Origin of the sequence: Botrimarina colliarenosi, from assembly GCF_007859955.1 — a bacterium.
Taxonomy (GTDB): domain Bacteria; phylum Planctomycetota; class Planctomycetia; order Pirellulales; family Lacipirellulaceae; genus Botrimarina; species Botrimarina colliarenosi.
Genome location: NZ_SJPR01000001.1, coordinates 434,492 through 492,162 on the forward strand (window position 1 = coordinate 434,492; position 57,671 = coordinate 492,162).

Here is a 57,671-nt window from a genome sequence, read left to right on the forward strand (position 1 = left end):
TCACCAGCGTCACGAGCCGGCCAGCGCGGCAGGCGCGGGCGAGGCCGCCCCCTTTGACGCGGCTGAGGTGTTGGCGGACGACGTTGAGCTCGTCGATCGACGCCCCCGCCGCCGCCAGGAGCCGGGCGACCGCGACCTTGTCATCGAGCGACAGCCTCGCGGCCGGCGCCGGGAGCAGGGCCGAACCGCCCCCCGATAGCAGGCAGATCACCACGTCGTCGGGCGACGCGTCGCCGACGAGCCGCAGCATCTGGGCCGTCGCGGCGGCGCCCTCCGGACGCGGCTCGTTGACGCCCGGCGGTCGTCCCCCGACGAGTTTGATCGCCCCGGTCGGTCCGACGCAGTCGGCCGGCACGCTGAGGAGCCCGGCGACCTGGCCCGCCTCAACCAGCGGAGCGAGCGCGGCCTCGAAGCCACGGGCCATCCCGGCGCCCGCCTTGCCGCCGCCGACAACGATCAGCCGCGAACTTGGCGCCAGGTCGACATCAACGGCGTCGCCACGGGTCGTTTCGATCGAGAGTCGCCAACGGCCTTGGTGGATCGCTTCGAGGTGGATCGCCTCGGCTAGAAGCCGCTCGGGGGCGACCGCCGCGACACCGGCCCGCCAGATCCGGACGGCGTCGTCAAGGAGACTGCGTTGGTCGGTCGCTTGGCCGCCCGTCACCGATCCCCCCGTCATTCGGCCGTTTGCGGTCGGCAGCAGGTCGCCTCGATGGACTTCACCTTGTCGAGCCGGCGGGCGTGGCGGCCCCCCTCGAACTCGGTGCCGATCCAGACCTCGACCATCCGCTCGGCGACCCGGGCGCTGAGCAGGTCGGCCGACATGCAGAGGATGTTGAGGTCGTTGTGGCGGCGGCTGATCTCGGCGGTGACCTCGTCGCTGCACGGCGCGGCGCGGACGCCGGGGTACTTGTTGGCGGCGATCGCCATGCCGATGCCCGTCCCGCAGATCAATACGCCCCGGTCGATCAGGCCATCGCTCAGCTTCTTGGCGACAATCGCCGCGAAGTCGGGGTAATCGACGCTATCGGTACCGTCGGCGCCGTCGTCGGTGACGTCGTGACCCAGCCCTTGAAGCTTGGAGATAACGCCCCTCTTGAGGTCCACGCCACGGTGGTCGCTGGCGACGGCGATACGCATCGTAATTTGTCCGGGTAGGAAGTCAGAAAAGGGGGCGTGGGGCGGCGTTGGGGGGAGGACCCGGTGGGGACCGGGTCAGCCCGCTCGTAACTCGGCGAGGATCGCCGCGGCGTGGTGTTCGACGCCCCGTTCGATCTGCTCGGCGCATCGCTGGTAAACTTCCAGAGGCCCGCCGATCGGGTCGCTGATCGCGCCGCCTGACGCGTCTACTAGCTTGACACGCCCCGCCGCCTCAGGCCAGAGGCTGAGGATCGATTCTACGTGCGAGGGGGTCATCGCGATCAGCAGATCGGCTTGCCGAACCAGGTGCTCGGTCAGTTGCTGGGCCGCGTGGCCGTCGGCCGACATCCCTTGCTGGCGAAGGACTTCCGCCGTTTCGGGGCTGGCAGGGCTGCCCACCGCCGCAGCGATTCCGGCCGACGCGATCATGACGCCGCTCGACTCGAGCTCGTCCTCGGCCACGCCCAACCCCTCCGCCAGACGCCGCCGCATGACCACCTCGGCCAGCGGGCTGCGGCAGGTGTTTCCCGTGCAAACGAAGACGACGAGCATGCGAGAGAGCCGTTCGAGGGTGGGGCGACCGACCACGCCTTCGCGGAGCACGTCGAAACCCGTTGGGGTGATCCTGACGACCGACGAGGGCTGGCCGTACCGCGCCGGACCGTCGTCGAGCACCAGCGAGAGCTTGTCGCCGAGGGCGTCGACGCACTGCTGGGCGGTTGTGGCGTCGGGTTCGCCGGTCTGGTTGGCGCTGGTCAGGGCGATCGGCCCGGCCAGCATCCGCAGGATGTCTTGCACCAGCTGGTTCGCGGGAGAACGGAGACCGACCGTCCCGTTCGGGCAGATATAGGGGAGAACCGCCGCCGGGAGCCGGCTGATGAGGCCCTCGTCGCGATTGGCGTCGACGACCAGCGTCACCGGCCCGGGCCAGCAGCGGCGGGCGAGCCGGCGGGCGGTGGGGTTCCACCCGGGGGCGTAGTCCTCGGCGTCCTCGGCGCTCTTGATCGCCAGGGCGAAGGGCGAGGCGGCGTCGCGTCCCTTGGCCGCGGCGAGGCGGGCGACCGCGTCGGGATGGGTCGCGCTGGCCGCGATGCCGTAAACCGTCTCGGTCGGCAGGGCGACGAGTTCCCCCTCGGCGAGGGCCTGGACGGCCCGGTGCACCACATCGCGGGCGTCGTCCGCTCGGGAGACGTTGATGACAAGGGGCGGCATGGCGGAGGCGTGAACAGAGCCGGCTATCGCTCCGGCCGGTGGCGTAAGTCGAGACCTGGATTCTATTTGTTGCGAAAACAAGCGGTCAACTAGGCGGCGCGGTCCGGCGGAGGTTGCCTAGACAACTCGCTCGCTTGCCCGACTCCCCTCTTACAGTGACAATCGACTGACGTCAGGCCCGATTGGGCCTGGGCGATCGCCCCTCCAGGCCCGACGGCATGACTGACCCCGCGTCTGACGCCGTCCACGGCCGCCACCTACGTGGACCCGTCAGCGGCCCCATCGGCCGCCGTGCTTGGCTCGTCGGCGTCGGAGCCGCTTTCGCGGCGGGCTGCTTGAGAGACGCACCCCCGGTCAGCGAGGGCGCCTCCCTCGCCCGGCTCGACAAGGTCTGGGGCGTCCATGGCATCGCCGGCGAGCGGATGCACAAACCCCGCGCCATGGCGATCGGGCCCGACGACCGGCTCTACCTGGTCGATTTCACCGCCCGCATCCTCGTCTACGACACCGACGGCGAGTTCCTCCAAAGCTGGCAAACCCCCGACAGCAAGAGCGGCCGGCCGACCGGCCTGACGTTCGACCCCGTCGCCAACGAACTGCTGGTCGCCGACACGCACTACTACCGCGTCCTGGCCTACACGCCCGATGGCGTGCTCAAAGAAGACCGTACCGTGGGGGGCGTCAACGGCAAGGCGCCGGGCGAATTCGGCTTTGTCACCGACGCCGTACGGGATTCGGCCGGCTGTCTCTACGTCAGCGAGTATGGCGACAACGACCGGGTGCAGAAGTTTTCACCCCAGGGGGAGTTTCTCACCCAGTGGGGATCGCACGGCACCGACGAGCTGCAGTTCAAGCGGCCGCAGAACCTGCTCGTCGACCCGCAGGACCGCGTCTGGGTCTGCGACGCCTGCAACCACCGCCTCAAGGCGTTTAGCCCTGACGGCGAACTCCTTTTCAGCTGGGGCGTCGAAGGCTCGGGCCCCGGCGAGCTCTACTACCCGTACGACATGGTGATGGACCCGGCCGGGGACCTCTACGTCGTCGAGTACGGCAACCACCGCGTGCAGAAGTTCACCCAGGCGGGCGAATCGCTCGGCGTCTGGGGCGAGCAAGGCTCGGGGCCGGGGCAGCTCTGGTCGCCTTGGGCGCTGGTGCTCGATAGCTTGGGGCGGTTGCATGTGCTCGATACACAGAATCATCGTGTGCAGAGGGTGATTGTGTAGGTTGTCCGACGACTTGCGGTACACCACCGACGACTAACGTCGCCGGCTCGCCAGCGGTTACTTCCCACTTCCCACTTCCCACTTCCCACTTCCCACTTCCCACTTCCCACCTTGTTCTCCCGCTCGCTTGCCTTCGACAGCCCTTGGTGGCTCGCCCTGCTGGCGCTGTTGCCGGTGTTGTGGGCGCTTAGCTACCGCGGCCTGTCCGGTCTGGGCACGTGGCGGCGCTTCGGGGCGTTGGCGTTTCGGTCGATCGTGTTCACGCTGGTCGTCTTCGCGCTGGCCGACGCCCAGTTCCGCAAGACGACCGACCGGGTGACGGTCCTCTACCTGCTCGACCAGTCGCTGAGCATCCCCGAGGCGCAGCGGGAGGCGATGCGGTCGCTCGTCAACGGCTTGGTGCGCGAGCACCGCCGCGACGACAAACAGGACCGGGCCGGCGTGGTCGTCTTCGGCGCCGACTCGGAGGTCGAGATCCCGCCGATCGACTTCAACTACGAGATGTCGCGGATCGAGTCGCTCGTCGACCGTCGGGCCACGAACTTGGCGGGGGCGATGGAGCGGGCCATGTCGCTCTTCCCGTACGACTCGGCCAAGCGCGTCGTCCTGGTGACCGACGGCAACGAGAACGCCGGCGACGCCCTCCGGCAGGCGCGGGCGATGGCCGACGCGGGCGTGAGCGTCGACGTGCTGCCGACACCGCTGATCGCTCGCAGCGAGACGGCGGTCGACAAGATCGCGTTGCCGTCGGACGTGCGGCTCGACCAACCGTTCGAGGCGCGGATTGTCATCGACCATCAGGCCGACGCCGGCTCGAGCGCCAAGGGACAGCTCCGCATCGTCCGCAAGACGGGCGACGTCGAGCAGGTCATCTCCGAGGGGCCCGTCACGCTGAAGCCCGGCAAGAACGTCTTTAGCGTCCGCGAGACGATCGACCGGGCCGACTTCTATACCTACGAGGCGCGGTTTGTCCCCGACAACGCCGCGGGGGACGCGTCGGCGCAGAACAACGTCGCCACGGCCTTCACCCACGTCCGCGGCAAGGGGCAGGTCCTCTTCATCGAAGACTGGGAGCACCCGGGCGAGTTCGACCGCGTCGTTGATGGCCTGCAGCGCGAGGGCCTCGAGGTGACGCTCCGCCAGTCGAACCAGTTGTTCGCCAACCTGGCCGAGTTGCAGCGGTACGACTCGGTGGTGCTCGCCAACACGCCCCGCACCAGCGGCTTCGGCGACGACCTGCCGGGCGAAGGGGGCGTGACGGTCGTCACGGACGCCCTCTCAGGGTTCAGCGACGAGCAGGTCGAGATGCTGGTCCGCAACACCGAGGAGCTGGGCTGTGGCTTGGTGATGCTCGGCGGCGATCGCAGCTTCGGCGCCGGCGGCTGGGACGATTCGCCGCTCGAGAAGGCGATGCCGGTCGACTTCGAGATCAAAGCCGCCAAGGTGACGCCGGTCGGCGCGCTGGCGATGATCATGCACGCCAGTGAGATCGCCCAGGGGAACTACTGGCAGAAGCGGATCGCGATCGAGGCGGTCGACACGCTCGGCCCCCGCGACTACGCCGGCCTGCTCACTTGGCAGCCCGCCGGCGACCAGTGGCTGTGGGGGCAGTCGCAGGGGGGGATGATCCCGGTCGGCCCGTCGCGACAGAACATGAAGGCCCGCGTCGATCGGCTGAGTGTCGGCGACATGCCTGAGTTCGACCCCGGCATGAAGGTCGCCGCCGCGGCGTTCGCGAAGCTCAGCACCGCCAACCCGGCGCCGGCGATCAAGCACATGATCATCATCTCGGACGGCGACCCGTCGCCGCCGACCGGGGCGACCATCGCTTCACTCAAGAAGCAGAAGGTCCGCGTCACCACCGTGGCGGTCGGCGCCCACGGCCCCGCGGGGCACTCCACCATGGAGCAGATCGCCAAGCAGACCGGCGGCAAGTACTACGTCGTCCGCAACGCGGCCGCCCTCCCGAAGATCTACCAGCGCGAGGCGCGGCGGGTCTCGCGGCCGCTGGTGCGTGAGCTCGCGCCCGCCGAGTCGCCCGTCAAGACGCTTGAGCACGAGATCGTCCGCGGCGTCAGCGAGAACTTCCCGCCGACCTCGGGCTTCGTCATGACGACGCTCAAAGACAGCTCGCTGGTGGAAGTGATCCTCCGCTCGCCCGTGCCGACCGACGCCGAGAGCTCGACGATCCTGGCGGCGTGGACCTATGGCCTGGGCAAGTCGGTCGCCTTCACCACCGACGCCGGCGCCCGTTGGTCCGACGCCTGGACCGAGTGGGAGGACTACGACCGCTTCTTCTCGCAGATGGTCCGCTGGTCGATGCGGCCCACCGGCGACACCGGCAACTTCACGATCTCGACCGACGTCGTCGATGGCAAAGCGCGGGTCGTCGTCGACGCCCTCGACAAGAACGACGAGTTCCTCGACCTGCCGGCGATTGGCGGCGCGGCGGTTCGGCCCGACCTCGGCTCGTCGCCGCTCGACTTCCGCCAGGTGGCGCCGGGCCGTTATGTCGCCGAAGTCGAAGCGGACGACCCGGGCAGTTACATGATCGTCGTCAGCCCCGGCGCCGGTCAGGGCGTGCTCCGCACCGGCGTCAACGTCGGCTACAGCGACGAGTTCCGTGACCGCACAACCAACGTCGCGCTGCTCGACTCGATCGCCGGGCTCGAAGCGAAGGGGGGCGCCGAGGGAGAGGACATCGCCACCGCAACCGGGTTCGAACTCACCGGCCTCGACGCGGCCAACGAGATCGCCCTGTCGGACGCCTACGACCCCTACCGCCGCGACCTGCCGCCCGCCGTCGCGAGCCAACCGATCTGGCCGCTGATGGTGCTGCTGGCGAGCTGCGTCTTTGTCGCGGACGTCTTCATCCGCCGCGTGCAGGTGAACCTCGCCTGGGTCGGCCCGCTGCTGTCCGCGACCAAGCGGCGCCTGTTCGGCGGCGAAGAGCGCGAGCCGCAGGCCGAGACGATGGCCCGCCTCCGCAGCCGCAAGGCGGAGGTTCGCGAAACGTCCACCGCCGCCGGCTCGACGCGTTTCGAAGCCTCCGACGAAACGCCGCCGAGCGCCGACGCCTCGCCGCTCGACGAACTCCGCACCCCGACCGGCGCCACGCCCAAGAAGCCGACCACGCCGCCGAAGCAATCGCTCGCTTCCGACGCGAAACCGACCGAAGAGGGTTACACTTCGCGACTGCTCAAAGCGAAGCGCGACGCGATGAAAGACCGTGACACAAAGGACAAGTGACAACTGATTCCCCCTCCCCCTTGTGGGGAGGGGGTAGGGGAGGGGGGAGACGCCGGGTACCCGATTCACCCCCTCCCCCTGCCCCTCCCCACAAGGGGGAGGGGAGACCTGAAAAACAACGCCAACTAATACCCGACGAAATCGCAATGTCCCTCGCTGACAATATCGAAGAACGCGCCGCCAAGTTTGCCGAGCGTTACAAGGCCGTTTATGCCGAGCTTGGCAAGGTCATCGTCGGCCACGGCGACATCTTGCATGGCGTGCTGACCTGTCTGTTTGCCGGCGGGCACACGCTGCTCGAAGGCGTGCCGGGGCTCGGCAAGACGCTGCTCGTGAAGACGCTCAGCGAGGTGCTCGACCTCGACTTCAACCGCATCCAGTTCACGCCCGACCTGATGCCGGCCGACATCCTCGGCACGAACATGATTGTCGAAGACGCCAACGGGCGGCGTGGCTTCGAGTTCCAACGCGGGCCGATCTTCACGCAGATCTGCCTCGCCGACGAGATCAACCGCGCCACGCCCAAGACCCAGTCGGCCCTGCTCGAGGCGATGCAGGAGAAACGCGTCTCGGCCGGTGGCACGACCTACGACCTCAAGCGGCCGTTCTTCGTCATGGCGACGCAGAACCCGATCGAGCAGGAGGGAACCTACCCGCTCCCCGAGGCGCAGCTCGACCGGTTCTTCTTCAAGCTGGTGGTCGGCTACTCGAACCGCAAGGACCTCAACGAGATCCTCCACCGCACGACGACCGGCGCGGTGTTCACGCCCGCCAAGGTGATGCACGGCGACGAGATCCGCGAGCACCAGCAACTGGTGCGCGAGGTGATCCTGGCGCCGCACGTGCAGGACTACATCGCCCGGCTGGTGCTGGCGACGCACCCCGAAGGCGAATACGCCGCCCCCGCCACCAACCAGTCGCTGCGCTGGGGCAGCAGCCCCCGCGGAGCGCAGACGATCGCCCTGGCGGCGAAGGTGCGGGCCCTCCTCGGCGGCCGCTACAACGTCAGCTTCGACGACATCCGCAGGGTCTACCTGCCGGCCATGCGCCACCGCGTAATCCTCAACTTCGAGGCCGAAGCGGAGAACATCGACCCGGACACGATCCTCGTCGAGATCCTCAAACACGTGCCGGAGAAGGTGGAGGAAGAGAAGGCGGCGTAAGAAATGGCTGGCGAGCCGGCCACGTTAGTGGTCGGTGTACTTGAGGCGGCGTTTAGGAAAGGAGATGGGGGGATGTTGGTGATAGGGGGGATGGAGCTGCCGCTCCGGCGGTAGGCTGTAGGCCGTGACAGGCGCCAGCGCGGTTACGGCAGAGCGGTGATGAAGAAGCAATTGCCGTAACTTCGCTGGAGCTTGTTACGGCCTACACCTTGCACAGGGTAACCAATGCACGACGATGCCACTCAGGAGCGGTGGAGCCGGCTTTGTAAGAAGTGGTCAGATGAAGGCTATTCTGCGCTCTCACCTGCAGAAAAAGTCTGGCTGAATGTACGGGCAATCATTGATTCAACGAGCGATGGCGGCCTCATCAGCTATTTCTACAACAGTGGCGCGGACGATTACGACGACATGATGGCTGCTTTGGGGACGCTAGGAGCCTCAAATATCCAATCAGAAGTAAAGAGAGTTGCAGCCCTTTTCCCTTCCCCTATGCCGGAAGACATCGACGTTCGCAATGACGTGATTGGCTCGTGGTCAGACGAAGACTTTGCAAGAGACCAATTTCTGGACGAAGTTGATGAGCGTCTCTTCGCACTGTTTGATGATCTGGAGGATAAGCTTGACGCATTCATCAAGGAACAGGGACTCATGAACTAGACCAAGCATTTAGCGGCAAGCCCATACGTTTACATGGGCATGCTTCCCGGTTAACCGTGTATCCACTTCATATGGCCATTAAAGAGTGGCCATGGCACCCAAAGATAACTTCGACCACCACACCGGAGCGGTAGCTCCATCCCCTCATCCCCAATTCATCCCCCCCATCTCCCTTCCTAACGCCCCCACCAAAAACACCGACCACTAACGTGGCCGGCTCGCCGACGTGCCCATCACTCAGCCCCTCCTGCCGCCCGACCTCGCCCGTCAGCTCGAACGCCTCGAGCTGGTGACGCGCAAGGTGTTTCGTGGCCGCATGAAGGGGGAACGCCGGTCGGCCAAGAAGGGGCAGAGCGTTGAGTTCGCGGACTACCGGAACTATGTCGCCGGGGACGACCTGCGGTCGCTCGACTGGAACCTCTACGCGCGGCTCGACAAGCTGATCGTCAAACTCTTCCTGGAAGAGGAAGACCTGCACTTTTACACGCTGATCGACGCGTCGCCGTCGATGGCGTTTGGCGATCCGACCAAGCTGGAGTACGCCAAGCAGCTCGCCGCGGCGCTCGGGTTCATCGGGCTGATCCGCACCGACCGCGTCAAAGTCGAATCGCTCGGCGGGCTGCAGAGCCCCGTGCTGCGCGGCCGGCGGGGCGTGTCGCGGCTGCTCGGTTTTCTCGACACGGTCGAGCCGAACGAGACGGTCAGCCTCGAGGCGGGCGTGCGGCAGTTCTGCTTGCGGAACCATGGCAAGGGGATCGTCGTCTTGCTCACCGACCTGATGGACAAGGCGGGCTACGAATCGGCGATGCGTTATCTGGTCGCCCAGCGGATGGACGTCTACGTGATCCAGATCCTCAGCGGCGCCGAGATCGACCCCGACGTGGCGGGCGACCTGCGGCTGGTGGACTGCGAAGACGGCGACGCAGCCGAGGTGACCATCAGCGCGCCGCTGATCGCGCGGTACAAAGAGACGCTCGCCTCGTTCACCGCCGGCGCCCAGGAATTCTGCGGCCGCCGGGGGATGAACTACCTGCTGACCAGCACCGAACGGCCGGTCGAGGAGCTGATGGCGACGTGGCTGCGGAAACGGGGTTTGGTGCGGTAAGATTCACCACAGCGAGCACGGCAATACATTTTTTTGGGCGGAGTTGTGGGAGGGGTCTCCTGACCCCGATGACGCGCACCATGCCATAACGGAATGGAGACCGTTATCGGGGTCAGGAGACCCCTCCCACAGGAACTAGGTTAGGCGTCCAGGGACCCTCTCTCCGTGGCCTCTGTGCTCTCCGTGGTGAAACGACTTGAACGAGCTATTCCGTAATACGCTCTCCCCCACCCAGTGGGCCGTGCTTGCCGCGGTTCCGCCGGCGATTCTTGCGCTCTACTTCTTAAAGCTGAAGCGCGTGCCGCTCGAGGTGCCGAGCACGTACCTGTGGCGGAAGAGCATTGAGGACCTGCGGGTCAACAGCCTATGGCAACGGCTGCGGCAGAGTCTGCTGCTGCTGTTGCAGTTGCTGGCGGTGGCGCTGGCGATCCTCGCGCTACTGCGGCCCGGCTGGCAGGGGACCGAGCTGACCGGCGGGCGGCTGATCTTCCTCGTCGATAACTCGGCGAGCATGTCGACGACCGACGCCTCGGCCGACGACGGCGTCAGCGAAGGCGACCGCGCGCGGCTGGCCGTCGCCAAGGAGAAGGTGCTAGGGCTCATCGACCAGATGGACCGCGGCATGACGGCGATGATTGTCTCGTACGCGGGCGAGCCGAACGTCGTCCAGCAGTTCACCGACAACACCCGGCTGCTGCGCGAACGGCTGGCGACGATCGAGCCGACCATCGGGACCACCGACCTAAAGGGGGCGCTCGACTTGGCGGGCGGCCTAGCAAACCCGGCCCAGGTGACGGTGCAGGAAGGGGCGCCGGAGGTCGATGTCGTCCCGGCCGAGCCGGCGACGCTGTTCATCTTCAGCGACGGCCGCTTCGGCGACGTGCAGGACTTTGCACTCGGGAACCTCGACCCGATCTACGTGCCGCTCGGCTCGGGCAAGACCAACAACCTGGCGATCACCGCCCTAGAGACCCGCCGCAGCGAGTCGGAACTGGGCCAGCTGCAGGCGTTCGTCCAGGCGGCTAATTATGGCGCCGAGCCGGTCGACGCGATCGTCGAGGTGCGTCGTGGCGAACGCCTCGTCGACGCCCGACGGCTGTCGATCCCGGCGGGCGAGACGGCCGGCGCGACGCTGGCGATCGGCGAGGCCAACTCGGCGGCCGGCGAAGGGGCGCTCGAGGCGCGGCTGTCGCGGGAGACGCTCGAGGGCGCCAACGACCGCCTCGAGGTGGACGACGTCGCCTTCGCCGCGATCAACGACAACAAGGCGAGCCGGGTGCTGCTGGTCACCAGCGGCAACATCGCGGTCGAGCAGGCGCTGACGACAGGCCGCGTCGATCGGCTCGGCGAGGTGACGATCGAGCCACCGGCCTTCCTCGATTCCCAAGACTACGAGACCCGCGCCGCGGCCGCGACCTACGACCTCGTGATCTTCGATCGCTGCGTTCCTAAGGAGGCCCCGCGAGCGAATACGGCCTACATCGGCGTGCTGCCTCCGGGCGAGGCGTGGCGACAGCGCGACGCGGAGGACGCCCCCGTCGCGGCCGAGTCGGTCACCGTGCCGCAGATCATCGACTGGAACCGCTCGCATCCGCTGCTGGCGAACGTCGAGCTGGGGAACTTCGACATCGTCGAGACGATGCTGCTCACGCCCCCGCCCGGCGCGGCGACGCTGATCGACGCGGCCGAAGGGCCCGTCGCGGCGATCGCCGCCCGCGACGGCTACGAGGACCTGGTGCTCGGATTCCCCATTTTGATCGAAGTCGACGGCGCGCTGCAGCGCAACACCGACTGGATCAACCGCCACAGCTTCCCCACGTTCTGGCTGAACGTGTTGGAGTACTTCGTCGCCCGACAAGCGGTCGGCGAGCGCTCGCTACGGCCGGGCGAGGCGATCGAGTTGCGGCCGCTCTCGCCGGCGAGCGAGACGATCTCGGTCACCTCGCCGTCGGGACGGGAAGAGACGCTCCGCCGGCGGGGCGAGCAGCCGTTCGTCTATCGGATGACCGACGAGGTCGGCGTCTACCACCTCGCTGAAGGGGGCCGCGAGACGCGGCGTTTCGCCGTCAACCTGTTCGACCCGGCCGAGAGCGACGTGCGGCTCCGCACCGACGAGACGCCCGACGACGCCCAGGCGGCGGCGGTCGCCTCGATCAAGATCGGCAACATCAACGTCGCCGCGACGGCCGGAGCGGCCCCGGCGCGGCACGAGCTATGGCGGGTGCTGCTGGTGGGGATGTTGGGACTGCTCGTGCTTGAGTGGTACGTCTATCACCGGCGTGTGTATATCTAGTGCGGTGTCCCCCTGCTTTTCAGGGAGGGGCCTTTCAGAGAGGGATTAGCGTGGGTTTTCGTTGTTTCGCACAGGGAAACTCGCCTTCACGGACGCGTTTCACCCTCCCCTAGCCCCTCCCTGGGAGGGAGCGGGACACGGGACGTTCCGTAGCGTTGATCGGCCGGTCTGGGCCAGATACGCTATTGAAGACTCGTTCTACGCCGCTGCAGCGGCACGCCCTATTCCTTATCCAACTAGAACGTCATGCCGCAGCAGCCCGCGTCGCAGCCCTCGCCCCTCGATCCTCGCAGCGCGTCGCGGCGGCGATTCCTTGGCGCCACCGCGGTGACCGCCGCGTCGGGGCTGGTGACGCCCAAGGCGTTCGGCGCCGTGCATAGCGGCGGCTCGGAAAAGCTGCGGATCGGTCTGATCGGCAGCGGCGGCCGCGGCAAAGGGGCGGTCTCTGACGCGATGAACGCCGGCAAAGACGCCGTGCTGGTCGCGATGGCGGACGCGTTTAGCGACAACGTCGAGGCGGCTCACAAGGAGCTCTCGGCGACGTTTGGCGAGCGGGTGCAGGTCCCCGAGGAACGCCGCTTCGCCGGCTTCGACGCCTACAAGCAGGTGATCGAGTCGGACTGCGACATCGTCTTCTTAACGACCCCTCCCGGGTTCCGCCCGATCCATTTCAAGGCGGCCGTCGACGCGGGCAAGCACGTCTTCATGGAGAAGCCGGTCGCCGTTGACGCGGTCGGCATCCGCCAGGTGATGGAGTCGGCCCGCGACGCCAAGGACAAGGGCCTCGCCGTCGGCGTCGGCCTGCAGCGCCGGCACGACGACCTCTACAACAAGATGGTCGAGAGGATCTGGGACGGCGCCCTCGGTGACGAGGTCCTTTACACCCGCGTCTATTGGAACGGCGGCGGCGTGTGGACCCGGCCCCGCACGTCGGAGCAGACCGAGATGGAATACCAGATGCGCAACTGGTACTACTTCAACTGGATCTGCGGCGACCACATCGTTGAGCAACACATTCACAACCTCGACGTCAGCAACTGGATCAAGCGGGGCCATCCCGTCAAAGCCAACGGCATCGGCGGCCGAGAGGTCCGCACCGGCAAAGAGCATGGTCAGATCTTCGACCACCACGCCGTGGAGTTCACCTACGCCGACGGCTCGACGATGATGAGCCAGTGCCGGCACATCGAGGGTTGCTGGTCGCAGGTGTCGGAGTTCGCGCACGGCGTGAACGGCCACTGCAACCTCGGCGGCGGCATGTTCTACGACCGCAGCGGCAAGGCGACCGAGCGGGTCCGCAAGCAGGGCGAGAACCCGTACGTCCAAGAGCACATCGACCTGCAGAAGAGCATCAAGGACAGCGCGCCGCTTGCGGAGGGCGAGACCGGCGCCGTCGCCACGATGACGGCGATCCTCGGCCGGCTCGCGACCTACAGCGGCAAGATCGTCGAATGGGACCAAGCGATCGAGTCGGACATAAGCCTGGCGCCGTCGACGTACGCCTTCGACGCCGACCCGCCGGTCCTGCCGGACGACCAGGGCCGTTACCCGGTCCCCGTGCCGGGCGTTTCTAACGGCTGGACGGCCTGAACCCCGGCGGACCCCCGCCGGTCATTTTTGAAGCGTAGCAATCGCCTGGCGCACGGCGTAGCGACATGCTAGGATCGTGCGTCCGGCGGCGGGTCGTTTTCGGCCCACGCAGCGGGATACCGGGGACGTGGCGGAACTGGCAGACGCGCTGGATTTAGGTTCCAGTTCCTTCGGGAGTGCAGGTTCGATTCCTGTCGTCCCCACTGCTGTGAGCGGCCGGGCGGCGGGTGGAAACGCCCGCCGCCCGGCGCCGCCACAGCCAGCCACCGATTTTTTCACCATGAATCAAGTCGTCGTCCGCTTTCTCTACGCCGTCCTGGTCGCCTCAGCGGCTGCGCCCGTGATGGCGCACCCGGAGTACCAGAAAGGCTTCCTGGACCAGTACACCAAGGGGCCCGGCGTCGACAAAGACTTCCGCAAGCTGGCCCGCTCCGCCAAGTGCTATGTTTGCCATCAGGGGAAGGAAGACCGGACCAATTACAACCGGTACGGCGAGGCCCTGACGGCCCACCTGTCGGAAAAAGACAAGAAGGACAAGGCCAAGCTCGCCCAGGCGCTCGAAACCGTCGCCGCCCAGCCTTCCGATGGGGAGGGTTCCGCCACCTTTGGCGAGTTGATCGTTCGCGGAGAACTTCCGGGCGGGCCGCTAGAAGAGTGCAAGAAAGAGCCGACCGGCGGTTGATCCGGCGAACCCGCCGAGTCAATCTGGCGTATCGGCTGACGTGACCCCACCCACCCCCCCCTCGGACCCTCTTATGCTCCGCAGCTTGCTCGCCCTGGTCGTGGCCCTTGGGATTGTCGCGCCCGCGGCCGCGTTCCCCGACTTCCAAAAGCAGTTCATCGCCAAGTACGCCGACGGCACGAACGAGGCGTTCACCGCCGACGTGAAGGACGCCAAGTGCTGGGTCTGCCATCAAGGCAAGAAGAAAGACAACCGCAACGCCTACGGCGAAGCGCTGCACGAGTACCTCGGCAAGAAGGACCGCAAGGACATCGAGAAGATCGTTGAGTCGCTCGACAAGGTAGCCGCCCAGTCGAGCAACCCGGACGACCCCGAGGCCCCGACGTTTGGCGAACTGATCGCCGAAGGCAAGCTCCCCGGCGGCTCGCTCGAAGAAGCCAAGCAAGAGCCGACCGAGAGCGAAGAGTAATCGCTGGCGGTTGGTAAGACATAAACGCAAGAGCCGCCCCGACCGTGTTGGTCGGGGCGGCTCTTTTTTATCCGGGATGACCGTGGGCAGCTCGTTGCAGCCCGATTCAATTACCGGCGGCTAGCGCCGTTCCGCTCACTACGAGGGCCCCTCTGGGATGATCGTGGATCGACCCTCTTTAGCGTTAGTTGATCACCGCTTCGAGCACGATCTGGGTCGTGTACGAAGCACCGGGCTCGATAACCATCAGCCCCGACTCCGCGCCCTTGGCCTTCATGTTCAGCGGGTCGGGCGTGCAGGTGTAGGGCTCGAGGCAGATCGCTTCGCGATGCCCCGGCGTGTAGATCACGCAACACGTCATCGATCCGTCGAACGTCTGCCGCAACGTCCGCCCGCTCACGGGATCGGCGAGCTCGGTCGTCGAGGCGCCCGCGGCGAACCGGTAGGCCGTGTCGAACTCGCGCCCGGCTAGCGGCGCGCCTGCCGCCAACGCGTCGTGTGCCGGGAGCGGCGTGGCGACCCCCGTCGGGATCATATCGGCCGACTCCCATTGCGCTTCGACCGGCGCCCTGACGACCGTCGATTCGGGGTCGGCGCCTTCGGCGAGCGGCAACCGGAAGTAGGCGTGCGTGCCGAAACCGAACGGAATGGCGGCGTCGCCCGGATTCGTGACGCTCAGGTCGAACGTCAGTCGGCTCGCCTCGATCCGATAGGTCGCGGTGACGATGTAATCACCCGGCCATTGCCCGAGGGCGGCGGGAGCGTCGATCGACGGGCGGAACTCGGCGGTCACCCGGTCGGCCGCCTGGTCGAGCAGCCGCCACGGGTTGCGGGGGGCGAAGCCGTGGATCGCATGGCCCTGGCCACTGGTGTCGTCGAGTTGGTACCGCTTGCCGTCCCACTCGACGACGCCGTTGGCGATCCGTCCCGGGAACGGCGCCAGCAGCGGGATGCCGCTCCGTGAGGGACGCCCGTCGCCGTCGGCGAAGTCGGGCTCGGCCCACAGCAGCTCGCGCGGCGCCGGGTCCGTGGTGTCGCCGGCAAAGGGGGAGCGCCAGCTAAAGCAGTTGAAGCCCAGACCGACCGCGACATCGGCGGTCGCGTCCGAGTCGGCGGCGGTGAGGCGAACGATTTTGGCGGCCATCGTGTCGTATCCGGATAGAGGGAATGAGCGGTCGGCGCCAAGTATGCCGCGCACCCCGCGGTCGCGGCGCCCCCGGCCCCCATTGGACACGCCGGGGCGGCGGTCTACGCTATGGCAAGCCGCATCAGCGGCGTCGGGCGATTAGCTCAGTTGGCTAGAGCGCCTCGTTTACACCGAGGATGTCGGGGGTTCGAGTCCCTCATCGCCCACTCCGAAGGCAATGCCAGCTTCTCGAGCCGACCGGTTGATCGGCGTTCGTTAGAAGGGCCCCTCTGTAACACGGCGTCACCGCCCTCAGATCACAGTCCGGGCGGCGGCATGCCGTCACAGATGGTGCGACGCCGATGACCGCCCAGGAACTTCCTCTCTTGCCGCCCTGCGGCGATTGCTGATTGCTAATCCCCCGTCCGCAGATACAATATTGGTATCTGCAAAAACGGGAGCAGCAACCAATTCGGAGCGCTGGGTGGCGGTCGACCTTTCTCGAGACGACTTTGTTGAAGACCGCCAAGGCAGGACGTTTTCTGACGTCCTGAACGACCCGGCGCAACCCTTCGACGACGTGCTGGCCTTCTTCAGCGACGCCGATCGGCAACGAAGGATGGAGGAATCCGAGATCCACCACGACCGCGCGCCGCTGGCTGGAGTCATTCGAGAGCTGGAGGCGACCCCCGCTATCGACGCCTATTTCGCCACGGTGCATCCGATCGAAACGAAGCGGCTTCGGCAAGCGATCGGGGTTGTCGTGCGGATCGTTATGGAGCGACGCGGGTGGAAGAAGACCGGGCGTAAGGGATCGATGGGGGTGCGGGCGACTGCCTCCAAAGGCCAGCCGTCGCACAACACTGGCGGGCTCGCTTTTTGGTTTATCCGCGCGGAGCGTTACGAACTCGCCGCGGGCATGCCGTTCGAGTCGGTAGCGCAGCGCTGCAAGCGGCTGGCGAGCGCCGGCTCCCGCGCGGTGTCGAAGAAGCCTTAGTACAAGCCGAGAAGCGATAACGATATCCGTCCTCCCAGCCGACGTCCGACTCCGCAACGAAGAATACGCCTGCTTGGTGGTGGTCGACGGCTTCCAATCCGCCGTCGCCCTCATTGCGCTGCTAAGCAGAGCGTTTGTCTTCACGACAAGCGAACCGATCATTTGTGCTCGCGCCTCCGACCACTGCAGCTTCCGGGTGGCTTACGGCCCCGGCCTCACGCACCGACAGCTTCGCACGCTGCTCTCCTCAATGCCAAGCGTCATCCTCGGCGCCGACATGGAGTCCGGCGACGCGCGGTAGTTTGCTTTTTTGATTTAGCGTGGCGCCTCTTGGGCCGCGACCGTCGTTCCGATCACGCCCCCTCGAAGTGAGAAGCCACCATGAGCGAGAAGAAACCCGAGCCCCTGCAGCGAGCGCAAGCGCAGAGGAAGTGCCCCGTCTGCGGTCACTCTTCTTACTCCGTCGACGGCATCCACCCGCAATGCCATCGCGCGAAGGCGGACAAGAAGCGGCTAGAAGTTCGCGCGGCCGAAGCTCGGGCCAACCCCCCCGAGCCGGTGGAAGCGACCGAGAAGAAGGGCGCCTTTAACAGCGCGGCTCGATTCCGATCGCCCGGCGCCTGAGTCGACGCCAAGGGGCTCCTAGAGGGTCCGCATCAAGAATGGCGGTTTCTCACTCGACGCCGCCGCCATCGGGAGTGAAGCAATTCCCGGGTCATTCGCCCCTGAAAGTGGACGATAACTGGGTCGGTCCAGCGCTAGCGAAACTTTCCGCAGGCGGACTGGCGACGGTTCGGCGCCCTGCGTAACATACGACGATGGTCCGCCTGAGCCGCAACAACTCGATTCGTCTGCTCCTCGTTGCGGCGGCGATCCACCTGCTCGGCGCCTGCCCCTGCGGTTGCCTAGAGCACAACGGGTGGCGGCTGACGGCCCTCCTGGTGATGGGCGGTGACGATTCGGTTCCCGCCGAGGACGAGCCGTGCGAAGACGGCAAGTCGTGTCACGACGCGATGATGGTCTCGTCCCGGGCCGCCGCGCCCGGGACGGAAACCAGTTCTACATGGGTGACGACCACCTCGGCCCCGTCCGCTTGGGCGATCACTGGCGCCAGTTTGGACATGGCGTCCGCGGCGCCATTCTCCTCGCTCGACCAACCTTCTATCGCGAGGCTGCAGGTTCTCCGCCTGTGATGCTGCGCGCTGGGGTGTTTCTGTCGGTCGTTCAGATGTTGCCGTTTAGCGGCATCGCACGACATCTCCCATCAGCGTGCTCGTAGGGAATTCCTGCGCGGCCGCTCCCGTGCTGAACCCTCGCCGAATCGCCGACGCTGTCGGCTGAAAAGAGCGCGGACGTCGCGATCTCGTCCTTATGGACCATTCACCGATGTGGCCGCAATGTGCTGCGGCTTTTTGCCGGATCGCCGTGGAGGAATGAAAATGAAACCGCTTCTTCTTTATGTCGGCCTGGTCTTCGCGTCGGTCGTCGTGACCGCAGCGGCCATGACCGCGCTGCGGCCTGCCCCCGTTGGCGCCGACCTGTCGGTGGAAAGCCCGCCCGACACGGCGGCCGCCACGCCTTTGCACTTGCATCCGGCCGAGCGGGAAGCGGCGGGAATCGAGCTGACGAAGATCGAAGCCCAATTGGTCCAAACAACCCGCACACTCCCCGGCCGGATCGTCTACGACGCCACCAAACATGTTTCGATCGTGGCGGCCGAGGGGGGTGTTGTCGAATCAGTCCTTGTCCAGCCGGGTGACCGCGTCGCCGCCGGCCAAACGCTTGCGGTGATGCGGTGTCCGGCCGTCGGCATGGCCCGCAGCGAGTTGATGAGCCGCAAAGCGGCGCTCGCGCTCGCGACGAACGAGTACGAGTGGCGCCTCGCTGTTAGCGATGGGGTCCAGACGCTCCTCCATCTGATCGAGCAGGGCCAGCCGATCGAAGAGATCGAGCGGCGGGTCGAACAGCAGCGGATCGGGACGCCGGGCGCGGCGTTGCTGACCGCCTACAGCGAGCAGTTGCTTGCGCAGCGTCTCTCTCAGTCGGCGACGGGCCCGGGCGGGTCAGGCGTCTTGAGTGGTCGTGTGGTGGACGAACGCCGCAGCTCGGCGCAGCAAGCGGCGGCGCGGATGAAGGCGGCCGGCGAGCAAGCGCTCTTCGAGGCGAGCCAGTCCTGCGTGGCAGCCGGGTCCGATGTCGAAGCCGCCCGCCGTCGCGTCGAGGTCGCCCGCCAAGAAGTCGCCACGCTCATTGGCCTACCCAGCGGCGCCGGCGGCGAGTCGTCGTCACTCTCCACCGACGAAGACCTCTCGATGCTCGCGATTCGATCGCCCCTGGCGGGGACTATCGAACGGCGAGAGATCTCGGCAAGCGAACGCGCGGCGAAAGGGACGGAGCTCTTTGTCGTCGCCGACACGTCGCACCTTTGGGTCGAAGCCGACATCCGCGGGGGGGATTGGGCCCTGCTCTGCGTCAGCGAGGCGGACTCGGTGCGCGTCACCACGCCGGCGACGGGCGACGCGAATTGGACCGCTCGCGTCAATTTCATCGGACGCCAGATCGACCCGCTGTCGGGATCGGCCCCGCTGGTGGCGGAGCTAGACAACCGGGATGGCCTCCTCCGTCCGGGTCTCTTCGCCCGTATCGACGTCCCGACATCGCCCCTGACCACTGCGCTGGTGGCGCCCGACTCGGCCGTTATCGATCTCAACGGGCAACCGACGGTCTTCGTCCCCGTCGGAGAAGTCTTCGAGCCCCTGCCGGTCGAAATCGGCCGTCGGTTCGGCGACTTGGTCGAGATCCTTTCACCCCTCCAAGCAGGTCAGGAGATCGTCGGCACGGGCGCGTTCTTCTTGAAGAGCGAGCAGCTGCTCGCGGGAGAGGAATAAGCCCATGCTGATGAAACTGATCGAGTTCTCGTTGAAGAACCGCTTCCTGGTCATCATCGCCACGCTGTTTATCGCCGGGGCGGGCGTCCGCAGCGCGCTGCTGCTTCCGATCGATGCGGTCCCCGACCTGACCAACACGCAAGTCACGATCATCACCGGCGCCGGCTCGCTGCCGCCGGTGGAAGTCGAGCGCCAGGTGACCTACCCGATCGAGTGGTCGATGGGCGGCCTGGCCAACGTCGCCGAGGTCCGCAGCGTCTCGAAGTTCGGCTTGTCGGTGATCACGATCGTCTTCGACGAAGGGACCGACATCTACTTCGCGACCCAGCAGGTGAGCCAACGTCTGCCGCAGGCCGCGACGCAGATCCCACCGGAGTACGGACCGCCCGAGCTGGGGCCGATGACGACCGCCCTCGGCGAGATCCTCCAGTTCGAGCTCCGCAGCGAGAGTCGGTCGCCGATGGAGCTGCGGACGCTGCTCGACTGGGACATCTCGCCACGGCTGCGCGAAGTCGAGGGCGTGACCGAGGTCAACACGATGGGAGGGTTCTACAAGACGTTTGAGATTCGTCCCGACCCCAACCGGTTGAACGCCCACGACCTGACGCTCGACGAGATCTACACCCGCGTGGAAGCGAGCAACTCGAGCGCCGGCGGCGGGTACGTCGTCCACCACGACGAGCAGCGATTCATCCGCGGCGAGGCGCTGCTGAAAGGGGTCGAGGACCTCCGCAACATCGTCATCAACCGGAGCGACCAGGGCGCCCCGTTGCTGCTGGCAGACATCGCCGAAGTCACGATCGCTCCGATGGCGCGGCAGGGGGCAGTCAGCCGCGACGGCCGCGGCGAAGCGGTCACCGGCATGGTGATGATGCGGATTGGAGAGAACTCGCGCACCGTCGTTTCGCGGGTCAAAGCACGGATCACCGAGGTCCAGGCGACGCTCCCTGACGACGTGCTGATCGACATCATCTATGACCGCGAAGACCTGATCGGCCGCACCCTGCACACGGTGCTCAAGAATCTCACCGAGGGGGGCGTGCTGGTGGCGATCGTCTTGCTCGCGACGCTCGGCAGCCTGCGGGCGGGTTTGATCGTCGCCCTAGCGATCCCGCTGTCCATGCTGTTCGCGACGAACATGATGCTGGCGTTCGGCGTGTCGGCGAGCCTGATGAGCCTCGGCGCGATCGACTTTGGGCTCGTGGTCGATTCGTCCGTGATCATGGTCGAGAACTGCGTCCGCCGCCTCTCGATGAACCGTGAGGGCCGCAGCCGATGGATGGTCATCCGCGACGCCGCGCTCGAGGTCCGCGGGCCGACGATGTTTGGCGAGCTCATCATCGCGGTGGTCTACGTCCCGGTCCTGATGCTAGAAGGGACCGAGGGCAAGCTGTTCCGGCCGATGGCGATGACCGTGCTGTTCGCCCTGTTCGGCTCGTTGATTCTCTCGCTGACCTTGATGCCGGCCCTCGCTTCGCTCGGCTTGCCGAAAGTCATCAAGGACCACGACCTCTGGCCGATCCGGATGCTGAAGAAGGTCTACCTGCCGACCGCCCACCTGGCGATCGGCAATCCGGTGGCGACGATCGGTATCGCCTTGGCGATGATCGCGGTAAGCATCCCCGTGGCGCTGCGACTCGGCGCCGAGTTCATGCCCCGGCTCAACGAGGGCGACCTCCTGGTCGAAGCGGCACGGCTCCCGACGGCGTCGCTCGAAGGCGCCGAGCAAATGGCCGCGTTGATCGAGACTAACCTGCTGAAGCTGCCGGAAATCAAAACGGTCTTCTGCAAGACGGGCCGTCCCGAGATCGCCAACGACGTCATGGGGGTCCACCAGACCGACGTCTGGGTGATGCTCAAACGGCCCGAAGACTGGCCGGTCCCGAAGTCGCGTGACGAGCTCATCGCCGAGATGGAAGTCGTCCTGAACGAGAACGTCCCCGGCGTCGCCTTCGGCTTTACCCAGCCGATCGAGATGCGTGTTGACGAACTCGTTGCCGGCGTCAAAGCGGACGTCGCCATCCTCCTCTACGGCGACGACCTCGCTACGCTGGCTTCCAAGTCGAAGGAGATCGAACGCGAGCTGCGGCGCATCCCCGGAGCCGCCGATGTGAAGGCCGACATCCAATCGACCCTCGCAACGCTCACGATTGAGCCGCGCCGCGAGGCGCTCGCTCGTTACGGTGTCGACGCCGCCGAGGTGATGGACGTGGTCGCCGCGATCGGCGGTCGCAACGTGGGACAAGTCCTCGACGGGAGGGCGCGGTTCCCGATCCAGGTCCGCTTGCCGGAAAGCTGGCGCGAGAGCGTCGATCTGCTGGGGCAGTTGCCGGTCGCCAAGGCGGGCGGCAAGCCGATCCCCCTCAGCGAGTTGGCCGACATCCGCCTCGAAGAGACCCCACCGACGGTCGAACACGACAACGGACGCCGACGGACCTTTGTCTCGGCGAACGTCCGTGGCCGCGACGTGGCGAGTTTTGTCGCCGACGCCCAGCAGAGGATCGCCGCCAACGTCGAGCTGCCGCCGAACTACGAGATCGACTGGGGCGGCGACTTCGAGAACCTCCAGTCGGCGAGCCGGCGGCTCATGCTCATTACGCCGATCGTGTTGCTGCTGATCTTCTTGCTGCTGCACGCCAGTTTCGGGTCGGTCCAGTTGGCGTTGTTGATTTTCCTGTGCGTCCCCTTCGCGGCGAGCGGCGGCGTCTTCGCCCTCGCGGTGCGTGGCATGCCCTTTAGCATCGCGGCCGGGGTCGGGTTCATCGCGTTGTTCGGGGTCGCGGTGCTCAACGGCCTGGTCTGGACCAGCGACGCCGAGCGCCGCCGCCAAGACGGCGTCGCCCCCCGGGAGGCGGCGAAGCTTGCCGCGAACAGCCGCTTCCGGCCGGTGCTGATGACCGCCGCCGTCGCCAGCCTCGGTTTCTTGCCGATGGCGCTGTCACACAGCGACGGCGCCGAAATCCAGCGGCCGCTGGCGACCGTCGTGATCGGCGGACTCGTGACGAGCTCCCTGCTGACCTGCCTTGTGATCCCGGCGATCTATCCGTGGTTCGCACCGCGGAACAAGGTGGGCGACTAGCCTGAACACCCCAGAGAACGGGATTCGGCGTCGTCTCGATGCCGTCGTAAGAGAGGGGGAAATCGCCTGCGGCAATCGACACGACGGCTTGTCCCGAGGCCCGGTGCTTACGGTACTTGGGAAGCGACTTGGTGAGGGCAGGCACAGCGCGAGGCTCAACGGTACGTACCGTTTTGGCTTCCCAGGAAACGCCGCACTGCCGACCGCCGGCAGGTATCGCAAGTCGCTATTCAGCTAGGACTTAGAGAAAGTGGGCACGACAGAACTCGAATCTGTGACCTCTTGCATGTCAACGAAGCTCGCCAAGGTGAGAAACGGGCGTTTTACAGGGGTTTTGCGCGGTTCTAGGTTCTACAGATCCCACCGAATCGGCCCTCTTTGCATTCATTTCGTGCATCGTTTCGTGAACGCCGATCGGCCAGCTCGCTCCGCGGGACATTTCGTCATTGCGGGAAGGACTGGAGCAACTCCGGACCGAAACGGGTCGCACTTGCAAATGGCCGATCCGAGCCCCTGGCAGTACACGCGTCTTGCCGATCACCTCGGGCTTCTCACGCTGGAAGCTGCACTCGGTCGTGTTGTGCAATAAGAGGATCGGCCCTTGGCGTCCGCCATCCGCGACTTCGTCGCTGCGAAGTGCCCGGCAAGGACGATGCTCTCATCAACGCGAGGGTTGCCGAAGGACCGGTAAGCCGCCTTCTTCGCGTCCCAGTCCTGGCACACAGAAGGGAGCGTCGCGCAGATATTCTCGCCCAGACAACCGAGCACCCTCGTGAATCGTGCCTTCAGCCGCTGGTCGGGACACTCGCAACCCTCCACCTCGCGTTCGACCCAGCCTTCCATGGCCCCGGCCGTCCGCTCAACGTGAAATTAAGCAAGCAACGCTCGCACGACGGAGGTTAGCCTCGACTGGGGCTCACGACTCCTCTTTTTCTGATACAGCTTTAGATTTCCTTGCAAGCAATACAACTACGAACAGCAGAACCGATTGCATAGCCACAAACCCTAACACGCACTGTGGTCGAACAAACACACCAACGCCGGGGAGAATATCACGCTTCTCGTCAAAGAAGAAAACTCGCTCGTACAGCCACGCCTGCAGATCGTACAGGAGCCCCACGACAAGCCCTAACGGTGAAAGCACAAACAAATACCACAGGAAGGCACCGACCAAATTAAGCACAAACCAACCAACGGCTACAGCTACAGCAAATCCGGCCGGGCTTTTGAGTCGTCGTGGCATCTTGTATGGGTGAATTTCGTTGGACATATCAACCTGGCCAGTCTGGATCAGTAGATGGGATCGGATAAGGTGGATTGGTTGAAATGACAATCCCTGCGCCAACAGCTTGCGACCGCATAAACTTATCGGCTGCTCTGCTATTCTGAACGTCTACCGCGTAGAGCCAGTTTCATAACCGTCTGAAGCAGACGATCATGCAGGCGAGCTTAATGAAGCCGTGGTAGAAATGGGCGTTGCAACCAACCGCTTCATGGGATCCAACTCTACATAGGGGGGATGATTAACGCTGGCGGGCGAGTTGCTGGGTTCAAAGGCGTCCGCCAAAGCTGCGACAGCTCATGACTTTCGGCCGCGGCGCACGCCACGCGGGGGTCCCTCAGGACGGGTGGCCGTCCGCGCGATTCCGGTAGAGCGTCGGGTCGACCGCTGCAACCATTGCCGCGGGGTTGGGGATCGGCAGGCCTCCCGCCTCGACGAATCGAGAGAGACGGGCCACGGCCGTTGCCGGATCGCGAACCATGTCGGCGTAGGCCAAGCGGAGCGTGTCGAAGTCGGCTCTTGTGGCTGCTTGCCCGTCGAACGCTCGCAAGTGCGACTCGAAGGCGCGGCGGACGATGTCTAGCGGGGGAGCGGGCTTGCCGAGCCTCGTGATCATCTTCGTCTGCGACGCGAGGATCTCGTCGAGGTCGCGTTCGACAAAGACCACGAGGTAACGCTCGCCCGTCGGCAATCCTTCAAGCAAGTGAGAGATGACCTTCACCGCCTTGCCGCGGGCGTTCGGCACCCAGCTGGCGTCCTGCTTGAGACGCTTGACGGCCTCGAGTTCCAAGTAGCCACGGGGATTGTCGATATCGGGGTCGCGGACCCCGTCGGTGTAAGGCGCGATCCCACCCGCTGCGAGCATCTGCATGAGCAAGGAGGTGCCGGAACGTGGCAGGCCGGTGACGACAACAACGGGCAAACTCATGAGGCGGAGTCTATCACCTGGGGGAAGACCCTGCGTCGGCACTTTTTGCGGGCGGCCATAGCAGCACGCCACCACGCCGACGGCGCGGCTTGAGGCGGGGCCGGTTGGGCCATTCGTCAAACGGTGGGTGAACGGCCGGATGAAGCCGCTGCGCGGGGTGGGATCACGGCAAGCTCGCCGCCTCGCCCCCTTTCATCGTCGAGAGGTTATGAAAGAGTTCAAGGTCGATGTCCTTGGTCAGGCCATGGACCGACCCGTCGGTCATTGCGAACAAGACCGACCCGCCCGAGTGGACCGAACCGAACAACCGCCAACGGGTTTGGTATTTGGCTTCGGGGTTTGGTTCGCCGTTGTCGCGAGACGCATCGAGGCCGTAGTAGGTGGGAAGGCAGGCCCATCCCGCCCACACGAAGCCCTGAGAGAATCCGTCGAAAAGCGTGTCGGTATACGTGAAGGTGTCGCCAACCCCGGCGCCGATCGTGCCGGGGGCCTCGCCAAACATAAGGGTCTTCGACGTCCCGTCGATCACTTTCGCCAACGGCGTTTCCGTGCGGCGGCCGAAAACGCCCACAAGTTCTCCCCGGATGCTGCGTTCTCCAAGCAGGGTATAGGGGAGCCCGTCGGTGTCGTTGATGCGGTCTTGCGGGCCGCCCGGGCCAACGACTCCGGTCACGCCCGCGTAGTTTGTTAATCCAAGCGGGGCCAAGGTAGGGTCGCTCCCCGACGATCCCGAGTTAAGCCCCCCGCTTTCGACGACGAAATACATCTTGTCGAGGTAGGCGGATTGGGGTGGCTGATCGGGAACAGAAGGGCAACGAAACGATTCGATGCTCGTCCCCGCCAGTCGGCGTCGCCGGTAATTGTCATAGGTGTCGTTGTAGTACCAAGGGCCGTTCGTATCGACGCCCAGCGGATACGACTCCGTGAATTGGTCGTATATCGCCGACTCTTCCACGTAGGGGAGTGTAAAGACCAGGACGCCGACCCCTTGGTTGAGAGCCCCACCGGCTCCGATGTTGGCGTTGAGCCAGGGACGATCCTGCAGCGTCGATCCGAGGTACCCGGGAGGGAGCGTCCCTCGTGCGGATTCGTAATTCAGCGCGGCGAGGCCGAGTTGCTTGAGGTTGTTCGTACAGGCGTTGCGCCGCGCCGCTTCGCGGGCCGCCTGGACGGCGGGGAGCAGCAACGCCACCAAGATGCCGATGATCGCGATCACGACGAGCAGCTCGACGAGCGTGAACGCGACGCGGCTAGTTTTCTTGGACATCGAGGGCCTTCCTTACGTTTGCCTTGTTCGGTAGGCGTGACGGCGGTTTACGCCAGCACGCGACTGGCGCGAAGTTCCGCTTCGCGCGATTTCTCGACTTGGCCAAGCGACCGATAGACGTTCGCCAGTTCGAGGTGAGCCGCTTTCATCCCGGGCGCCTGCCGGACACAGAGCTCGAGCGCCTCGAGCGCCTCGGCGGGTTTGTCGAGCGCCGCCAACGCCCGGCCGATCAGGTAATGCGCACGGGGCAAGAAGTGGACCAACTCCGCGGCAATTAGTGCGTCGTCGAGCGCGCCCTGGGCGTCGCCGAGCTCGAGGCGGGCCCGCGCGCGGCCCGTGAAAGCGAGCGGACTGTCGCCGTCGATGGCGAGCGCCTTGTCGAACGCGGTAATCGCCTCCCCGTACTGCTTGGTGGCGATCAGCACCTGTCCGAGTTTGTTATGGAGCCCCGGGAGCCGGGGGTCGGAGGCTGCGACGGCCCGCAGGTGTTCCATCGCCGCCTCGGGGTTCTCCTCGGCGAACTCCAGCGCGCCGAGCATCATCCGCGTCCGTGTCAGGCCGGGCGACGCACTCGTCAACGCCTCGAGGACTTTCCGCGCCCGCTTTTTGTCCGCCGTGGCGAGCAGGCAGGTCGCCAGCAGCGTCTGCGCCGCGGAGGAGTCGCGGACAGCGGGTTCGAGCGCGTCGAGACGCTCGATCGCCTCGGCGTTCCGCTGGCTGTCAACGAGCGATTGGATCAGATTGAATTCGTTCGAAGCGATCGTGTCACGGACCGTCTTCTCGATGTCTTCGCCGGGCGCCTCGACGTAGCCGAGCGCGACGAGTTGTTCCATCGCGGCCTGGGACTCGAGCGGGTCGACCCGCAGTTCGTTCGGGTGCATGCCGCAATCGCCGTCGACCTCTTCCCACGACTCGATCCGTTCTTGGATCGAGGGCTCTTCGAGGATCTCGGCCAGCACACGGCCCGGCATGTCGTAGGCGACCGGCAGGCCAAAGAGTTGCAAGACCGTCGGCGTGATGTCGAGGATGCCGGCGCCGTAGAGACGCGACCCCTGCCGGATCCCCGGCCCCTGCGCGGCGAAGACGCCAAAGGGGCGGTGCCATTCGACCGGGCCCGCCATCCCCTCACGCGGGTCGGGTCGCAAGTGATCGTTGTAGTAGCCGTGGTCGCTGATCAGCAGGACCGCGGTCTCTTCGCCCGCCTGTTCGAGCAGCGTCTGCAGCATCATATCGTGGAAGCGGTAGGCCCCCGTCATGCAGTGCCGGTAAGCCTCGAAGTCCTCTTCCGAGACCTGATCCATCTTCGGGGGATGGAACTCCATGAACTCGTGGCCGAAGCGGTCGATCCCCTCGTAGTAGACCGCGGCGAAATCCCAATCGTCCTTGGCGAACAGGTGGGTCGCCGTGGCGTGGACCGTCGCCGTCTGAGAAAGCAGGTGCTGCAATTTGCCGAGGCGGTGGTCGCTCTTCGCGATCAACTCGGCCGCCCCGGGAACGAACGGCAGGATGGCGCCGGGGTCGATCTCGCCCGGCAGCACACGCAGTTCCGCTAGCTCGGGCACGAGTTCCGCCGGGTGGACACACGACGCGGGGAGTGGTGTCGGTTGGCCCCCCTCGACGCCGAACTGCTCGAACTGGTTCGAGACCATGGCGCCGGCGATCGGCTCGGCGGGGTGCGACGCGTACCAGCCGACGATATTCGAGCGCAGGCCGTAGTGGGTCAGGAGGTTCCAGACCGCCTTGCACTTGCGGCTCGTGCTGTGGACGGGACGGACCCCCTGTCCGTTCGGGTCGGGCTCGGTAAAGCCGTGCACGCCGTGATCGATCGGCCGCTTCCCCGTCGCGATGGTGTTCCACAACATCGGCGAGAGAATCGGGCGGGTGGTCGCGAGGTTGCCCCAGACCCCCCGCTGCATCATGCCGCTGAGGGTGGGCATGAGCCCTTGTTCCACGAGCGGGTGAATCATCTGCCAATCGGCGGCGTCCCACCCGACGAGCAGCACTCGTCGCGGCGAACTCTCGGTCGTCTTCCTGGTGGGAGGGGTCACCTGGCGTCGGTCTCGTTCGTGTTCGTGGGGGTCACTTCGCGCGTCGGCGGCGCAGGACCGACAGTCCCGCGGCGCCGCAAGCAAGCAGCCCGAGCGTCGCCGGCTCGGGTATGGCCGTAGTGGCCGGCGGCGCGGGATCGAACTGATAGGCGGAGTAGCCGTAGTCCTCCGCCCAGGTCGCGTAGTCCCCTTCGTCAATCATTCCGTCGGCGTCCCCGTCGGCGCGAAAGTCTTCGGTGCTGCCTACGGTATCGCGATAGACGGTGTAGTCCGCGGCGTCGACGCGTCCGTCGCCGTTGTAGTCACCGGCTATTTGACCGGCTGCGATTGGCGCCCCCTCGGTCGCGTTGTACGCCCAGTCTCGAACAACGAAGACTCCCGCTTCGTTATTGACGGTGACACGCACCCAGCCGTAGTGCAGCTTGCCGAGGATGGGGAATCCGAACCCAAGGAAGGCGCTCGGCGCGTCATTGAATTGAGCGTTTGGGTTCGCGGCTCCGTACGCCATCGATCCGAAGAAGGGATTGCTGGTCGTGGTCGTCGAGTCGATTAGGTCGCCCGCTTCGAGGGCCGATGCGTACGCGTAGTTATTCGCGCCCGCCCGGAACGCGCTAAGGCGACCGGGCGCGTAACGGACGGTGATCCCTTGATAGGGGCCGTTCGTATTGGCGTAGTTCTTCAGGATGAGGTCGCTGTAGTAACCGACGTCGCCGTTGATCTCGAGCTCAAGCGAGTTTCCTTGATCAATCGCCAAGTTTTGGAGGGTCGACCAGACGATCTGCCCCTCGGCATCGGCGCCAACGAACGCCGTCGCGGCGCCGGCGGCAAGCGAGTACGCGGCGCGGCGCCGGGCGGTTGCGTCGAACTCGGGGGTCCTTTTCATAGCGGCGATTTCCTCTAGGTTCCCAGCGGTTTCTTAAACAGCGAGCGGGGCCTCGGCGGCCCCGCTCGCGTTGATTGCAAATTGCCCGTCGAGGTCTTCAGGCGGCGCGGCGGCGACGCATGGCGGCGACGCCGGCGGCGCCAGCCGCCAGCAGGCCGAGCGTGCCGGGCTCGGGGATCTCACCGGCTTGAATAGCGACACCCGGTTCGCTCTCAAAGGCGTAATCGCGGATCACAAACGTGCCGGCGGCGTTGTCGATGTCGACACGGGCCCAGCCATACGCCGAGCCGCCACCCGAGGGGAAGCGATAGCCGATGAAGGCGCCCGTAACGTTGGTGAACTCGGCGATTGGGTTGATGGAGCCGAAAGAGAGAGAGCCGATGAAAGGGCTCGTTCCGTTGACGAGCGAGCCGTCAATGACCGTGCCGGCAGCGAGCGCCGAAACGTAGCTCGTACCGTTGTTAAATCCGGCAACATTCCAGCCAAAGTACGGAGCGCTGAGGCCCTGGTAATTCTGGAGACCCAGCATGGGGTCGTACGATTTGTTCGTGAAGTTGACGTCGAGAAGCCCATCGTTGTTGAGGTCAATGAACTCGACGCCGACGACATCTTCGTCAAGGACGACATGGGTGATCGCGGCGTCCGCTCCCGAGGTCGTCATTCCCGCGGCCGCGCCGGCGGCGAGAGAATAGGCGGCCCGACGGGCCGTCTTGCTGGTGGTCGCTTGGCTCATGAGCATCTCCAAAGGTGCGGCGTTTAAAAGTTGCTTCGTTAGGATCTCCGGCTGAGTCGGTAGGACCGAGTCCCCGTCTTGCAGCCTTGAAGTTGGTTTCAATTCTCGGCGCCCCCATCTCTCGGCGCCCCCCTCGGAATCGAGGCACCAACGGAGAAGGGGCCCTACTGCCCCAATCCCGAAAATGTGCGTCGGCGGCGACTAACAGAGGCGCAAGCCTGGTCGGGCGGGGACCTGAATGGGGGATGGCAGGGCAGGACTTCAGGAAGGATTCCCGACGATATCGCGGCAGCCAGCTTCCGCCAAGAACGTTGCTGCCAGTTCGGGAGCCCGCATTCTAGCTACAGCGTTCCAGCGTTGGCAACAATTCTGCGCAATCCCGCCATCGGAATAGCCGCGGCGAGCAAGAGCAGGGCCCCCCGGGGCTCGGGGGTGGCGGTGGCGGGGGCTGTCGTCCCGTAGGCCGCGGCCCACACTGAGTAGTCGGCGGGCCCGATCTCGAGGTTGCCGTCGCCGTCGGCCGCCAGCTCCGTCGTGCTCCCCAACGAGTCTCGCCAGACCGTATAGTCGGCCGCGTTGACGAGCTCGTCCCCGTTGTAGTCGCCAACCAGTCCCAGGCTTTCTACGGCGATTTCGAGCCGGTAGAGCTGCGTCGCGGACGTCGCGCCGGACACCTTGACGGCAAAACTCCCCGCCACGCCGGCGGCGTAGCTGACCGATTCCAGCACGCCGACGCCGCCCGAGTCGGCCATGACAAGCGAGGCGCCCCCCTGGATCAGTTCAATCGCAAGATCGCCGACCGCCGCGGCGTTCACCGTCGAGAACGATCCCACTTCGGGAGTTTGGTTGTAAGTCGGCCCAATGGGGGTGAGGGTGATCTCGATCTCGGCGGGGCCGAGGAGGTCGAACGCGTAGAAGTCGAGGTCGGCGGAACGATTGATACTCACGAAATCGGTCTGGTCGGGCGTCACGACGAGCGACGCTCCGTCGCCCCCCAACGTGAAGGTCGATCCCCCCGCGATAGCGCCCAGCGGTGTCGCTGTTGCGAGCGAGTTGTTCCCTCCCGCTTTCTCAAACGTGTCGCCGTAGAGGTACTGAGCGCCCCGGATGTCGTCGAGCTGGGGTCCATCGAAACCGGACTGCGGGAACGGCTCCATCAGGATCGCGGCGTTGCTGCTGTTGAGGTGCCCGAGACCGAGCGAGTGACCAATCTCGTGCATCAACGTGTGGCGGAGCGAGAACGCCGAGTCGGCGGAGTTCGAGTAGTAGTCGACGTCGTCGGTGTCGAGGAAAATATCGCCCTTGTCGGGGGCGATCGAGTAGGCAGCCGTGCCGATACTAGTGCCGACCGTGCCGTCGTACCGCGCGCCGGCGAGGCGGATATCGGCCCGGACTCCGAGGACGCCCGGCGCTGCGTTGTGGGTCGCCCCGTCGTCGTTGGGCTCGTAGACAAACGTCAGCCCCGAGACTTCTCCCCATCGGTCGAACGCACTCTGCAAATAGCCGAACCAAGGGCGTCCGGTCAGGTCCGGGCCACCGCTCCCGGCGCCAAACCAGCCGTCAAGAGACGCCACGAGGTTGCTGTTGCGGTTCACCCCGGGCAACACGTCGGGCACCAGGGCGCCATCGCTGGCGATTCCCCACGTGAGGGTGGCCGCGGTGCCGCGAGGACCGAGAATGTCGTCAGTCGCTGTCAGCACCCAACGATCATTGTTGTAGTAGGCGGCGGCTTGGCCAGCCAACAACAAGGCGAGGCCCGCTACGAGGGGAGGGATCGGGACTTTCGGAGGCATCGGGCGGCGCGTCTAAGAGAGGGCGGACCACTCTACGCTAATATCCCGGACAGGAGCCCGCAACGGATTTGAACCCGCAGGGGATTGTTGGAGGTCTCACGTTGTCAGTCCCGCCGAACGATTCCGTCGGGGCTACGGACCGATACTGATGCGGACGCTTCCATCGTTAGCCAGGACGGTACGGGCGGTAAGGGCCGCTAAGACGCAGGGACCCAGGGTGATGCCGGCGTCGAACCCCGCGACGCTGCGAGATTGGCGAGGGCTTTCTCGCTCGACGCCTGACCAAAACCCTTCATTCGCCAAGTAGCGCTCGAGGCCCGCCCTTGGGACTGCGATCGCCTCACACACGAAAGCCGACGCCCCCCAGACTAAACCCTCTTGTGCCGCCATTCGTTGCGTGCGGCTCCCGGTTACGGTCAGGCGTGGCGGCCCGCTAGAAGCGGCCCCCCCTCCGCAAAAATGCGCGACGCTTACGTCACGGCCTGGACCGTGGCGATTTCAGAGCGCGACGCCCTCGGTCGCTTCTGGGTCACTCCCTGGGGTTGTGTCCCGCGACTGCGATCGCAATAGCCTGTTCCAGGGACTGCACATCCACTGGCTTTCGCAGAGCCGTGACGACCGGCTCGCTCTCTAAACAGATCAACTCGAAGTCGGCATGCCCCGACAAGAGGATCACCGGTGGTCCCAACGCGGCGACTTCTTCCGCTGCCGCTAGACCATCGAGTAGGGGCATGTCGAGGTCGGTGATGACGAGGTCGACTCGGTGGTCCTTCAGCCCTTCGAGGAGGTCGGTCCCATCCTCCGCCATGAAACAGACCTCGTGGCCGAGCTTCCGCAGGATGCGTCCGAGGACGTCACGCATGGCAGGGTCGTCATCGGCGAGTGCAATCCTAAGTGATGCGACCTGGCTTTCTTCCATTTTCAATTCGCTGAGTTCAATGAGTTTCGGAGACAGACAAGGACGCCGCTCAAGCTATCTCTGACGTAATGCCTTCCCTACGCAACTCAAGAATCGCTTGGACAAGTTCTCTTGCTTCGATCGGCTTGGCCAGGTGGGCGTCGTACCCCATTTGCAAGGCACGGTCGCGATCCTCCGAGCGAGCGAAGGCCGTCAGGGCGATCGCTGGGGTCTTGCCGCCGCTGGCGGGCGGCAGATCCCTAACCAGCTTGATGAACTGGTAACCATCGACGTCCGGCATGCCGATGTCGCTGACGATGACGCTAAATTGATTCTCTCCGAGGCTCATCAGAGCTTGCGTCGCATCGCTTACCGCGGTGACCGTGGCGCCGCTGTTCGTTAACACCCGCTGCAGAGTCCGCCGCGTATCGGAGTCGTCCTCGACCAGTAGCACTTGCACACCGGCAAGACTCTTCGCGTGGTCACGGTCGCGGTTTTGCAAATGACTTTCGGATGCGGCGCGCGGTGTCGAGTCGGGCGTTTGAACGATTGGCAACGTCACCGTAAACTCAGACCCGCGATCGGCGCCTTCGCTAACGACACTTACGGCGCCTCCGTGCAATTCGACGAGGCTCTTGACGATCGAGAGGCCAATGCCAAGTCCCCCATAGCGGCGGGTGGCCGTTGCGTCGGCCTGACGGAAGCGATCAAAGGCAAACGCCGCAAACTCTTTCGGCACGCCGATGCCCGTGTCGGAGACCGCGATCCGGACGTGAGAGTCCACGCGATCGACCGACGCCCTTACCTCGCCTCCCTCCGGCGTGAACTTGATCGCATTCGATAACAAGTTCCAGATGACTTGCTGTAGGCGGGTGGAATCGCCGGCGATCGTCAACCCCGGTGGCCCCGTGTCCGCCGTGAACCGGAGTTGCTTGGCGCGTGCGGAATGAATCACGCTCTGTACAGCGCTGTCGACAATGTCAGCTACCGCGACATTTTTAATCTCTAACTGCACCTTGCCGGAAACGATCCGGCTCATGTCGAGCAAGTCCTCGACCAATTGCGTTTGCGCCTTGGCGCTTCTCTCGATGGTCTCGAGCCCGTCTCGAATCTCGTCGCGTTCGGATGTTTCTGCGTCTAGCAGATAGGTCCATCCGAGGATTGCACTGAGAGGTGTCCGCAACTCGTGAGAAAGCGTCGCGAGAAACTCGTCCTTGAGCAGGTTCATTCTCTCGGCTTCGGTGCGAGCGCTCCGCTCCGCTTCCAGCAGTTCGAGCCGCTCCTTTGCGGCTCGCTGCAACCCCTCGTACAAGCGGGCGTTGTCGATGGCGATGGCGGCTTGCGACGCGACTCCCTGGATGAGCTTCTCGTCCTGCTCGGTGAACACGTCGGTATCGGGATGTCCGAAGAACAAACCGCCGATCACCTCTCCGCTCGGAGAGGTCACCGGCGCGGCGAGGTAGCTCCTCACCGGCAGATGGCCTTTCGGCATCCCGAAGTGGGGCGCCATCTTCCCGTAGCGTGCGTCCGCAAGAATATCGCCCGATCGGATGGGCCCTTCGCCATTGAACGTCGGCGCAAAGACGGGCGTTTTGCGCGGATTGCCAAACTTCTCGAAGGCCTCGCGAGGCGCGCCCGAGAGGCTGTAGAGCAGGTAACTCTCACCGTCCTCGCCAACAGTGCTGTAGAAGAAGGCGCCAAACTTCGCGCGGCTAAGCTTTGTCGCGATGTCCGTGACCTCCTGGATGAGCCCATCAAGGTCCAGCCTCGATCCCACCACCGCGGCGGTCTCAGAGAGGAGCTCCAGCGTCTGCGCCTGCTCTCGCAACTCGAACTCGACCCGCTTGGTTCGGTCGATGTCGGTGTAGGTCCCGAACCATCGCTGAACCCGCCCTTCGTCGTCGACCAGAGGCCGCGCGCGGCAGAGAAACCATCGATAGGATCCGTTCCGTGCCCGGAGGGAAGACTCCATCTCGAAGGACTTGCCAGAAGCGATCGCCTGCCGCCACTTCTCCATGAATGGCCCGAGGGTTTCGGGACTGTGGATCGACTGCCACTCCCAACCCTCCATTTCGTCGTAGGTAGCGCCTGCAAACTCAAACCACCCTTGATTGAACCAGAAAACTCGCCCGTCGGGATGGGCCGCCCACGCCAATTGTGGGATGGCGTCCGTGAGCGATTGCAGCTCCTCTTCGCTTCGTCGTAGGGCGCTCTCGGTCTGCCTGCGTGCGGAGACGTCCCGCGCGATCTTAGAGGCGCCGACAATCGCGCCGGCGGTGTTGCGAATTGGCGAAACGGTGAGCGAAATATGTCGCGGAAGGCTGTCCCGTCCCACTCTCACGGTGTCGAAGGCGTCGATCTGCTCGCCCGCGTGCATCTTCTCCAGAATCATCGCCGCCTCGTCAACTCGATCGGGCGGAACGATGAGCAGAATGGATTGGCCGACCGCCTCCTTTGCCGAGTACCCAAACAGCCGCTCGGCCGCGGCGTTCCAACTGATAATCGTTCCGTCGATCGATTGGCTGAATACCGCGTCGTCCGTCGTCTCGACAATCGACGCGAGCCTTGACTGCGCCAGCCGCGCTTCGGTGGCGTACTCACCGATATTCTTAGATGTCCACCACAGCAAGCCGACAAAGAACGCGACTTCGACAAGCGTAAAGAAGGCTGTGCCGAACGCACCGTCCATCAGCCCCGTTCTCTCGGCCCAGATACGCAGCCACGCCAGCGAGAAGGGGATGACGATTACCGGAACAAGTAGCCGTCGGAGAACGCTCCCCCCCACGCCCCGGCGTCGAAGCGATGCGAAGGGACCGGACTCGGCCGCCGCGGCCGCCGTGCCGACTGCGAGCGCGGCCAGAATTGTGCTCGACTGCCAAGCTATCGCCGTAAATTTGGCGACACCGAATAACTGATTGGCCCCGAACCAGTAACCTGTCAAGGACAGCGAAGTGATCGCCATCGGTCCGATTGCTAGCAGGCTGGTGACGCGCCGGCTACGGGCGTCGAGCGTCGCCAGATAGAGCGCCACTCCGAGAATCAGGAACGATGTGCAGGCTGGGAGCCCCATCCGCATCGAAGCGGTCGTGGCGAACTGTCCCCAGTCGCGATCGAGGACGAGCGTATCGATTCCCAGGCTCCAGCCCGTGAGGTGTTCGAGGACCGTTAATCCGCCGATCGTCGCGACAGCGGTCGCAGCGATCCGCGCTGCCATCACTCGCCAGGTCGGCGTAGCCTTCCGCCCCAAGAGGAGCGAAGCACCGGCGAGCACGGAGCAGACCGCCGTGTTGACGAGCATCGAAATGCCGTCGTTGCGCCAGTCGGTCAGCGCTTTGACATTCAACCACCAGCCGAGGAGCGTGAGGACTCCCCCGCCGATCGCGTACAGCCCGGCGCCGTAAACGATCAAGGCAATCGTTCTATGGAGGGGTGAGCCGCTTCGCGAGGAGGAGGCTCCCGATGGGTTGGGTCGAGGGCTCATTCGGTATCGCGAAGAGTAAGGCTGGCGAAGGGATGTTACGGCGCCCCTTCAATCAATTGCTTCCGGACTACTTCCACAAGCCATGCCGTCAGCCGGAGCAGGTAATCTTAGGCGCCTGCCGTCCTGCCATACAACTCGCGGACGTCGTTGCCCTTGCCTTGCTCGCTTTGTGGAACTGACCCTGGCTAACCAGAAGCCAACGTGGCGTGAAAGCGTTCAGTCGCAACGACGTCCCCGCTCCCCTGGACGTGCGCCACGTGCCGAGTCGTCTCGCGTCGCGAGGACACGACAGTTAAGACCTTCCCCCCCCGATCACGGCTCGGGCCGTGCACTCAAATGAAGGGGGCGGGTCACTTATGTTGGTGCGAACGCGAACTCGTTGACTGTCAGACGACACTACAGCGGCGCCGGTAGCCATCAGGCTCGCCGAGCCGTCGCACCCCCGTCCTGCGGAGAGGCCGAAGACGTTCTCGACCCGGCCAATACGACGATCCTGCTCGTCCGCTTGCCTCTTCGGCGGGACGCGGATTCGCATTGGCTTCCCCCGAGGGAGGAACCTGTTCGCTACCCTGCTGGCTTCAGGTCGGAAGCTGACGCCATGCTCGCGGCGGTTGCGAGGCTTCGTTCGGGATCACCGCCATCATCAACAGGAACAACCCTACGACGATGTGATTCTGATGTGGGGGCGGGGGTGGCGTCACGGCGAACCTTCCCCAAACGACCAAGCCTGCGGCAAGAAGCAACACGAGCCAATGAGCGTGCCGCGTCGGACCCCAATACGACAATCCCGAAAAGACACAGATCGCCAAGGCGACTCCCAGATCGCCCCAGAGCTGCACCGGGTCCGATTGAACGCCGAAGACAAATGGACTGATCGACAACCAAACCGCTGTCATAATTTCAACGACTCGTCCCCACATCATGGCGCCTCGCGTGAAAGTAATTTTTCGCCGGCTGCGTCAAGACGATCATCCCGCAGTCCACAGAAGGCGTCCCACAGCAACCGCGTATTATGGTGCTCTTTCCAGACGATAAGGAGGTACGCCAGCGACACCCTCACTTCATCCCACGCCCAATAGATAAGAATCAACGAGATGGCGGCGGTGACAAGGCACAGGAAGCACCACGACCCGACGACGAAGGCTTGGAACACAACCAACACCAAGCTGACCATGCCCAAAGGAATCACATCAATGCCAAACAGAAGCACCAGCCACGGCCGGTACTGCCAACGTCTTGTTGAGCCAGCCAGCCCGAGTATGGCGTCGCCTAGATAAGCGAGCACGCCGAGGGCTGCGTCGTGAATGCCGAGGATGCCGTACATTCTTAGGGCGGTGTCCGACTTTAGCACCCGATTGCTGCCATCGTCAAAAAGGGGGTCGTACGCATTCTCAATGAACCCCCATTGATACAGCGACAGGTGGACCGATATGACAGCGGCGATAAACGCCAGCAGACAGATCGGGATGCGTTGACCCCAACCGGACGGGTTGTGCCTGTACGGCGGAACGTTCCGATTCAGTTCATCGACAGGGGCGGCCTTGTCAGACATCACTTTAGTCCATTCTTGCGATACCAATCGTCGGGGTCGGACTTCAGGAGGCCCGCTATCGTCGGCAGCGTGCCAGCTAGATTGTGCTTAGGCTCCCACCCCAGCAACTCTCGTGCGCGAGAGATATCCAACGCATAGTGGTCGTCGGCCATGTCCACCATGAACGGCTTGATGAACGCGTCGCCACCTTGTACGAAATCGGCTATCGTGGCGCCGACTTTCGCGACTCCGGGAGGCACATAGTAGGTCGTCCACTCATGGCCGTGCAGCTCTTCTCCAATCGATTTTTGCATCGACTGGTAGGACGGCGGATCTGGCTCGCCGATCAGGATGGCTGTCTTTGGTGCGATTGATTTGCGTCGTTCTACCGTTCGAATGATCGCGTCCACGGCGTCATCGAGATGAACAGCCGCTTGACCGGCTTCGGTGTCGCCGGGGAAAAAGTGACCCTCGAAATCCCCTTCGTAGATCCGTTTCACCTGCTGAACGATCGTTGGCTGGCGCCCGTAATCGGTGTAGATCCCTGCAATCCGTAGAAAGACCGACCGCACGTTGGGGTGACCATCCCGGATCAGTCGCTCGGTCTCGATCTTGCTTTGCGGGTAAGACCATTTCGCCTTCAGCGGGTCGGCTTCCGTAAGATGACTGCCGATTTCACAGGGAGCGTGGACAAGCATCGTGCTCGTGAAGAGGAACTGCTCCAGCTCGAATCCGTCCAACGCATTCAGCAAGCGGTCGGTGCCGTTGATCGTGACTTTCTGATAGAGACCACTGTCATCTCCCGAGAAGTCGTAGTACGCCGCCATATGCACGACGCTTGCAAGCTTGCCTCCGCTAGCGAGCCGCACCTTTTCAATCGCCGTCCGCACCGACACCGAATCGGTCACGTCGCACTCGATATCGTGCACATGCTCATCTTCCTTAGGCGGCTCGGGCAACCCCACACGATCAAATCCGAACACTTCGTAACCGACAGCGGCGAGGCTTCGACAGACAGGCCGACCCAGCAGACCGGAGCTGCCTGTTACGATCACGGCGGGTCGTGGATTCGGCATGCTGCTCTTCATTCCTACTTCCTACATCCGAGGCTCAGTAGGTGGGCGAGTGTCTTATGCGGTCTCAACGGCGCGGCAGACCGACTAGGGACGGCGCGACAGGTCATTCTTCCCGCGGGTCCGCACGTCCCGTCCCTCGCTCCGATGTGTCCTGCCTACTTTCCAGTCGATAGACGTCCATCGAGCACGCTTGCCGATGGTCGAACAACGAAGCGCAAGATCGACGGTTGCCATTAGTCGATAAGTCACCGACTAGCTCTTCCCGCTGTCGGGCCGTCTCGCCTTGTCGGAAGCCACTGCGACCAAGAGCAAACTACCGATGGTTGGCCCGTTCAGTAGTGGTTAGCGAACGCTGTGCCGTACGAAAGGGGACTACAGAGTCAGCAATGCAAAGTAGATCGACAGCCCCAATGGGTCGAAATCGATCACCTAGGTCGCTCAGCAGCGCACCCGGACGCATGGCTGCCAGCCTCAGCAGCAAGAATAAGTGCAGGTCAGAAGCAAAGCGCATCAAACCGTTGATGGTGTGTCTTGCGGCAGTTCGCTTCGGTCGTAGACGAAGGACCTACCGGAGCGGTTCCACAAATCCGTCCACGAATCTCGTGACGTTGGGTGGCGCGAATTGTGCAAACCGCGGGTTTAGCCGATCGACCACCCCTGAGACTCCACTGTCCTGCAAAGTGCTTACCCAGACCCCGCCCAGGCCCTATGCCATCGCTGGATTTCGGATCGATCCCTGTTTGGGGCAACCTCTTGATCCTGGCGATCGCGGGAATCGTCGTCTGGATAGCAGGATTGAAGCTCGCCCGCCTCGCTGAATCGATCGCTTTACGCACCGGTATGAGCCGCGTGCTGGCCGGCGCGATGCTGTTGGGCGTGGCGACCTCGTTGCCCGAGATCGCGACGACGGTGACGGCAGGCGCCTTGGGCAACGCGCCGCTGGCGGTGAACAACCTGTTCGGCGGCGTCGCCATGCAGTTGGCGGTGTTGGCTGTGATCGACTTCTGGAGTGTCCGCAACGGCCCGCTAACTTTCTTCTCCCCCGACCCGGTCCTGCTGCTCGCCGGTGTACTGCTGGTATTGCAGGTCGCGTTGGCGGTCATCGCCGTCTCGGCGGGTGACGTGGCGATCTATGCGCACATCGGCCTTTGGCCCGTACTGCTGGTAGTGATCTACGGCATGTCGCTGTATTACATCGAGAACTTTGCATCCCTTGAGACCTGGACAGCCGCGCGGTTGCCGGAGAAAGCCTTGCAAGCCGGGAGTCCCGGAGACGATCAAGATGAGGAAGAGAAAAGCGACGCCTCGCTGGCGTGGTTGATGTCTTTGTTCGCCTTCAACTGCGTCCTTGTCTTGATCGGCGGCGCCTCCCTCTCGACGTCGGCCGACGCGTTATCGGTGCAGACCGGCGTCGGCAGCGGATTCATCGGGGCGACGCTGGTCGCTGTCGCAACCTCGCTGCCGGAGATCAGCACAACGGCGGGGGCCATTCGGCTCGGCGCTTACACCATGGCGATCGCCAACATCTTCGGCACCAACACGCTGGAGATCGCGTTGCTCTTTCCGGCCGATCTTGCCTACCGGGATGGCCCGGTGATGAACGCCGTGGATAATTCGGCACTGCTGATGGCCGGCCTAAGCATCGTCATGACCGCCCTTTACTTATGGGGACTGCTAGAACGGCGAGATCGATCGATCCTGCGGATGGGGGTCGATTCATGGTGCGTGGTGTTGACCTATTTGGCGGGACTAGGCGTCTTGTACTTTCAGTCGGGAGCGGCCGGGCAAGCAGGAGCGGCCGGGTGATCATGCACGCCGTCAATCAGTCGCTCCAGCCGATTCTCGATCGACCGCGACGCGCCACGTTCAGCTGGAGTCGCCGATCGATCGCGCGGTGGGCCCTGCTGGCCGTGACGGTATGCACGGGATGTCAGGGGCCCCAGTCCGCGCTCTCACCGGCGGGCGAGGGCGCCGAGCAGATCGCCGCCCTGTTCTGGGCGATGGCGATCGGCGCCGGGATGATCTGGCTAGTTGTTATTGGATTGGCCGCCTACGCATTGCGGATCGTTCCGCAACCACACGACAAGCGATCGTCACGCCGGTGGGTGATCGGCGGCGGTGTGATCGTACCGACCCTGCTGCTAAGCATCCTGCTGATGTTCGGCCTGGCGATCTTGCCGGCGCTGGTGCGGCCCGCGCCGGAGGGGAGCCTGCACGTCGAAGTCGTGGGCGTCCGCTGGTGGTGGCGATTCATTTATCCCAGCCCCGATGGCGGTTCGTTCGAGTTGGCGAACGAAGTACGATTGCCGGTTGGCGAGCCGGTACAGTTCGACTTACGGAGCGCGGATGTGATCCACGGTTTCTGGATCCCTTCGCTGGGCGGAAAGGTCGACATGATCCCCGGGCGGCAGACCCGACTGACGCTCTGGCCCACGGCCGTCGGGACCTACCGGGGAGTCTGTGCCGAGTACTGCGGCGCGTCGCATGCGAAGATGGCGTTCGATGTTGTGGTGATGCCGCGAGAGGAGTTCGACGCCTGGTTGCGACAACAAGCCCAAGACGCCATCGACCCGTCAGAACCGGACGCGCGCCGCGGGAGCGAGGTTTTCCTCAAGAGCGGCTGCGGCGGCTGCCATGCGGTGCGGGGCACCGCCGCCGACGGCTCGATCGGCCCGGACCTCACGCACTTCGGCAGCCGTCACAGCCTCGCCGCGGGGAGCCTCGAGAATTCGCCCGACAACCTCCGCCGCTGGATCACCGAACCGCAAAGCATCAAGCCGATGGCGGTGATGCCCGGCTACCACACGCTGTCGGACGCTGATTTAGCGAGTCTGATCGCCTACCTGCAAGGATTGGAGTGAACCGCCCCGCCGACAACGACGCCCCCGAAGGCGCACCGAAGAACGTCCAAGAGCAGCGACTCTTGGAAACGTGGCGTACGCCGCGCGGCTGGCGCTATTGGTCGGCGGTGAATAACACCGAGGTCGGCCTTTGGTACACGGTCACATCGGGCTGCTTCTTTCTGTTCGCGGGGGTGCTCGCCCTATTGATGCGGGTGCAACTCGCGACGCCGGGCGCCGAGTTCTTGTCGGCGGACCGGTACAATCAGATCTTCACCATGCACGGCTCGGTGATGATGTTCTTGTTCGCCGTGCCGATCTTCGAAGCGATCTCGATCCTTCTGCTGCCGCAGATGATGGGCGCGCGTGACCTGCCCTTCCCGCGGCTGTCGGCCTACGGCTATTACAGCTTCCTGATCGGTGGGGTGTTCGTCTGCGGTTCGCTGCTCTTCGACGCCGCTCCCAAAGGTGGCTGGTTCATGTACCCGCCGATGACCACCGACTATCAGCCGGGGATTGGCGCCGACATCTGGCTGCTTGGGTTGTCGTTCATTGAGATCGCTTCGATCGCCGCGGCCGTGGAGCTCATCGTCGGCGTGCTCAAGTGCCGCCCGCCGGGGATGCGGATCAATCTGATCCCGCTGTACGGATGGTACATCCTGGTGGTGGCCGGGATGATTCTGTTCGCGTTCCCGCCGCTAATCGCCGGCGACATTCTGCTGGAGATGGAACGCGCCTTCGACTGGCCTTTCTTCGACCCCAGCCGGGGCGGCGATCCCCTGCTGTGGCAGCACTTGTTCTGGATCTTTGGCCACCCGGAGGTCTACATCGTGTTCCTGCCATCCGTCGCTTTAATGGCGATGATCGTACCTACGTTCGCCCGGACGCCGATCGTGGGCTACGGCTGGGTGGTGCTCGCGGCGGTCGGCACCGGCTTCTTGAGCTTTGGCCTGTGGGTGCACCACATGTTCACCACGGGGCTCCCCGCGGTGACGCTGGGCGTTTTTTCCGCGGCTTCGCAGGCGGTGGCGATCCCTACCGGTATCCAACTGTTTTGCTTCCTCGCCACTCTGTTGGCGGGCAGAGTGGTCGGCTCGGTTCCGCTGCTCTTCATTTTCGCCAGCCTCGCGACGTTCGTCTTTGGTGGGCTAACAGGGGTGATGGTCGCGGTCGCTCCCTTCGACCTCCAGGCTCACGACACCTACTTCGTGGTTGGACATCTGCACTACGTGTTGGTAGGCGGGACGATCTTCCCCCTGATCGGAGGCACGTACTACTACTACCCCTTGGTCACCGCGAAGCAACTCTCAGCGCGCTTGGGAAAGATCGCGTTCTGGCTGCTACTGGTTGGGTTCAACATCACGTTTCTACCGATGCACTGGACCGGTCTGCTGGGGATGCCCCGACGGGTCTATACCTATCCGGCAGGAATGGGCTTCGAAACACTGAACCTGATCTCAACGGTCGGCGCCTTCGTGCTGGCCTCGGGCTTTCTGGTGGTGCTGTGGGACATCGTCCGACCGAAGGGCAAAGAGCCCTACGCCCCCCGCAACCCGTGGGACGCCGGGACGCTCGAGTGGCTGGCCGAGATGCCCCTTAAACCGTGGGGCATCCGCTCGGTCCCGATCATCAAGAGCCGCGACCCCCTGTGGGATCAAAAGGACTTGGTCCATGACATCGACGAGGGGCGGTTCTACCTGCCCGACGCCGAGGAGGGGCTTCGCGAGACGCTTGTCACGTCGGTGATCGACGCCCGGCCGGAACAGTGCCTGCGCGTGCCGGGGCCGACGTTCTTGCCCATGATTAGCGCGGCGTTCACCGGCGGCGTCTTCATCTTCGGCACCTACCACTGGTGGACGCCCGCGTTGCTCAGCGGCGCTGGCGCGGTGGCGACGATCCTCATCTGGCTGTGGACCGGCACAGCGCGGGTCCCTGAAAAGGAAGCGAAGAACGTCGGGCTTGGCCTAGAGCTCCCGATTTATATTTCGGGGCCGTCGTCCGTGGGTTGGTGGGCCATGTTCATCACCATGCTCGGCGACGCCACGGCGTTCATCTCGCTCGTGTTCGGCTACTTCTTCTACTGGACGATCCACGACGACTTCCCGCCCGAAACGTCGGCGGGTCCCGGCGTCGTGTGGCCCGTGGTTGGGGGTGTGCTGATGTTGCTGGCCTACGGGATGACGATCGCCGCGTGGCGCCTTAACCGGGCCGATCGAAGCGGCGCCTTCTACTTCACGCTGGCAACCGCCGCATTGCTGACCGTGGGAGGCGCCGCGGCGCTCTTCGCGGCGCCGTGGAGCACCGGCCTCGACCCCACGAGGCACTCCTACGACGCCATCGTGTGGCTACTCGTCGGGTGGACCGTCCTGCACGCCATGGTGGGCGTGTTGATGCAACTCTACTGCCTAGCCCGCCGCAGCGCAGGCCATATGACCGCGCGACACGACGCCGACATCACCAATGTCACGCTGTACTGGCACTTCCTCGCGCTCACCGTGGCGCTGACGGTCGGCGTTATCGCCGGCTTCCCTTTGCTCTCCTAACGATGGACGCGACCCCGCCTAACGCCGTACCCAACGCTAAAGAAAGCGACGAATCGCTGCTGGCGATCTTCGTCTCGCCGGCGGTCTGGGCCGCGCATTTCATGGCCTGTTACATCACGGCCGCGGTTTGGTGTGAGAAGTTTTCCGGCGACTCACTTTCGCTAGCGCCCGTGCGTGTGGCCTTTGGCGTCTACACCCTCCTGGCCGTCGCTCTCATCGGGGTGAACGGGTGGTTCGGATACCGCCGCATCCGCCGCACGCCCGGGGACCACGCCTATGGCGCCGACAGGGCCGAAGACCGCCACCGCTTCCTGGGGTACGTGACCACATTACTCGCAGGCCTCAGCCTCGTCGCGACGCTGTTCGTCGCAGCGGTCGCCCTCTTCGTGGAGACGTGTCACTAATGCGAAGAGCACTACTCATCGCCGGAATCGCTGCGCTTGCCGCCGCTTGGTCGGGGCCGCTTCGCGAACTCGCCCACTATCCCTTCTCCGGGCACATGGTGATGCACATGCTCGTGGTGGCCGTCGCCGCGCCATTGCTGGCTTTCGCGGCGGCGGGAAGCGGTTTCGACCCGACCCAGCGAGCGCCCGGTTTCTTCGCGCCGATCCCCGCATCGGTCGGCGAGCTCGTGCTGGTCTGGGCGTGGCACGCCCCCGCGCCGCATCACCTCGCCCGAGAAACCACCTGGGGGCTGGTCGCCGAGCAAGGTTCATTCCTGCTGGCCGGCCTGTGGGTGTGGCTCGCTGCTTTCGGCGGAGACCCCCGCCACGACCACGGCCGGCGCGCCGCAGGCGTAATCGGCCTCTTGCTCACGTCCATGCACATGACGCTGCTCGGCGCCCTGCTGGCTCTGGCGCCGCGCGCGGTCTACGCGCACCACACGGGCCACGGGCAGATCGACGCCCTCGCCGATCAGCACCTCGGGGGCGTGGTCATGATCGTCGTCGGCGGAGTCGCCTACTTGAGCGGCGGCTTGTGGCTCACATGGGAATTGCTTCGCAGCCGACACGACGTAACCGAGGCGGCGCCATGAAACTTCGACTCAAACAACGCGCGACGACCCTCGCCATCTTCTTCGCTTTGATGGCGGTGCTCGGTTCGATGGTCGTGGTGTCCGGCGTCGCCCCGATCCGGGCTAGCTCGGGCCATTGGGCCATCACGAAGTGGTTTCTAGCGTTCTCAAAGAACCGTTCGGTCGCCACGCACAGCCTCGGCATCAAGGCGCCCGAACTCGATGACCTAGGGCGTGTGCGTCGTGGCGCGGGCCACTACGAGACCGCGTGCGCTAACTGCCACGGCAGCCCGTTGCGTGCGCGATCGCCCGTCGCGCTCGCGATGACGCCGACGCCGCCGTTGCTTCCTCCGCTCGTCGAGCGCCGTAAGCCCCGCGAACTTTACTATGTGGTCCAGCACGGCATCCTCTTCGCCGGCATGCCCGCCTGGCCCACCCAGAAGCGACCCGAGGAGGTGTGGGATGTCGTTGCGTTCCTCGTCCGCTTGCCGCAGATCGACCGCGATGAGTACCTCCGCTTGATTTCTCCGGAGACCCGACCAGCGCCGCTTCCCACCGCCGACGGAGTCGCCACGGCGCCACTCGCTACTTGTACGCGTTGCCACGGCGCCGACGGAGGTGGCGGACCCGGCGGGGCGTTCCCTCGGTTAGTGGGGCAACCCTCCGAGTACTTGCTTGATTCCTTGGAGGCCTACGCCGCCGGCGAGCGCCACAGCGGCGTTATGCAAACCGTCGCGGCGGTGCTCACCGACGAGGAACGCCGGGTCTTGGCGAACCACTTTGGCAAGATGATGGCGCCGGGCACCGACCCCACGGCGTCTCCAGAAGACAGCGAAGCGATCGCTCGCGGGCGGAAGATCGCCGAGCACGGCCTACCCGACGCGAATGTGCCGTCGTGCATCGACTGCCACGGACCGGGTGAACAGCCGATCTCAGAGAATTATCCACGACTGGCGGGCCAGCCGACTTGGTATCTCGAGCGGCAACTCCGTCTCTTCCACGCGGGCCATCGGGGCGGCGGCGCGAACGCTCATCTGATGGACACGGTCGCCGCCAACCTGCAAGAAACATCGTACCGCGACGTGGCGATGTACTATTCGTCGTTGGGTAATGCGTCGCAAGAAGACGATTGAAGAGACGGATTTCAACGGACGTTTGACGTGCATCGAACTCCTTTGCGAACTGCGCAGTAATTCAATGACCGCCGGTTCTCCGTCTTCTATCCGAAATCTTTCCTCCGACGGGAGGCGTCGCAGCAACTCTTCGAGAGCTGCCCCGTCTGAGCGCGAGCGTTGAAGGCCACAGCTTCCCCAAGCGGACACGCGTCACGGAAGTTGACGGCTAGCCGTGAGAGGCAAGCTATTGACGTCGGTAGTGTTGACGCCCCAGAGATTAGGACCCGCGGACGCTACCCAAGTTCCCGACGGCGACTCGGCGGCGGAGCGTCGCGGCGAGGGTGGCGAGCAGCATCAAGGCGGCGCCTGCCGGTTCGGGCACGGACTGAGTCGTCGTTGAGGCGTTGGGCGCCGGTGTTGTGGCGCCGTAGTTGGTCGCCCAGAGGTCGTAGCCGGTTGGGCTGCTATCGGGCGAGTTGCCGTCACGCCACACGGTGTAGTCGGCCGCGTTGACGACGCCGTCGCCGTTGTAGTCACCGGCGAGGCCGGGGTTGGCGCCGACAACCAACAGGTCGACTCGGTCGGCGTAGTAATCGACCTGCCATTCGAGGCCCGCCGTTAGCGAGGCGCCCGAGAAGTCGATCGTATCGAACGCGCCGTTGATGGCGCCGCCCCCGAGGATGTTGAAGAGGTCGTTTGCCGAGGGGGCAAAGCTGTCCAAGAAGACCTCCAGCGTGCCGCCGAGATTGACCTGGCCCTCGGCGTTGACGTTGTCGTACTGGCCCGGGTTCAACCCTCCGAGTTGGATCGCCAGCGTAGCGGCAGTCGCTTGCGTCAAGTTACCGGTGACTTGGAGGAGGTCGGTCGTCCGCAAGACGCCCCCCTGGTTGTACAAGTCACCCACAACGCCGACGGTTGCCAGCACGCCGCTGAGCATGTCGAAGGCGCCTTCGGTGAGGTCGAGCGTGGTCGTCTCAAGGATTCCGCCGTCGAGCATCACGGCGCCACCTGAATGAAGCAGGGTGGTTCCGAGAACGGAAACCAAACCGTTGTCGAGAATGCCGAGTGTTCCGGTTCCCCCGGCGGCGAAGAGGGAGCCCCCTATCGAAAGATCACCCGTGCTATTCCACTGCGAGCCGGAACCGGAAACCGTCACGTTGCCTGTCGAACCGGTGGAAAAAGCAACTAAGCCTAACGAGTTTGAGACCACTCCCCCCGATTCGATGTTCAGCGTGCCGGCGCCCCCTCTTCCCACAAGCAGGGGGCTCGAGTTGTTCCACTCCGAGCCGGCCCCGGCGACGGTCGCCTCGCCCGTTGAACCCGCGTGGTAGCCGATCGTGCCCTCGGTGCTGCTGACCACGCCACCCGTCTCAACCCTCAGTACGCCGTTGCCTTCCAGGCCGACACGAAGGTTGCCCGAGTTGTTCCACCGCGAGCCGGCCCCGGCGACGGTCGCCTCGGCAATTTCGGAAGCGATAAGGCCAATGGCTCCGTTGGCGTTCGAGACCACGCCGCCCGCTTCGACGTTTAGCGTGCCATTGCCGAAACGGCCAACATCCAGTCCACCCGAGTTGTGCCACTGTGAGCCGGCGCCGGTCACGGTCGCCTCGCCGGTGTGGCCAATGTTAAAACCAATGGTGGCGGTTCCCAAGTTCGTAATTATTGAGCCATGCCGGACCAACAGCTTGCCGTTGGCGCCCGCATCGCTGATGACCATTTCTGCCAGACCATTACCAGAGGCGCCTGTATCATCACCCAGCTGCACGCGGCCTTCGGAACTAACGTTCAGCGTTCCCACTCCGCCGTCGGTTGTCGAACTGCCCCCCAAGACCAGTCCGCCAGAATTGTTCCACTGTGAGCCGGATCCCGTCACGGTCGCTACGCCTGTCGAGCCAGAGTCATAGCCCATGTAGCCGCTGATGTTCGCAAAGACGCCGCCCGCTTCGACGTTGAGCGTGCCGTTGTTGGAATTGCCAACGGTCAGATCCCCCGAGAGCGTCGCCGTTGCCGTGTTGGCAATCACAAGCGACGGCATGGCCGTAGGATTGTTCGCATCGATCTCGAAGTCTGCCGTGCCTGGGTTGAAGGTTCCGCCCGTGCCGTTGACCGTTAGGATTCCGTCGTGGAAGTTGAAGGCGCCCAGTTCGCTGTTATCGAACGAGCCGGTGGTGAGCGAACCCCCGTCCAGCGTGACGGAACCGGTCGTCCAAAGTTTGGTGGTTCCGATAACAGAAACCAAACCATTGTCGAGGATATTGAGAGTTCCGGTTCCCCCGGCAGCGGAGGAGGAGCCGCCGACATAGAGATCGGCCGAGTTGTTCCACTGCGACCCGGCGCCCGTGACGGTCGCCTCGCTCGCTGAACTACCAACGTAGCCTATCTTGCCTTCGGTGTTGGTGACCACGCCACCCGCTTCAACATGCAGTTTACCACTGCCTCCCCCACCTACAGACAGGGTGTCGGAGTTATTCCACTGCGAGCCAGCGCCCGTCACCGTCGCCTCGCCCGTTGAACCGCCAAAGTAGCCTATGGTGCCTTTGGTGTTGGTTACCACGCCACCCGCCTCAACAAACAGCACGCCCCTGCCGAAGACGCCTAGACGCAGTTCGCTGGAGCTATTCCACTGCGAACCAGCTCGCGTCACGGTCGCCTCGCCCGTCGCGCCGGAAGTGTAACCCATGTAGCCCACGGTGTTGGTGACCACGCCACCCGCTTCAACATTTAGCGTCCCGTTGCCGGAATTACCGACATCTAGAAAGCTTGAGTTATTCCACTGCGAGCCAGCGCCCGTCACCGTCGCCTCGCCCGTCGCGCCGGAAGAACTGCCAACGCCGCCGTTGGTACTGGCAACGACTCCGCCCGCTTCGACGTTCAGCGTTCCGTTGCCGAATTGACCGACAGCAAGCGAACCTGAGTTGTTCCACTGCGATCCGGCGCCTGTCACGGTCGCCTCGCCCGTCGAGCCAGAATAACTGCCAACACTGCTGTCGGCACTGGCGACGACGCCGCCCGCTTCGACGTTGAGCGTGCCGTTGCCGTATCGACCGACACTCAGAAAGCTGGAGTTGTTCCACTGCGAGCCAGCGCCCGTCACGGTCGCTTCGCCCATCGCGCCGGAAGCAAAGCCGAGGTAGCCGCTGGTGTTGGTGACCACGCCGCCCGCCTCAACATTTAGCGTACCGTTGCCGTAGTTACCAACATGCAGGGCGTCGGAGTTATTCCACTGTGAGCCAGCGTCCCTCACCGTCGCCTCGCCCATCGCGCCGGAAGAACTGCCGACATTGCCGTTAGCACTGGCGACGACGCCACCCGCTTCGAGGTTCAGCGTTCCGTTGCCGGATTGACCGACAACAAAGGAATCTGTGTTGTTCCACTGTGAGCCAGCGCCCATCACGGTCACCTCGCCGGTGTGGCCGGCGGTAAACCCAATGGCGGCTACTCCCGAGTTCGTAATCTTTGAGCCATGCCGGACCAACAGGTTTCCGTTGGCGCCCGCATCGCTAATGATCATTTCTGCAAGACCGTTACCAGAGGCGCCTGTATCATCACCAAGCTGCACGCGGCCTTCGGAACTAACGTTCAGCGTTCCCACTCCGCCGTCGGTGGTCGCCCTGCCCCCCAAGACCAGTCCGCCAGAATTGATCCACTGTGAGCCGGCGCCTGTGACGGTCGCCTCGCCGGTGTGGCCGGCTGTAAACCCAATGGCGGCGACTCCCGAATTCGCAATCGTCGAGCCATGCCGGACCAACAGCTTTCCGTTGACGCCCGCATCACTGATGATCATTTCTGCCAGACTAAGCCCAAAGGCGCCTGCATCATCCCCTACCTGCACGCGGCCTTCGGAATTCACGTTCAGCGCGCCCACTCCGCCGTCCGTGGTCGCATCGCCCCCCAAAACCAGTTCGCCAGAGTTGTTCCACTGCGACCCAGCGCCCGTCACGGTCGCCTCGCCCGTTGAACCGCCAAAGTAGCCTATCGTGCCCTTGGTGCTAGTTACCACGCCACTCATCTCAACAAGCAGCACGCCGCTGCCGAAAACACCTAGACGCAGTTCGCTGGAGTTGTTCCACTGTGAGCCGGCGCCCGTCACGGTCACCTCGCCCGCCGAGTCGGAACCATAGCCAATGGAGCTGGCGGTATTGGCGACTACGCCGCCTGCTTCGACGTTTAGCGTGCCGTCGCCGGCTTCACCAACACTAAGATTGCTGGAGTTGTTCCACTGCGAGCCGATGCCGGTGACGGTTGCTGAGCCCATCGAACCATAAAAGTATCCGAGGCGGGCGCTGGTGTTGGCGACCACGCCACCCGCCTCGACGTTGAGCGTCCCGTTGAGGTAACGACCGACTACCAGCTCGCTGGAGTTATTCCACTGCGAGCCAGCGCCCGTCACGGTCGCTTCGCCCGTCGAGCCGATAAAAAGGCCGATGTAGCCGCCGGCACTTGAGACCACGCCGCCCGCCTCGACGTTCAGAGTCCCGTCGCCAATTCCCCCGACAAATAACTCGCTAGAGTTATTGAACTGCGAGCCAGCGCCCATCACGCTCACCTCGCCGGTGTGGCCGGCGGTATACCCAATGGCGGCGACTCCCGAATTCGTAATCGTTGAGCCATGCCGGACCAACAGCTTTCCGTTGGCGCCCGCATCACTGATGATCATTTCTGTCGGATTAAACTGATAGGTCCCGGTATCATCACCCACCTGCACGCGGCCTTCGGAATTCACGTTCAGCGTGCCCACTCCGCCGTCGGTGGTCGCACTGCCCCCCAAGACCAGTCCGCCAGAATTGTTCCACTGCGAGCCTGCGCCGGTGACGGTAACGGCCCCGGTCCCACTACTGGAAAATCCAATATGGCCTTCCGTGTTGGTAGCTCTGCCACCGTCGCTGATCACCAGCTCCCCCTCACCCGTATTGCCGACAGTCAGACTGCCAGCGTTAGCCAGAGTCGAACCGGCGCCCGTGACGGTCGCTTTGCTAATGCCTAGCGAACCAGCTACGAGATTAATCTCGTCGAGCGAGAGCGTCACGACATTGTCGGGACCGGTCAGATCGACGGCCCAAGCTTTTGTTCTTCCATCGAAGCTGTCGTTAAGCACATCAAGGCGTAGTGAGTAGTCGCCGGGGGGAAGTACGGCGGGCAGTGGTTGGGCTCCATTTCCGGTCGGTGTGGTGGCGTGACCAAGGATGGATTCATAATTCCCTGAGATGCCGGAGCCGTCGTCGGTGAAGGCGATCTGAGTGGGTGTGCTGTCGAGGAGCGTTAGGGTCGGGTCGAAACCAACCGCCGCGATCACGTCGCCAGCGTGGTTCGTGCCGCCCGAGTGGGACCAGGTGCGAAACTCCAGCGGGTCGGGGCTGGCAACATCGGCCGAGAGATTGAACGGGATATCGACCTGGTCGGCGCCGAGGTTCATCTCGCCTTCGAGCGAGAACCGCGATTGGGCCGTGGCGAACGACGCCAACAAGAGCAGGGCGCTCGCTCGCGCAAGGCGAGCGAGCAGCGGAGACGTTTTGCCCATCGAGGCGCCTGGGTAAGAAGCTTTCAGCGCCCGCACGATCGAGAGTCGATCCATTGAGACGAAGGTTGTCCCGGCCATATTAGTCAGTTGGCGCCCGATTACTGCTGCCCATCCAAAATGGTTGGCGACTGGTCTCGCCCGTGAGCCCTAACCCCTAAAAATGCCGGGGCTTTTGCCACCAAGGGCGAATCGTCCGGATTATCTGTTCGCCTCATCTCGGTCGATTACGAGGACAATCGCTTCGACCGCCCGACGCCCCGAGCGAGGTCAACAGCCGCCGTCCGGGGCCTTCCGCATCAAACAGGAAGGCCCAGGAACCAACCTCTCTAGGCAGCACCGGCAGCAAAGAGACGACGCGCCCCGAGCGAGGTAGCGCAGGAGGATGCTTGCGACTTGGGGCCGAGGAAGACGACCCGCTCGCGGCCGTGGTGCTGTGTCTTGTGCGATTCGGGCCGGTAGTGTCAAACGTCGCACGGCCGCATAAGGCAGACCTCGCCCGGCCGCATGTCGGTGAGGCGTTGTAAGCGGCAACGACCTCGACGACCGTCGGGCCGGTGTCGGCGCTAGGCGCCGGCTGGCGGCCGCGGGTGAGCCACTCGGCGACGAGGCGGTCGTACTCCCGACGGCTCGCGGCGGTGCGATGGGGGCCGAGGTAGTGATCCACTCCGGCGATCGTCACGACGGCTTGTCCCGAGGCCCGGTGCTTGCGGTACTTGGGGAGCGACTTAGTGAGGGCGGGCATAGCGCGGGTCTCCTGCTGAGGACGCAAAACGGTACGTACCGTTTTGGCTCCCGAGAAAACGCCGCACTGCCGACCGTCTGCAGGTATCGCAAGTCGCGATTCAGCAAGGACTTCTGAAAAAAGCGGGCGATGAGGATCGAACCGACGACATCCAGCTTGGGAAACAGCCCCGGCGTGCAAACCCGTGCGAAGGAACGGGAGTTAAAACAGGCTTAGAATAGAAGGGCAAACGTCGTATGGCTACGCCTTTCTTTTCACTACTTCCTATCGATTTGCGATCAAACGGGAGTAGTGACTACTCCCGTTCTGTCCCGACGGGTGGGGAAGGGACTTGGGCCTAGCCGCATCTCCCTTGGGTCGCGATCGCCGGCCGCTGGAAAGGACCCGTAGCGCCGCGGCGTAATTACTTACTTACCTTCGGCGAAGTCGTGGGCGCAAAAGTGTCGGGATTGCCGGCTTCGCCTACCCACGGGGGCGCCCCGCGGAGGACCCGAACGCCCCCCGGGGTCTCGGGGTCCTTCCTGCGATCCGCACGCGACCGTTCCCACCGCTGCCGTTTGGGTCTGACATACACTCCGTCCGGCCCCCCCGTGGCTTAGGTTCTCCTCGGAGGGGACTACCCGGGGTAGGCATAGCCCCGCATCGAGCCAACTTTGTGCGCGGGGCAGTGCAATTCTCAGGATGATGATGAACTAGCCGCTGGGGCTAACCTGCTAGCGTCCCGGCCCGACTTGGTTCGCGCGGCGCATCAATCCCGTGGGACAACAGCAAGCCGGGGGGGGCGGTCGGGTCCTTCCACGACGCCCCGCCCCCCTTCGGGTGATACCGGCATCGAACCTCTCGCCGCTGTGAGACTGGCGAGGGCTCTCTCTCTCGACGGGGACCAAAACCCCCTTAATGTGCCAAAAAACGCGTGGGGCTCCCGCTACGGTCTGCGCTTCGTCGCTCCAGAAACGACTACCCCCCCTCCCCATAACCTCGGCTAAAACGTGCGAGGCTCCGGTTACGGTCGGGAGCGGTGACGCCCCAAGGATCAGGCCCCCGGAGCGCTACCAAACCCCCAAACGGGCGATTCGGCGTTGGCGGCCAGTGTGCGTCGTACGAGGAAGTCGAAGCGTGGTCGAGCATCCCAACCTTGCTGAGGTCTGGTGCACCTCAGCGAGTTAGCCCGATTGCTGAGCCGCCGAAGGTGGTCCAACTTCGGCAACTTGGCCCGAGCTGCTGAGAACGATGAAGCCTCAGCAGGTTTGGCGTAGGTCAACCGACCGAGCGCCTCGTCGAGCGTGCCGTCGCTGGCCCACTTGTTGAAGTGGTGGTAGACCGACTGCCACGGCCCAAACTCCTCGTGCAGGTCCCGCCACGGGCAACCCGTGCGGAGCACGTAGAGGATGCCGTCCACCACGTCGCGGGGGTCTTTCCGCTTCCGGCCCACCGCCGCCGGCGGCGGGAAGACATCAGCGATCTGCTCCCACGCGTCATCGCTCAAACGATCTCGCACCATCGCTAAGCTCTCCATGGTCGAACCTATCCGTCTAACCTCAGCTTGCGATATCGCCGCACTTCACGGCAAGATCAGTTCTCAGACAGTGCCTAGTTTCCGCTTTCTGTGAAATCAGCTAGGTACTTTCTTCAAAAGCACGTTCAATATGACTCTGGCGAGTATCGCATCGCATCGTTCGCGCAGCCATTTTCCGCCGCCCCCACGGTTCAAACGGCCAAGCCGACGAAGCCCAAAACCGCCGTCGAATCCATCAATTTACGCGAATGGAACGCACTTCTACAGAAGTACGTCGATGACAGGGAGATGGTCAATTACACAAGCCTGGAAAGCGTCAACAGCCGACATCGCGGCCCTCGATCGGTAGCTGCAGCAGCTCGGCGGTGACGTGCCCCCAGCCCGCTGTCCTCTCCGAGTACCTTAGTGCGAGCGCCGGCGTCTCCCGAATCCCGGATAGAAGATCAGCGATCCGATGGCGCAGATGAGTGTCGAGGGTTCCGGAACCGAAGAGAACTCGATCGTGACATTTGAGAAATCGATGCCGTTGTTGGGATCGCCAGCCGTGCTCGACGATCCGAACTGATTCGAGTTTACATGGAAGGCGAGCATACCGACATCGATTGAATCGAATGTGTCGGTAATCGAGAAACTCGCTGCTCCCAACGTCCCCGCGATCTCGACCTCGGTCGCGCTGATCCGAGTCATCGACATCGATCCCGTGTACTCCGTGTTGGCGGCGAATGAATATACGTTATTATCCCCGTTACCCAGGCTCGAGAAAGAACCATTGCCCGTCGTCGACATCAAGCGACCGGTGGCCGAGTTGGTAATGTGCTTACGGATGTTGAGATCGTCGGTTCCGTCGTTGACGTCCATGTCCATCAAGTAGCCAGGCAGACCGGGGTCTCCGGGGCCGCCATTAACGACACTCCAACCGAAGAGGGCGTTGGGAGAGCCGGAGGACGCCGAAACATCCCCGTCGAGACCCGCCCTGCCGAGCGTATCGAAGAGTCCCACCCGGAAGGAACCCGAACCCGTCCCGACTGTTGCGGGCGCCGTAAACGTGTAGGTTGCTTTCACGCTGTCACCAAGATTGGACAGCGTTTGAGTTGGGAAGACGGTGTGGATCCCACGACCGGAACTGCCCGTCACCAAGCCCAACGAGCCTGCCGAGACTTCAATCCCGCTGCTGGAGCTTGACGTCCACCAGTTGGTGTCCAAGGCCCCGGTCTTAGTCAAGTCACCGTCAGCGAAGCTGTCATTGACGATAATCCCCGCGTTAAGCGTGGTGTTGAGCAGCAACACCACCGCGATCACGCTCCCAAAGATCGAAAGGCATTTGCAGCGACGGCACATTAGACAGGCTCCCAAGTAGAACGTCATAAGGAGAAAGAGAAGAGTCACGCCAGAGAAGAGTTCCGCGCCGGTAGGTTATTAAGGCTCGGATGCAATCTGCACACACTCCGATTATTTGGATTTCCACTCTGTTTTTTTGTCAGCGGGACCGGCCGGTCGTAGAAGATTTCGGCCTGAGAATGCGCGAATCACATCATGCATCACCCACCGATTCAGTGCAAAGACGCTCTGGTGGTGCTGCCGATCGTCTCGGGACGCCAATCGAGAATCGAAGAGCGGCCCGGGAATCTTGCCGCCTTTGCCGCCGGTTGGCTACCGTTGACAGCCGGTAGGGGAGGCGCAGAAGTGCTCTTCAACGACCATCCGCTAGTCGGCAATCTTATCTCTTCGCGGACGGCCTCTGCCGTCGACCCCACGATCGCTGTTAGCGACGACATTGACCTTCCCATCCATCGTGTCCTTGGTCGGTAAGCCGAGCCCTGCATAGGGCAGCAGCCATTACTCTGTCTGCTCGATTGAGTTCGGATTGAATCGCCAGGAAGCACCGACCTCGTCCCGGCCGATAGGAGTCGGCGCCCTCACGTCGCCTTCGCGAACCTCGACACCGGCCACCGGCGAAATGCCTAGTGAGTCTCCCAGGAAGTGATTGTTGTCCCATCGAATCCCTTCAAGGGAGCAGCGAGCCTCTACCACGGCGTACTCCTTGGCCACAATGACGTTGCCACGAATGATGGAACTAACGGGCGCGAGCGTCGCTTGGCGATCGTCTGAAAGCCCGATCAACAGCGAGTGTTCGCAATCGACCAATCGATTGTTCTCGATGACGGCTCGTTTAACTTGGAAGTAGCGGTTCGCAGGCGAATTTGGGATGCCCATCATCAGGGTGAGCGCCGACCGGGCGTCATCGCCGGTCAGATTCTCCATGTAGTTACCGCGGACGACGTGGTCTTCTCCGATGATGCGGATGCCCCCTGTGCCGCGAGCCTTGTTTCCGCGGAAGACGTTCTCTTCGACGAGACACCCGTTTCCGTGCCGCAACGTGAGCGTCCCACTGACCTCGAGAAAGGTGTTCTTTCGATAGGTGTTTCCGCAGGACTTGTTCGAGACGCACTCGGTCTCCCCGTTGCATTTCTCGAACAAGTTCTGCTCAACCACGCATTCGCCCAAGAGCATCGAGGTCTCGCTGTCGCCGATCCGGAGGGTCTCGCCGCCGTTCTTGCCAAGGCGCTCGCGCGGCCCGAAATAGTTGTGGTCGATCCGATGCCGGCCCTCACTCCCGTCGCCCAACCAAACGACGAACGTCGTCCCCTTGCCGCTGCGGCCCACCAGTGCGCAGTGATCGACGCGATGGCCCTCCCCGTAGAGGTTGACCCAGCGGCACTCTTGAGCGTTGTCGCCCGACTTGGTCGAAATGACCGCGCAGTCGGTCAGGCGGCAGTGAGAGGCGAGCTGCTTTGAATCCACGCGGAATTGAATCAGGTCGCTAATTTCCGACGCGGGGTCTCGGAACAGCAGCCCCGCAACAACAACGTGCTCGCCTCCTATGCGGAGCACGCTTGCGCCTGTCACGACGGTCTGACCCGGCGTAGCGGCCCGGACGGTGATTGGCGCCCCCTTCTTGCCCTGCCCCCTAACGACCAACTTCTGGTCGCGCCACTCGCCCGCGGCGAGGACGACCTCATCCCCGGGGCTCGCCGACGCGACAGCCTTCTTGAGTGACGGAGCGTCGTCGACTTGCCAAACCTTGGCGACCGCCTCTGAAGGCACACAGGCCGCCAGCAAGGCGGCGACGACGGCTAGCGCCATGGGACGTCGTTGATCGATTCGGATGGGACGTGTCATTGCAAATAACGATCGAGAAAACACTAGAGAGACGCGGTCGCAAAGGGTGCGGCTCCTGCGACTGCCGACGCCTGCGGAGGCTTATGAAAACACTGAACCACCAGCACCAGCGCGATGTAAGCCACGACAAACGCGACACCGACGATGCCCCCCTTTTCGACGATCGCCGAAACACCGGCGGCGGTGGCGGCGGTGGCGGCGATCGCCATGAGGACGTTCCACACGATACGGCTGGCGCCCGTCGGCGCCTCGGCGCCGAGCAGGCTCTTCTTGTTCATCATCACGAAGAAAGTGACGTAGGCGATCGGCAGCAGCATCGCGCCGTAGACGCCGGCGATCACCGTCAGCCAAGCGCGGGCGTCTCCCTCCCAAAGGAGGGGCCAAAAGGCGCCGACCGACGCGATCAAAC

44 protein-coding genes and 2 tRNA genes (2 of these 46 running past the window's edge) are annotated in these 57,671 nt (G+C 64.1%); 23 read left to right on the forward strand and 23 right to left on the reverse strand.

The annotated features are described in order from the left end of the window. The 3 genes from Pla108_RS01750 to Pla108_RS01760 form a co-directional block, all read right to left on the reverse strand. Positions 1-679 carry the 5' portion of a glycerate kinase type-2 family protein gene (locus Pla108_RS01750; RefSeq protein WP_146442091.1) on the reverse strand. Its footprint begins 722 nt before the window's first position, so only the first 679 of its 1,401 coding nucleotides appear in the window; it begins with the start codon at positions 677-679; its stop codon lies off the left edge, out of view. After that, positions 676-1,140, reverse strand: a complete 465-nt coding sequence (rpiB, locus tag Pla108_RS01755) for a ribose 5-phosphate isomerase B (RefSeq protein ID WP_197526144.1) — start codon at positions 1,138-1,140, stop codon at positions 676-678. The genes Pla108_RS01750 and rpiB overlap by 4 nt, the downstream gene beginning before the upstream one ends. 75 nt (positions 1,141-1,215) lie before the next feature. Further along, positions 1,216-2,352, reverse strand: a complete 1,137-nt coding sequence (locus tag Pla108_RS01760; protein ID WP_146442096.1) for an L-threonylcarbamoyladenylate synthase — start codon at positions 2,350-2,352, stop codon at positions 1,216-1,218. 335 nt (positions 2,353-2,687) lie between these two features. On the opposite strand from Pla108_RS01760, the gene Pla108_RS01765 reads away from it, so the two are divergent. The 10 genes from Pla108_RS01765 to Pla108_RS01810 all read left to right on the forward strand — a co-directional run bounded on the left by Pla108_RS01765 (position 2,688) and on the right by Pla108_RS01810 (position 14,783). Then, positions 2,688-3,575 carry a hypothetical protein gene (locus Pla108_RS01765; protein ID WP_197526145.1) on the forward strand — a complete coding sequence of 296 codons (888 nt, stop codon included), beginning with the start codon at positions 2,688-2,690 and terminating at the stop codon, positions 3,573-3,575. A 111-nt stretch (positions 3,576-3,686) separates the two neighbouring features. Continuing rightward, a complete protein-coding gene (locus Pla108_RS01770) occupies positions 3,687-6,824 on the forward strand; it encodes a VWA domain-containing protein (protein WP_146442102.1) in 3,138 nt (1,045 codons plus the stop codon). A gap of 146 nt (positions 6,825-6,970) precedes the next feature. Beyond that, positions 6,971-7,987 carry an AAA family ATPase gene (locus tag Pla108_RS01775; RefSeq protein WP_146442105.1) on the forward strand — a complete coding sequence of 339 codons (1,017 nt, stop codon included), beginning with the start codon at positions 6,971-6,973 and terminating at the stop codon, positions 7,985-7,987. A 225-nt stretch (positions 7,988-8,212) separates the two neighbouring features. Continuing rightward, positions 8,213-8,644, forward strand: a complete 432-nt coding sequence (locus tag Pla108_RS01780; protein WP_146442108.1) for a DMP19 family protein — start codon at positions 8,213-8,215, stop codon at positions 8,642-8,644. 226 nt (positions 8,645-8,870) lie between these two features. Beyond that, complete coding sequence (locus tag Pla108_RS01785; RefSeq protein ID WP_146442112.1) at positions 8,871-9,749, forward strand: DUF58 domain-containing protein; 879 nt, start codon at positions 8,871-8,873, stop codon at positions 9,747-9,749. A 196-nt stretch (positions 9,750-9,945) separates the two neighbouring features. Next, complete coding sequence (locus Pla108_RS01790) at positions 9,946-12,042, forward strand: vWA domain-containing protein (RefSeq protein ID WP_146442115.1); 2,097 nt, start codon at positions 9,946-9,948, stop codon at positions 12,040-12,042. 246 nt (positions 12,043-12,288) lie between these two features. After that, positions 12,289-13,632: a Gfo/Idh/MocA family protein gene (locus Pla108_RS01795; RefSeq protein ID WP_146442117.1), complete on the forward strand. Its 1,344-nt coding sequence runs from the start codon at positions 12,289-12,291 to the stop codon at positions 13,630-13,632. Positions 13,633-13,753: 121 nt separating this feature from the next. Continuing rightward, positions 13,754-13,835: transfer RNA gene (locus tag Pla108_RS01800), tRNA-Leu, on the forward strand. Positions 13,836-13,912: 77 nt separating this feature from the next. Continuing rightward, on the forward strand, positions 13,913-14,314 hold the full coding sequence (locus tag Pla108_RS01805) for a hypothetical protein (protein WP_146442120.1): 402 nt from the start codon (positions 13,913-13,915) through the stop codon (positions 14,312-14,314). A 73-nt stretch (positions 14,315-14,387) separates the two neighbouring features. Next, positions 14,388-14,783 carry a hypothetical protein gene (locus Pla108_RS01810; protein WP_146442124.1) on the forward strand — a complete coding sequence of 132 codons (396 nt, stop codon included), beginning with the start codon at positions 14,388-14,390 and terminating at the stop codon, positions 14,781-14,783. 184 nt (positions 14,784-14,967) lie between these two features. On the opposite strand, the gene Pla108_RS01815 is transcribed toward Pla108_RS01810, so the two are convergent. Continuing rightward, positions 14,968-15,927 (reverse strand): aldose 1-epimerase, encoded by a 960-nt coding sequence (locus Pla108_RS01815; RefSeq protein ID WP_146442127.1) that lies wholly within the window; start codon positions 15,925-15,927, stop codon positions 14,968-14,970. A 135-nt stretch (positions 15,928-16,062) separates the two neighbouring features. Between Pla108_RS01815 and Pla108_RS01820 the strand changes: the two genes are divergently transcribed. The 7 genes from Pla108_RS01820 to Pla108_RS01850 all read left to right on the forward strand — a co-directional run bounded on the left by Pla108_RS01820 (position 16,063) and on the right by Pla108_RS01850 (position 22,873). Continuing rightward, positions 16,063-16,136, forward strand: a tRNA-Val gene (locus Pla108_RS01820). 257 nt (positions 16,137-16,393) lie between these two features. After that, positions 16,394-16,906, forward strand: a complete 513-nt coding sequence (locus tag Pla108_RS01825) for a hypothetical protein (RefSeq protein WP_146442130.1) — start codon at positions 16,394-16,396, stop codon at positions 16,904-16,906. A 73-nt stretch (positions 16,907-16,979) separates the two neighbouring features. Next, on the forward strand, positions 16,980-17,207 hold the full coding sequence (locus Pla108_RS01830; protein WP_146442133.1) for a hypothetical protein: 228 nt from the start codon (positions 16,980-16,982) through the stop codon (positions 17,205-17,207). Between the two features lie 80 nt (positions 17,208-17,287). Beyond that, positions 17,288-17,530, forward strand: a complete 243-nt coding sequence (locus Pla108_RS01835; RefSeq protein ID WP_146442136.1) for a hypothetical protein — start codon at positions 17,288-17,290, stop codon at positions 17,528-17,530. A gap of 194 nt (positions 17,531-17,724) precedes the next feature. Continuing rightward, complete coding sequence (locus Pla108_RS01840) at positions 17,725-18,099, forward strand: hypothetical protein (RefSeq protein WP_146442139.1); 375 nt, start codon at positions 17,725-17,727, stop codon at positions 18,097-18,099. 246 nt (positions 18,100-18,345) lie between these two features. After that, positions 18,346-19,794 (forward strand): efflux RND transporter periplasmic adaptor subunit, encoded by a 1,449-nt coding sequence (locus tag Pla108_RS01845; RefSeq protein WP_197526146.1) that lies wholly within the window; start codon positions 18,346-18,348, stop codon positions 19,792-19,794. Between the two features lie 4 nt (positions 19,795-19,798). Beyond that, a complete protein-coding gene (locus tag Pla108_RS01850) occupies positions 19,799-22,873 on the forward strand; it encodes an efflux RND transporter permease subunit (RefSeq protein WP_146442145.1) in 3,075 nt (1,024 codons plus the stop codon). A gap of 537 nt (positions 22,874-23,410) precedes the next feature. Here the strand turns inward: Pla108_RS01850 and Pla108_RS21575 are convergent. The 13 genes from Pla108_RS21575 to Pla108_RS01915 all read right to left on the reverse strand — a co-directional run bounded on the left by Pla108_RS21575 (position 23,411) and on the right by Pla108_RS01915 (position 38,805). Next, positions 23,411-23,716, reverse strand: a complete 306-nt coding sequence (locus tag Pla108_RS21575; RefSeq protein WP_146442148.1) for an IS4/Tn5 family transposase DNA-binding protein — start codon at positions 23,714-23,716, stop codon at positions 23,411-23,413. 73 nt (positions 23,717-23,789) lie between these two features. Continuing rightward, positions 23,790-24,143, reverse strand: coding sequence for a hypothetical protein (locus tag Pla108_RS01860; RefSeq protein ID WP_146442151.1), 354 nt, complete (start codon positions 24,141-24,143; stop codon positions 23,790-23,792). A gap of 349 nt (positions 24,144-24,492) precedes the next feature. Beyond that, positions 24,493-25,083 (reverse strand): sulfotransferase, encoded by a 591-nt coding sequence (locus Pla108_RS01865; protein WP_146442154.1) that lies wholly within the window; start codon positions 25,081-25,083, stop codon positions 24,493-24,495. A 163-nt stretch (positions 25,084-25,246) separates the two neighbouring features. Then, complete coding sequence (locus tag Pla108_RS01870) at positions 25,247-26,350, reverse strand: DUF1559 family PulG-like putative transporter (RefSeq protein WP_146442158.1); 1,104 nt, start codon at positions 26,348-26,350, stop codon at positions 25,247-25,249. Between the two features lie 47 nt (positions 26,351-26,397). Further along, positions 26,398-28,398: an alkaline phosphatase family protein gene (locus Pla108_RS01875; RefSeq protein WP_146442162.1), complete on the reverse strand. Its 2,001-nt coding sequence runs from the start codon at positions 28,396-28,398 to the stop codon at positions 26,398-26,400. A 31-nt stretch (positions 28,399-28,429) separates the two neighbouring features. Continuing rightward, positions 28,430-29,281: a PEP-CTERM sorting domain-containing protein gene (locus Pla108_RS01880; RefSeq protein WP_146442165.1), complete on the reverse strand. Its 852-nt coding sequence runs from the start codon at positions 29,279-29,281 to the stop codon at positions 28,430-28,432. A 97-nt stretch (positions 29,282-29,378) separates the two neighbouring features. Next, positions 29,379-30,014, reverse strand: a complete 636-nt coding sequence (locus Pla108_RS01885; protein WP_197526147.1) for a PEP-CTERM sorting domain-containing protein — start codon at positions 30,012-30,014, stop codon at positions 29,379-29,381. Positions 30,015-30,355: 341 nt separating this feature from the next. Continuing rightward, positions 30,356-31,807: a matrixin family metalloprotease gene (locus Pla108_RS01890; protein WP_146442171.1), complete on the reverse strand. Its 1,452-nt coding sequence runs from the start codon at positions 31,805-31,807 to the stop codon at positions 30,356-30,358. Between the two features lie 529 nt (positions 31,808-32,336). Then, the gene (locus Pla108_RS01895; RefSeq protein WP_146442175.1) at positions 32,337-32,726 is read right to left on the reverse strand and encodes a response regulator; all 390 of its coding nucleotides are present in this window, start codon (positions 32,724-32,726) and stop codon (positions 32,337-32,339) included. A gap of 49 nt (positions 32,727-32,775) precedes the next feature. Then, on the reverse strand, positions 32,776-36,114 hold the full coding sequence (locus Pla108_RS01900; RefSeq protein ID WP_197526149.1) for a PAS domain S-box protein: 3,339 nt from the start codon (positions 36,112-36,114) through the stop codon (positions 32,776-32,778). A gap of 650 nt (positions 36,115-36,764) precedes the next feature. Beyond that, entirely contained in the window at positions 36,765-37,109 is a 345-nt protein-coding gene (locus Pla108_RS21725; protein ID WP_449240196.1) for an SPW repeat domain-containing protein, read from the reverse strand. Further along, complete coding sequence (locus Pla108_RS01910; protein ID WP_146442183.1) at positions 37,106-37,738, reverse strand: vitamin K epoxide reductase family protein; 633 nt, start codon at positions 37,736-37,738, stop codon at positions 37,106-37,108. The genes Pla108_RS21725 and Pla108_RS01910 overlap by 4 nt, the downstream gene beginning before the upstream one ends. Next, positions 37,738-38,805 carry an NAD-dependent epimerase/dehydratase family protein gene (locus tag Pla108_RS01915; RefSeq protein ID WP_231934249.1) on the reverse strand — a complete coding sequence of 356 codons (1,068 nt, stop codon included), beginning with the start codon at positions 38,803-38,805 and terminating at the stop codon, positions 37,738-37,740. Before Pla108_RS01915 ends, Pla108_RS01910 begins: the two co-directional genes overlap by 1 nt. A gap of 696 nt (positions 38,806-39,501) precedes the next feature. Between Pla108_RS01915 and Pla108_RS01920 the strand changes: the two genes are divergently transcribed. The 6 genes from Pla108_RS01920 to Pla108_RS01945 are packed head-to-tail and all read left to right on the forward strand — an operon-like array spanning position 39,502 to position 46,324. Further along, entirely contained in the window at positions 39,502-40,599 is a 1,098-nt protein-coding gene (locus Pla108_RS01920) for a sodium:calcium antiporter (protein WP_146442188.1), read from the forward strand. Positions 40,600-40,601: 2 nt separating this feature from the next. Next, entirely contained in the window at positions 40,602-41,654 is a 1,053-nt protein-coding gene (coxB, locus tag Pla108_RS01925) for a cytochrome c oxidase subunit II (RefSeq protein WP_146442192.1), read from the forward strand. After that, entirely contained in the window at positions 41,651-44,176 is a 2,526-nt protein-coding gene (gene ctaD / locus Pla108_RS01930) for a cytochrome c oxidase subunit I (protein WP_146442195.1), read from the forward strand. Before coxB ends, ctaD begins: the two co-directional genes overlap by 4 nt. Positions 44,177-44,178: 2 nt before the next feature. Next, entirely contained in the window at positions 44,179-44,580 is a 402-nt protein-coding gene (locus tag Pla108_RS01935; RefSeq protein ID WP_231934250.1) for a transmembrane prediction, read from the forward strand. Continuing rightward, entirely contained in the window at positions 44,580-45,212 is a 633-nt protein-coding gene (locus Pla108_RS01940; protein WP_146442198.1) for a cytochrome c oxidase assembly protein, read from the forward strand. Before Pla108_RS01935 ends, Pla108_RS01940 begins: the two co-directional genes overlap by 1 nt. Then, the gene (locus tag Pla108_RS01945; RefSeq protein ID WP_197526150.1) at positions 45,209-46,324 is read left to right on the forward strand and encodes a c-type cytochrome; all 1,116 of its coding nucleotides are present in this window, start codon (positions 45,209-45,211) and stop codon (positions 46,322-46,324) included. The genes Pla108_RS01940 and Pla108_RS01945 overlap by 4 nt, the downstream gene beginning before the upstream one ends. A gap of 259 nt (positions 46,325-46,583) precedes the next feature. Here Pla108_RS01945 and Pla108_RS01950 read toward each other — a convergent pair whose 3' ends face one another. The 6 genes from Pla108_RS01950 to Pla108_RS01975 form a co-directional block, all read right to left on the reverse strand. Continuing rightward, positions 46,584-51,824, reverse strand: coding sequence for a beta strand repeat-containing protein (locus tag Pla108_RS01950; protein ID WP_197526151.1), 5,241 nt, complete (start codon positions 51,822-51,824; stop codon positions 46,584-46,586). 211 nt (positions 51,825-52,035) lie between these two features. Further along, positions 52,036-52,566 (reverse strand): hypothetical protein, encoded by a 531-nt coding sequence (locus Pla108_RS01955; RefSeq protein ID WP_146442207.1) that lies wholly within the window; start codon positions 52,564-52,566, stop codon positions 52,036-52,038. Between the two features lie 1,033 nt (positions 52,567-53,599). After that, positions 53,600-54,067: a transposase gene (locus tag Pla108_RS21430; RefSeq protein ID WP_197526152.1), complete on the reverse strand. Its 468-nt coding sequence runs from the start codon at positions 54,065-54,067 to the stop codon at positions 53,600-53,602. Between the two features lie 417 nt (positions 54,068-54,484). After that, positions 54,485-55,420 (reverse strand): hypothetical protein, encoded by a 936-nt coding sequence (locus Pla108_RS01965; RefSeq protein WP_146442213.1) that lies wholly within the window; start codon positions 55,418-55,420, stop codon positions 54,485-54,487. Positions 55,421-55,918: 498 nt separating this feature from the next. After that, positions 55,919-57,226 carry a polysaccharide lyase 6 family protein gene (locus Pla108_RS01970; protein WP_197526153.1) on the reverse strand — a complete coding sequence of 436 codons (1,308 nt, stop codon included), beginning with the start codon at positions 57,224-57,226 and terminating at the stop codon, positions 55,919-55,921. Between the two features lie 59 nt (positions 57,227-57,285). Next, positions 57,286-57,671 carry the 3' portion of a divalent metal cation transporter gene (locus Pla108_RS01975; protein ID WP_197526154.1) on the reverse strand. Its footprint extends 1,366 nt past the window's final position, so the window shows 386 of its 1,752 coding nt (coding positions 1,367-1,752); the start codon falls outside the window, past its right edge; its stop codon occupies positions 57,286-57,288.

Bases quoted from the DNA above. Each gene is read 5' to 3' on its own strand.
- Pla108_RS01965 (WP_146442213.1), bottom strand. From the start codon at position 55,420: ATGTGCCGTCGCTGCAAATGCCTTTCGATCTTTGGGAGCGTGATCGCG.
- Pla108_RS01815 (WP_146442127.1), bottom strand. From the start codon at position 15,927: ATGGCCGCCAAAATCGTTCGCCTCACCGCCGCCGACTCGGACGCGACC.
- Pla108_RS21725 (WP_449240196.1), bottom strand. From the start codon at position 37,109: ATGATGTGGGGACGAGTCGTTGAAATTATGACAGCGGTTTGGTTGTCG.
- Pla108_RS01890 (WP_146442171.1), bottom strand. From the start codon at position 31,807: ATGCCTCCGAAAGTCCCGATCCCTCCCCTCGTAGCGGGCCTCGCCTTG.
- Pla108_RS01835 (WP_146442136.1), top strand. From the start codon at position 17,288: ATGAGCGAGAAGAAACCCGAGCCCCTGCAGCGAGCGCAAGCGCAGAGG.
- Pla108_RS01775 (WP_146442105.1), top strand. From the start codon at position 6,971: ATGTCCCTCGCTGACAATATCGAAGAACGCGCCGCCAAGTTTGCCGAG.
- Pla108_RS01895 (WP_146442175.1), bottom strand. From the start codon at position 32,726: ATGGAAGAAAGCCAGGTCGCATCACTTAGGATTGCACTCGCCGATGAC.
- Pla108_RS01850 (WP_146442145.1), top strand. From the start codon at position 19,799: ATGCTGATGAAACTGATCGAGTTCTCGTTGAAGAACCGCTTCCTGGTC.
- Pla108_RS01870 (WP_146442158.1), bottom strand. From the start codon at position 26,350: ATGTCCAAGAAAACTAGCCGCGTCGCGTTCACGCTCGTCGAGCTGCTC.
- Pla108_RS01810 (WP_146442124.1), top strand. From the start codon at position 14,388: ATGCTCCGCAGCTTGCTCGCCCTGGTCGTGGCCCTTGGGATTGTCGCG.
- Pla108_RS01760 (WP_146442096.1), bottom strand. From the start codon at position 2,352: ATGCCGCCCCTTGTCATCAACGTCTCCCGAGCGGACGACGCCCGCGAT.
- Pla108_RS21575 (WP_146442148.1), bottom strand. From the start codon at position 23,716: ATGGAAGGCTGGGTCGAACGCGAGGTGGAGGGTTGCGAGTGTCCCGAC.
- rpiB (WP_197526144.1), bottom strand. From the start codon at position 1,140: ATGCGTATCGCCGTCGCCAGCGACCACCGTGGCGTGGACCTCAAGAGG.
- Pla108_RS01935 (WP_231934250.1), top strand. From the start codon at position 44,179: ATGGACGCGACCCCGCCTAACGCCGTACCCAACGCTAAAGAAAGCGAC.
- Pla108_RS01780 (WP_146442108.1), top strand. From the start codon at position 8,213: ATGCACGACGATGCCACTCAGGAGCGGTGGAGCCGGCTTTGTAAGAAG.
- Pla108_RS01845 (WP_197526146.1), top strand. From the start codon at position 18,346: ATGAAACCGCTTCTTCTTTATGTCGGCCTGGTCTTCGCGTCGGTCGTC.
- Pla108_RS01865 (WP_146442154.1), bottom strand. From the start codon at position 25,083: ATGAGTTTGCCCGTTGTTGTCGTCACCGGCCTGCCACGTTCCGGCACC.
- Pla108_RS01915 (WP_231934249.1), bottom strand. From the start codon at position 38,805: ATGAAGAGCAGCATGCCGAATCCACGACCCGCCGTGATCGTAACAGGC.
- Pla108_RS01910 (WP_146442183.1), bottom strand. From the start codon at position 37,738: ATGTCTGACAAGGCCGCCCCTGTCGATGAACTGAATCGGAACGTTCCG.
- Pla108_RS01880 (WP_146442165.1), bottom strand. From the start codon at position 29,281: ATGAAAAGGACCCCCGAGTTCGACGCAACCGCCCGGCGCCGCGCCGCG.
- Pla108_RS01950 (WP_197526151.1), bottom strand. From the start codon at position 51,824: ATGGGCAAAACGTCTCCGCTGCTCGCTCGCCTTGCGCGAGCGAGCGCC.
- coxB (WP_146442192.1), top strand. From the start codon at position 40,602: ATGCACGCCGTCAATCAGTCGCTCCAGCCGATTCTCGATCGACCGCGA.
- Pla108_RS01805 (WP_146442120.1), top strand. From the start codon at position 13,913: ATGAATCAAGTCGTCGTCCGCTTTCTCTACGCCGTCCTGGTCGCCTCA.
- Pla108_RS01955 (WP_146442207.1), bottom strand. From the start codon at position 52,566: ATGCCCGCCCTCACTAAGTCGCTCCCCAAGTACCGCAAGCACCGGGCC.
- Pla108_RS01970 (WP_197526153.1), bottom strand. From the start codon at position 57,226: ATGGCGCTAGCCGTCGTCGCCGCCTTGCTGGCGGCCTGTGTGCCTTCA.
- Pla108_RS01945 (WP_197526150.1), top strand. From the start codon at position 45,209: ATGAAACTTCGACTCAAACAACGCGCGACGACCCTCGCCATCTTCTTC.
- Pla108_RS01920 (WP_146442188.1), top strand. From the start codon at position 39,502: ATGCCATCGCTGGATTTCGGATCGATCCCTGTTTGGGGCAACCTCTTG.
- Pla108_RS01860 (WP_146442151.1), bottom strand. From the start codon at position 24,143: ATGTCCAACGAAATTCACCCATACAAGATGCCACGACGACTCAAAAGC.
- Pla108_RS01840 (WP_146442139.1), top strand. From the start codon at position 17,725: ATGGTCCGCCTGAGCCGCAACAACTCGATTCGTCTGCTCCTCGTTGCG.
- Pla108_RS21430 (WP_197526152.1), bottom strand. From the start codon at position 54,067: ATGGTGCGAGATCGTTTGAGCGATGACGCGTGGGAGCAGATCGCTGAT.
- Pla108_RS01940 (WP_146442198.1), top strand. From the start codon at position 44,580: ATGCGAAGAGCACTACTCATCGCCGGAATCGCTGCGCTTGCCGCCGCT.
- Pla108_RS01795 (WP_146442117.1), top strand. From the start codon at position 12,289: ATGCCGCAGCAGCCCGCGTCGCAGCCCTCGCCCCTCGATCCTCGCAGC.
- Pla108_RS01885 (WP_197526147.1), bottom strand. From the start codon at position 30,014: ATGAGCCAAGCGACCACCAGCAAGACGGCCCGTCGGGCCGCCTATTCT.